The sequence below is a fragment of the Bergeyella zoohelcum ATCC 43767 genome (assembly GCF_000301075.1).
In the GTDB taxonomy this organism is placed as follows: domain Bacteria; phylum Bacteroidota; class Bacteroidia; order Flavobacteriales; family Weeksellaceae; genus Bergeyella; species Bergeyella zoohelcum.
The window spans coordinates 1,803,703-1,859,624 of sequence record NZ_JH932293.1 but is presented as its reverse complement, the minus strand read 5'-3'; the positions used below and the strand labels follow the sequence as shown (position 1 = coordinate 1,859,624).

The 55,922-nt window shown below is 36.4% G+C and carries 45 protein-coding genes, 2 tRNA genes and 1 pseudogene; 21 read left to right on the top strand and 27 right to left on the bottom strand.

Annotated features, from left to right (window positions below):
• The first annotated feature begins 247 nt into the window (after positions 1-247).
• Together HMPREF9699_RS08530 and galE are read left to right on the top strand one after the other, a co-directional pair.
• Positions 248-2,359 carry a S46 family peptidase gene (locus HMPREF9699_RS08530; RefSeq protein ID WP_002664112.1) on the top strand — a complete coding sequence of 704 codons (2,112 nt, stop codon included), beginning with the start codon at positions 248-250 and terminating at the stop codon, positions 2,357-2,359.
• Positions 2,360-2,466: 107 nt separating this feature from the next.
• Positions 2,467-3,486 (top strand): UDP-glucose 4-epimerase GalE, encoded by a 1,020-nt coding sequence (gene galE, locus HMPREF9699_RS08525; RefSeq protein WP_002664111.1) that lies wholly within the window; start codon positions 2,467-2,469, stop codon positions 3,484-3,486.
• Positions 3,487-3,549: 63 nt separating this feature from the next.
• Here galE and ahcY read toward each other — a convergent pair whose 3' ends face one another.
• Positions 3,550-4,863: an adenosylhomocysteinase gene (ahcY, locus tag HMPREF9699_RS08520; protein ID WP_002664110.1), complete on the bottom strand. Its 1,314-nt coding sequence runs from the start codon at positions 4,861-4,863 to the stop codon at positions 3,550-3,552.
• A gap of 50 nt (positions 4,864-4,913) precedes the next feature.
• On the opposite strand from ahcY, the gene HMPREF9699_RS08515 reads away from it, so the two are divergent.
• Complete coding sequence (locus HMPREF9699_RS08515; RefSeq protein WP_002664109.1) at positions 4,914-5,537, top strand: 4'-phosphopantetheinyl transferase family protein; 624 nt, start codon at positions 4,914-4,916, stop codon at positions 5,535-5,537.
• A gap of 83 nt (positions 5,538-5,620) precedes the next feature.
• Here the strand turns inward: HMPREF9699_RS08515 and HMPREF9699_RS08510 are convergent, their stop codons facing one another.
• From HMPREF9699_RS08510 to HMPREF9699_RS08485, 6 genes are all read right to left on the bottom strand, one after another.
• Positions 5,621-6,787, bottom strand: a complete 1,167-nt coding sequence (locus HMPREF9699_RS08510) for an iron-containing alcohol dehydrogenase (RefSeq protein WP_002664108.1) — start codon at positions 6,785-6,787, stop codon at positions 5,621-5,623.
• A 58-nt stretch (positions 6,788-6,845) separates the two neighbouring features.
• Positions 6,846-8,027, bottom strand: coding sequence for an acyl-CoA dehydrogenase family protein (locus HMPREF9699_RS08505; protein WP_002664106.1), 1,182 nt, complete (start codon positions 8,025-8,027; stop codon positions 6,846-6,848).
• A 191-nt stretch (positions 8,028-8,218) separates the two neighbouring features.
• The gene (locus tag HMPREF9699_RS08500; protein WP_002664105.1) at positions 8,219-8,593 is read right to left on the bottom strand and encodes an HU family DNA-binding protein; all 375 of its coding nucleotides are present in this window, start codon (positions 8,591-8,593) and stop codon (positions 8,219-8,221) included.
• A gap of 452 nt (positions 8,594-9,045) precedes the next feature.
• Positions 9,046-11,862 (bottom strand): DNA polymerase I, encoded by a 2,817-nt coding sequence (gene polA / locus HMPREF9699_RS08495; protein ID WP_002664104.1) that lies wholly within the window; start codon positions 11,860-11,862, stop codon positions 9,046-9,048.
• An 18-nt stretch (positions 11,863-11,880) separates the two neighbouring features.
• Positions 11,881-12,834, bottom strand: coding sequence for a glycosyltransferase family 2 protein (locus HMPREF9699_RS08490; RefSeq protein WP_002664103.1), 954 nt, complete (start codon positions 12,832-12,834; stop codon positions 11,881-11,883).
• Positions 12,835-12,846: 12 nt separating this feature from the next.
• The gene (locus HMPREF9699_RS08485; RefSeq protein WP_002664101.1) at positions 12,847-13,722 is read right to left on the bottom strand and encodes a lysophospholipid acyltransferase family protein; all 876 of its coding nucleotides are present in this window, start codon (positions 13,720-13,722) and stop codon (positions 12,847-12,849) included.
• Positions 13,723-13,994: 272 nt separating this feature from the next.
• On the opposite strand from HMPREF9699_RS08485, the gene HMPREF9699_RS08480 reads away from it, so the two are divergent.
• Both HMPREF9699_RS08480 and HMPREF9699_RS08475 read left to right on the top strand, forming a co-directional pair.
• Positions 13,995-15,281, top strand: a complete 1,287-nt coding sequence (locus HMPREF9699_RS08480) for a replication-associated recombination protein A (RefSeq protein WP_002664099.1) — start codon at positions 13,995-13,997, stop codon at positions 15,279-15,281.
• A 233-nt stretch (positions 15,282-15,514) separates the two neighbouring features.
• Complete coding sequence (locus tag HMPREF9699_RS08475; protein WP_002664097.1) at positions 15,515-16,411, top strand: T9SS-dependent choice-of-anchor J family protein; 897 nt, start codon at positions 15,515-15,517, stop codon at positions 16,409-16,411.
• A 59-nt stretch (positions 16,412-16,470) separates the two neighbouring features.
• Here the strand turns inward: HMPREF9699_RS08475 and prmC are convergent, their stop codons facing one another.
• The 3 genes from prmC to HMPREF9699_RS08460 are packed head-to-tail and all read right to left on the bottom strand — an operon-like array spanning position 16,471 to position 18,744.
• Positions 16,471-17,310, bottom strand: coding sequence for a peptide chain release factor N(5)-glutamine methyltransferase (prmC, locus tag HMPREF9699_RS08470; protein ID WP_002664095.1), 840 nt, complete (start codon positions 17,308-17,310; stop codon positions 16,471-16,473).
• A gap of 28 nt (positions 17,311-17,338) precedes the next feature.
• On the bottom strand, positions 17,339-18,097 hold the full coding sequence (gene yaaA / locus HMPREF9699_RS08465) for a peroxide stress protein YaaA (protein ID WP_002664094.1): 759 nt from the start codon (positions 18,095-18,097) through the stop codon (positions 17,339-17,341).
• Between the two features lie 35 nt (positions 18,098-18,132).
• A complete protein-coding gene (locus tag HMPREF9699_RS08460; RefSeq protein WP_002664092.1) occupies positions 18,133-18,744 on the bottom strand; it encodes an L-threonylcarbamoyladenylate synthase in 612 nt (203 codons plus the stop codon).
• A 73-nt stretch (positions 18,745-18,817) separates the two neighbouring features.
• Between HMPREF9699_RS08460 and HMPREF9699_RS08455 the strand changes: the two genes are divergently transcribed.
• Positions 18,818-18,890, top strand: a tRNA-Met gene (locus tag HMPREF9699_RS08455).
• A 43-nt stretch (positions 18,891-18,933) separates the two neighbouring features.
• A tRNA-Met gene (locus HMPREF9699_RS08450) sits at positions 18,934-19,006 on the top strand.
• 274 nt (positions 19,007-19,280) lie between these two features.
• Here HMPREF9699_RS08450 and HMPREF9699_RS08445 read toward each other — a convergent pair.
• The 5 genes from HMPREF9699_RS08445 to HMPREF9699_RS08425 form a co-directional block, all read right to left on the bottom strand.
• Positions 19,281-21,203 carry an LTA synthase family protein gene (locus tag HMPREF9699_RS08445; RefSeq protein ID WP_002664090.1) on the bottom strand — a complete coding sequence of 641 codons (1,923 nt, stop codon included), beginning with the start codon at positions 21,201-21,203 and terminating at the stop codon, positions 19,281-19,283.
• A 55-nt stretch (positions 21,204-21,258) separates the two neighbouring features.
• Positions 21,259-21,972 carry a class I SAM-dependent methyltransferase gene (locus tag HMPREF9699_RS08440; protein ID WP_002664089.1) on the bottom strand — a complete coding sequence of 238 codons (714 nt, stop codon included), beginning with the start codon at positions 21,970-21,972 and terminating at the stop codon, positions 21,259-21,261.
• Positions 21,973-22,058: 86 nt separating this feature from the next.
• Positions 22,059-23,462 carry a dihydrolipoyl dehydrogenase gene (lpdA, locus tag HMPREF9699_RS08435; protein ID WP_002664088.1) on the bottom strand — a complete coding sequence of 468 codons (1,404 nt, stop codon included), beginning with the start codon at positions 23,460-23,462 and terminating at the stop codon, positions 22,059-22,061.
• Between the two features lie 186 nt (positions 23,463-23,648).
• Positions 23,649-24,782 carry a DegT/DnrJ/EryC1/StrS family aminotransferase gene (locus tag HMPREF9699_RS08430; protein ID WP_002664087.1) on the bottom strand — a complete coding sequence of 378 codons (1,134 nt, stop codon included), beginning with the start codon at positions 24,780-24,782 and terminating at the stop codon, positions 23,649-23,651.
• 63 nt (positions 24,783-24,845) lie between these two features.
• Positions 24,846-26,060: a type IX secretion system plug protein gene (locus HMPREF9699_RS08425; RefSeq protein ID WP_034986207.1), complete on the bottom strand. Its 1,215-nt coding sequence runs from the start codon at positions 26,058-26,060 to the stop codon at positions 24,846-24,848.
• A 66-nt stretch (positions 26,061-26,126) separates the two neighbouring features.
• Here HMPREF9699_RS08425 and HMPREF9699_RS08420 point away from each other — a divergent pair, with 66 nt between their 5' ends.
• From HMPREF9699_RS08420 to recA, 4 genes and pseudogenes are all read left to right on the top strand, one after another.
• Positions 26,127-26,762, top strand: coding sequence for an MBL fold metallo-hydrolase (locus tag HMPREF9699_RS08420; protein ID WP_034985854.1), 636 nt, complete (start codon positions 26,127-26,129; stop codon positions 26,760-26,762).
• 95 nt (positions 26,763-26,857) lie between these two features.
• Positions 26,858-27,090, top strand: a pseudogene (locus HMPREF9699_RS11590) (hypothetical protein); the annotation flags it as partial.
• Positions 27,091-27,272: 182 nt separating this feature from the next.
• Complete coding sequence (locus HMPREF9699_RS08415) at positions 27,273-29,579, top strand: outer membrane beta-barrel family protein (RefSeq protein ID WP_002664084.1); 2,307 nt, start codon at positions 27,273-27,275, stop codon at positions 29,577-29,579.
• 120 nt (positions 29,580-29,699) lie between these two features.
• The gene (gene recA, locus HMPREF9699_RS08410; protein WP_002664083.1) at positions 29,700-30,707 is read left to right on the top strand and encodes a recombinase RecA; all 1,008 of its coding nucleotides are present in this window, start codon (positions 29,700-29,702) and stop codon (positions 30,705-30,707) included.
• 69 nt (positions 30,708-30,776) lie between these two features.
• Here the strand turns inward: recA and HMPREF9699_RS08405 are convergent, their stop codons facing one another.
• On the bottom strand, positions 30,777-31,889 hold the full coding sequence (locus HMPREF9699_RS08405) for a DNA polymerase III subunit (RefSeq protein WP_002664082.1): 1,113 nt from the start codon (positions 31,887-31,889) through the stop codon (positions 30,777-30,779).
• Positions 31,890-31,971: 82 nt separating this feature from the next.
• Between HMPREF9699_RS08405 and nikR the strand changes: the two genes are divergently transcribed.
• Positions 31,972-32,376: a nickel-responsive transcriptional regulator NikR gene (gene nikR, locus HMPREF9699_RS08400; protein ID WP_002664080.1), complete on the top strand. Its 405-nt coding sequence runs from the start codon at positions 31,972-31,974 to the stop codon at positions 32,374-32,376.
• A gap of 133 nt (positions 32,377-32,509) precedes the next feature.
• Positions 32,510-32,635 carry a hypothetical protein gene (locus HMPREF9699_RS11475; protein WP_260182283.1) on the top strand — a complete coding sequence of 42 codons (126 nt, stop codon included), beginning with the start codon at positions 32,510-32,512 and terminating at the stop codon, positions 32,633-32,635.
• Between the two features lie 39 nt (positions 32,636-32,674).
• Here the strand turns inward: HMPREF9699_RS11475 and pepE are convergent, their stop codons facing one another.
• From pepE to HMPREF9699_RS08360, 8 genes are all read right to left on the bottom strand, one after another.
• Positions 32,675-33,370, bottom strand: a complete 696-nt coding sequence (pepE, locus tag HMPREF9699_RS08395; RefSeq protein ID WP_002664069.1) for a dipeptidase PepE — start codon at positions 33,368-33,370, stop codon at positions 32,675-32,677.
• A 169-nt stretch (positions 33,371-33,539) separates the two neighbouring features.
• Positions 33,540-34,775, bottom strand: coding sequence for a 2-oxoglutarate dehydrogenase complex dihydrolipoyllysine-residue succinyltransferase (gene odhB, locus HMPREF9699_RS08390; RefSeq protein ID WP_002664068.1), 1,236 nt, complete (start codon positions 34,773-34,775; stop codon positions 33,540-33,542).
• A 32-nt stretch (positions 34,776-34,807) separates the two neighbouring features.
• The gene (locus HMPREF9699_RS08385; protein ID WP_002664066.1) at positions 34,808-37,627 is read right to left on the bottom strand and encodes a 2-oxoglutarate dehydrogenase E1 component; all 2,820 of its coding nucleotides are present in this window, start codon (positions 37,625-37,627) and stop codon (positions 34,808-34,810) included.
• A gap of 446 nt (positions 37,628-38,073) precedes the next feature.
• Complete coding sequence (locus HMPREF9699_RS08380; RefSeq protein WP_002664065.1) at positions 38,074-38,565, bottom strand: hypothetical protein; 492 nt, start codon at positions 38,563-38,565, stop codon at positions 38,074-38,076.
• Positions 38,566-38,574: 9 nt separating this feature from the next.
• Positions 38,575-39,366: a lysophospholipid acyltransferase family protein gene (locus tag HMPREF9699_RS08375; protein WP_002664064.1), complete on the bottom strand. Its 792-nt coding sequence runs from the start codon at positions 39,364-39,366 to the stop codon at positions 38,575-38,577.
• A gap of 14 nt (positions 39,367-39,380) precedes the next feature.
• Complete coding sequence (locus tag HMPREF9699_RS08370; RefSeq protein ID WP_002664060.1) at positions 39,381-40,010, bottom strand: NUDIX hydrolase; 630 nt, start codon at positions 40,008-40,010, stop codon at positions 39,381-39,383.
• Between the two features lie 3 nt (positions 40,011-40,013).
• A complete protein-coding gene (locus HMPREF9699_RS08365; RefSeq protein ID WP_002664059.1) occupies positions 40,014-41,567 on the bottom strand; it encodes an Rne/Rng family ribonuclease in 1,554 nt (517 codons plus the stop codon).
• Between the two features lie 226 nt (positions 41,568-41,793).
• Positions 41,794-42,087 (bottom strand): HU family DNA-binding protein, encoded by a 294-nt coding sequence (locus tag HMPREF9699_RS08360; protein WP_002664058.1) that lies wholly within the window; start codon positions 42,085-42,087, stop codon positions 41,794-41,796.
• Positions 42,088-42,175: 88 nt separating this feature from the next.
• On the opposite strand from HMPREF9699_RS08360, the gene mutY reads away from it, so the two are divergent.
• The 3 genes from mutY (at position 42,176) to lptC (ending at position 45,116) form a co-directional block, all read left to right on the top strand.
• Entirely contained in the window at positions 42,176-43,171 is a 996-nt protein-coding gene (mutY, locus tag HMPREF9699_RS08355) for an A/G-specific adenine glycosylase (protein ID WP_260182282.1), read from the top strand.
• 87 nt (positions 43,172-43,258) lie between these two features.
• Entirely contained in the window at positions 43,259-44,521 is a 1,263-nt protein-coding gene (locus tag HMPREF9699_RS08350; protein ID WP_002664056.1) for a porin family protein, read from the top strand.
• A 7-nt stretch (positions 44,522-44,528) separates the two neighbouring features.
• On the top strand, positions 44,529-45,116 hold the full coding sequence (gene lptC / locus HMPREF9699_RS08345; protein ID WP_002664054.1) for an LPS export ABC transporter periplasmic protein LptC: 588 nt from the start codon (positions 44,529-44,531) through the stop codon (positions 45,114-45,116).
• A gap of 4 nt (positions 45,117-45,120) precedes the next feature.
• Here the strand turns inward: lptC and HMPREF9699_RS08340 are convergent, their stop codons facing one another.
• The 3 genes from HMPREF9699_RS08340 to hflX form a co-directional block, all read right to left on the bottom strand.
• A complete protein-coding gene (locus HMPREF9699_RS08340) occupies positions 45,121-45,468 on the bottom strand; it encodes a MerR family transcriptional regulator (protein WP_172539697.1) in 348 nt (115 codons plus the stop codon).
• A gap of 201 nt (positions 45,469-45,669) precedes the next feature.
• Positions 45,670-47,430, bottom strand: a complete 1,761-nt coding sequence (locus HMPREF9699_RS08335) for an aminopeptidase P family protein (protein ID WP_002664052.1) — start codon at positions 47,428-47,430, stop codon at positions 45,670-45,672.
• A 166-nt stretch (positions 47,431-47,596) separates the two neighbouring features.
• Positions 47,597-48,808, bottom strand: coding sequence for a GTPase HflX (hflX, locus tag HMPREF9699_RS08330; RefSeq protein ID WP_002664051.1), 1,212 nt, complete (start codon positions 48,806-48,808; stop codon positions 47,597-47,599).
• Between the two features lie 102 nt (positions 48,809-48,910).
• On the opposite strand from hflX, the gene HMPREF9699_RS08325 reads away from it, so the two are divergent.
• The 5 genes from HMPREF9699_RS08325 to cas2 form a co-directional block, all read left to right on the top strand.
• The gene (locus HMPREF9699_RS08325; RefSeq protein WP_002664050.1) at positions 48,911-49,492 is read left to right on the top strand and encodes a HupE/UreJ family protein; all 582 of its coding nucleotides are present in this window, start codon (positions 48,911-48,913) and stop codon (positions 49,490-49,492) included.
• 283 nt (positions 49,493-49,775) lie between these two features.
• On the top strand, positions 49,776-54,023 hold the full coding sequence (gene cas9 / locus HMPREF9699_RS08320) for a type II CRISPR RNA-guided endonuclease Cas9 (RefSeq protein ID WP_002664048.1): 4,248 nt from the start codon (positions 49,776-49,778) through the stop codon (positions 54,021-54,023).
• A gap of 11 nt (positions 54,024-54,034) precedes the next feature.
• Positions 54,035-54,739 carry a hypothetical protein gene (locus HMPREF9699_RS08315; protein WP_002664047.1) on the top strand — a complete coding sequence of 235 codons (705 nt, stop codon included), beginning with the start codon at positions 54,035-54,037 and terminating at the stop codon, positions 54,737-54,739.
• A 6-nt stretch (positions 54,740-54,745) separates the two neighbouring features.
• Positions 54,746-55,639 carry a type II CRISPR-associated endonuclease Cas1 gene (cas1, locus tag HMPREF9699_RS08310; protein WP_002664045.1) on the top strand — a complete coding sequence of 298 codons (894 nt, stop codon included), beginning with the start codon at positions 54,746-54,748 and terminating at the stop codon, positions 55,637-55,639.
• The coding region (gene cas2, locus HMPREF9699_RS08305) for a CRISPR-associated endonuclease Cas2 (protein WP_002664043.1) at positions 55,636-55,922 on the top strand (287 nt) is incomplete at its 3' end. The genes cas1 and cas2, both read left to right, overlap by 4 nt.

The window sequence follows — 55,922 nt, the reverse complement described above, 5'->3', positions numbered from 1 at the left end:
CCAGTGCAGAAATAGGATAAACGCACTCAAAAAGCTATAAGCAGTAGGCAGGAAGCTGTATGCTAAAAGTCTTTGTACTTTATACTTTGTACATTGTACAATCTCTTAGTGCAGAAATGAGTCAGTACAGTTCAGAAAAGCTATTTGATATTTTTCGGGTAGCTTTTTTTGATTCTTTACTTTCCTCCAGCTTTTAAACCTAACCCATTTCCTAAAAGTTTCGTATTTTTAGCCCAAATTTATGACAATGCTAAGAAAATATAGTCTATTATCTGCACTGGTACTCCCTGCCGTAATGGCGTTTTCACAACAATATGGCGGAATGTGGATGCCTACAGAACTCAATGAAAAGGAAATGAAAGCACTGGGAATGAAAATATCTGCTAAAGATATTTTTGACCCGAACAAACCGAGCATTAAAGATGCCGTAGTACAATATGACGGAGGATGTACTGCGGAAATTATCTCACCTAAAGGTCTTCTTCTTACCAATCACCACTGTGCATACAGTGAAATTCAGGCACATTCTACCCTTCAAAATGATTATCTTACCCATGGATTTTGGGCGAAAAATATGGGAGAAGAATTGCCAAACCCAGGTGTTACGGCAGATTTTATCGTAGATATTAAGGAGGTAACCAAAGAGGTATTGGGTGGAAATTCTCATCTTCCTGAAGCTGAAATCCAACGAAATATAGAAAAAGTAAAAGCCTCATTTAAAATAGAGCCTTACCAAAAAGTAGTAGTAAAACCAATGTATTATGGAAATAAATACTACGCATACATTATAGAAACTTATAAAGATGTTCGTTTGGTAGGAGCTCCGCCATCTTCTATCGGTAAATTCGGAAGTGATACCGATAACTGGGTGTGGCCAAGACATACGGGAGATTTTGCAGTGCTGAGAATTTATGCAGATAAGAATAATAAACCCGCAGAATATTCTAAGGATAATGTACCCTATAAGCCAAAGCATTTCCTTCCGATTTCCATTAAGGATAAAAAAGAAAATGATTTTACTTTTGTATTCGGATTTCCAGGCAGAACCCAAGAGTACCTTCCAGCTATTGCGGTAGAGAAAATTATGACAGAAATAGACCCTGCCATGATTTCTGTAAGAGATGTTACGCTCAAGGTCTTGGACGAAAAAATGCGTGCCGATGACGCTACAAGAATTAAGTACGCCTCTAAATATGCTTCCATCGCTAACTATTGGAAAAAATGGATAGGAGAGGTAGAAGGACTGAAAAAGTCTAATGCCGTAGGTAAAAAGAAAGCCTATGAAGCAGAACTCATCAAGAAAAATCCTGCGATAAAGCAGACCATAGATGAATTCAATCACTTGTATAATGCCCAAGCTCCTTATGCACTTCATCGTGCGTATTATAATGAGTTATTTAGAAATTCAGAATCTTTGGCATTGGCTAATATTTACGATGTGTTCTTAAATCAAAATAATGCCAATGTAAATACAATAAAAAACCGTTTATCAGGGATTTATAAAGATTATGAAGGGGAATTAGATGCTAAAGTTTTAGCCAAAATACTTCATCTTTATGCTGTAAAAACACCGAAAGAATTTTTACCTAATGGTTTTGAAGTGTATAAAAATCTAGACTATACACTGAAAACAGTAGAGGAGTGGTCTAAAAACTCTTTGATAACAGGTAGAAAAAACCTTAATGGAGCCAATGTGCATACCGATATAGATATGATTTTTTCTCATCCTGAAACATTAAAAGCAGAGCTGAAAAATGACCCAATGATGAGATTAATGGCTCAGCTGAAAGAAGCATATTCCCAAAATACCAGCAATCAGTATGCAGAGTATCAAAAGAAAATAGACGTTCTTCAAAAAACTTATATGGCTCAGCAGATAGCTACGGATAAAACCCGACCATTCTTCCCTGATGCCAACTCTACACTCCGCGTAACTTATGGAAAAGTGCAAGGGTCTTCCCCTAGAGATGCGGTAAAATACCATTACCAAACCCACCTCTCAGGAGTCATGGAAAAATATGTCCCTAATGACTATGAGTTTGATGTACCAAAGAAACTCATTGACCTTTACCAGACTAAAAATTATGGTATTTATAAAGACCAAACAGGAGAGGTGCCAGTGAATTTTACAGCGACCAACCATACTACGGGAGGAAATTCGGGAAGTCCGGCTTTAGACGCTCACGGAAATCTTATCGGATTAAATTTTGACCGCCAATGGGAAGGAACCATGAGCGATATTAATTTTGACCCTCGTTTTAGCCGAAATATCATGGTGGATAGCAAGTATATTCTTTTCATCATTGATAAATATGCAGATTCTAAATGGTTACTAGATGAGATGAAAATAGTGAAATAATAGGATGAATATTTCTATTATGATATTATTTTTCAATACAATGAAAGAGACACTTGAATGGTGTCTCTTTTTTTTATACCTTTCGGATTAATTTTAAGAAAAATAAAATGGCGATATTAGTAACGGGTGGTTTAGGCTATATTGGTTCGCATACGGTGGTGGAACTTTTAGAAAATCATTATGAAGTAGTCATCGTAGATGATATGTCTAACTCTGAAAAGTTTATTCTAGATAATATTGAGAAAATTACAGGCAAAAGACCTGTGCATTATCCTTTTGACCTCAAAAAAAGAGAACTACTGAGTCAAGTTTTTGATGCACACACCATAGAGGGGTGTATTCATTTTGCAGCTTCTAAAGCAGTGGGCGAAAGTCAAATAATTCCTTTGGATTATTATGAAAATAATATCGTTTCCCTTTTGAATTTATTACAAGAAATGAAGGAAAGAAACATCAGTAACTTCATTTTTAGTTCGTCTTGTACCGTTTACGGACAGGCAGATGAAATGCCTATCAGTGAACAAACGCCACTGAAAACGCCAGAATCTTCTTACGGAAAAACCAAGCAAATGGGAGAGGAAATACTTAAGGATTTTGCTACAGCTCATCAGAGAAAAGTGGCATTACTTCGGTATTTTAATCCTATCGGTGCCCATCCTTCTGCACTTATTGGGGAGCTCCCTATCGGTGTACCGAATAATTTGGTTCCGTATGTGCTTCAGACAGCGGCAGGAATTAGAACACAGCTCTCTATATGGGGGAATGATTATCCTACGCCAGATGGTACAGCCATTAGGGATTATATTTTTGTGGTAGATTTAGCGAAAGCTCATGTAAAGGCATTGAATCATTTGATGCAATCTGATGAGCATTCCCTTATAGAAATTTTTAATTTAGGTACGGGCAAAGGTTCCTCTGTACTAGAGGTGGTTCAGTCCTTTGAGGAAGCCAATGGAGTTAAAGTGCCTTATCAGTTCTGTGACCGAAGAGCAGGAGATATCACCATAGCCTATGCGAATGCCGATAGAGCCAAAGCAATACTCGGTTGGGAATCAAAAACCGCATTGAGTGAATCCCTAAAGACGGCTTGGAAATGGCAAGAATATTTAAAAGATAGAAACGCTTAAAATAAGAAAACCCTTTCGGAAAATACTCTGAAAGGGTTTTAAATTATGATGAAATTATCATGATTAGTATCTGTAATATTCTGGTTTAAAAGGACCTTCTACCTCTACACCGATGTATTTCGCTTGTTCAGGAGAAAGCGTTTCCAGTTCTACGCCAATTTTTTTCAAGTGAAGAGCAGCTACTTTTTCATCTAATTTTTTCGGAAGCATATATACTTTATTTTCGTAGGCTTCTGAATTATTCCAAAGCTCTATCTGAGCCAAAGTTTGGTTAGAGAAAGAATTACTCATTACAAAAGATGGATGTCCTGTAGCACAGCCTAAATTTACCAATCTGCCTTCTGCCAAGATGATAATATCCTTGCCTTCTATATTATAAATATCCACCTGTGGTTTTACTTCGGTTTTGGTATGACCATAGTTTTCATTGAGCCACTTCATATCGATTTCATTATCGAAATGCCCAATGTTGCAAACGATGGTTTTATCTTTCATCTTCTTAAAATGTTCAGCTCTTACGATATTGAAATTTCCTGTGGTAGTAATCACAATATCGGCATTTTCCGCTACAGTTTCTAGTTTTTTTACTTCGTAGCCCTCCATTGCTGCTTGTAAAGCACAGATAGGGTCTATTTCCGTAACGGTAACAATGGAACCTGCCCCACGGAAAGATGCTGCCGTACCTTTACCCACATCACCATATCCACAAACCACCACACGCTTGCCTGCAAGCATCACATCAGTAGCTCTACGGATGGCATCTACTGCAGACTCACGGCAACCGTATTTATTATCAAATTTAGATTTCGTTACTGAGTCATTCACATTGATGGCTGGCATTACAAGTGTGCCATTGGCCATTCTTTCGTAGAGTCTGTGTACTCCTGTGGTCGTTTCTTCAGAAAGTCCTTTGATGTCTTTGGTCAGTTCAGGGTAGCGGTCAAATACCATATTGGTAAGGTCTCCTCCATCGTCCAAAATCATATTCAGGGGTTTTCTATCTTCGCCGAAGAAAAGCGTTTGCTCAATACACCAATCGAACTCCTGCTCATTCATTCCTTTCCAGGCATAAACTGGAATTCCTGCCGCTGCAATGGCCGCTGCTGCATGGTCTTGGGTAGAGAAAATATTACAAGAAGACCAAGTTACTTCAGCTCCTAAAACAACCAAAGTTTCTATGAGTACCGCAGTTTGGATGGTCATGTGAAGACATCCTGCAATTCTGGCTCCTTTTAGCGGCTGAGATGGTCCATACTCCTCACGAATAGCCATAAGTCCTGGCATTTCTGCCTCTGCGAGTTCTATCTCTTTTCTTCCCCACTCTGCAAGGGAAATATCCTTCACTTTATAAGGGATATATTGCGTTTTAGTTTCCATGAATTCAAAAATATTTTCGCAAATTTACGAACTATAATTTGGGAGACAAAATGCCACTGTATAAAACCTTTGATACCGATGATTATCATATTTCTGTTTGGAAACATGCTGAGTGTGATTCCTTTGATTATGAGTGTATTTTAACCAAGGAAGAAAAGCAAAAAATAGAACAAATGCCTACTAAAAAAAGGTGGGAAAGGATAATGATTCGTCAGTTATTATCTCAAATTTTACCCAATACCATCATCCAGTACGAAGAAAATGGAAATCCTTATTTGCTTGATTCGGATAAAAAAATAAGTATTAGCCATTCTTATCCTTATGCAGTTTTAGCCATTTCCGACGAGCCTATTGGAGTGGATTTGGAGAAAATTTCGGATAAAATACTTCGAGTAAAAGAAAAATTTCTTCATGAGGAAGAAAAAAAATGGATAGGAGAGGAGTTTTCACCTGAAATTCTTACCGCAATATGGAGTATGAAAGAAGCCCTTTATAAGGTTCATCCGAGTAAATTATGGTCGCTTAAGAAGTATTATTGGGTGCATCCTTTTCAGTTGAACTCTAAACCATTAGGCTTTGGACAAGTGTTTAATGAAGAGTGGAATGATACTTTCGTCCTTGAGTGGTTGAGAATAGAAGATTATTTTCTTACCATTGCCAGAAATGAAAAATAGAAGAAAGGTGAATAAGATATTCCCTACAAAAAAACCTCTTAAAAACTGAGTTTTAAAAGGTTTTTAATTGTTTTTAAAGGTGATTAAAAAGTCATTTCTAATACTTTCTGTACATCTTCCGGAGTGATTTTTTTATGTTCACCAAGGCCTAACCAGTTTCTTTTAGTAAAAATCTCAGCCGTTTCTTTACCGATGTTTTGATAATCATCCGTATAAGCAGATAACCTAGTATCAATGCCTAAACTCTGGAAAAACTTTTCCAAATGTTGGATGGCCGATTGGGCAATTTCGGTATCATTCCCTTCCGTGATTCCCCAGACTCTTTTTCCGTACTGTACCAGTTTGCCTTTTTTGCTTTCCAAGCAATAGGTATAATAAGGTGGGGCAACAATAGCGAGCGTTCTTGCATGGTCTATACCGTATTTGGCGGTAAGTTCATGTCCTATGGCATGTACTGCCCAGTCGGTAGGAACGCCCTTTTGGATAAGCCCATTGAGTGCCATGGTACAGCACCACATAAAATTAGCTGCCGTATCGTAATCGAAATTATTTTCTAATAGCTGAGGAGCGAGCTCTTGCAAGGAAACTAAGATAGATTCCGCAAATCTCTCTTGAAGGGCGGCAGAGGTTTTATAAGTCATGTATTGTTCTAAGACATGGGTGTAAGCATCAGCTATTCCATTGGCCAATTGATGTTTAGGGATAGATTGTATCACATTAGGGTCTAAGATGGAGAATTGAGGGAAAAGCCCTGGTCCACCTGAAGAGCGTTTTTCTTGTGTACTTCTTCGGGAAATCACATAGCCGGAGTTCATTTCGGAGCCTGTAGCGGGGAGTGTAAGTACTGTACCGAAAGGCATTCCTTCGCCCTCCATGGTGCGGATAGGTCTGGTAAGAATTTCCCAAGCATCTTCTCCCTGATAGTGGGCTGCTGCAGAGAGGAATTTGGTTCCATCTATTACAGAACCTCCCCCTACTGCCAGAAGATAATTGATGTTTTCATTTTTAATGATTTTAAGTGCCTCCATGAGTACTTCGTATTCAGGATTGGCAGGGATACCGCCAAACTCTAAATAAGAATGATTTTTAAGAGCTTCGATGACTTGTTCATAAACTCCGTTTTTTTTGATGCTTCCACCGCCGTAGAGGATGAGGATTTTAGCATCGGTAGGAATTTCTTCGGAAAGTTTCGCGATGGTATCCTTACCGAAAATGATTTTTGTAGGGTTTTTAAGTTCAAAATTGAGCATAAATAATAGCGTTTGAATAAAAAAGCCTTCTTTTTGGGGAAGGCTTTAGGGTTAATTTTTAAGAAAAGGCATTGATGCCTGTGATGTCTAGCCCCGTGATGAGGAGATGAATATCATGTGTCCCCTCATAGGTGATTACAGATTCTAAGTTGGCCGCATGTCTCATCATTGGGAACTCGCCCATGATGCCCATTCCGCCCAGCATTTGTCTTGATTCTCTTGCGATGTCTATGGCCATTTTTACATTATTTCTTTTCGCCATGGAAATCTGTGCAGGGGTAGCGGTATGTGCGTTTTTGAGATTGCCTAGCTGAAGACAAAGTAACTGTGCCTTAGTGATTTCCGTAAGGAACTCCGCCAATTTCTTTTGCTGTAGCTGATAGGAAGCAATTGGTTTACCGAATTGTTTTCTCTCTTTGGTGTATTGTACTGCGGTGCAATAGCAGTCAATTGCTGCTCCGATAACCCCCCAAGAGATGCCGTATCTGGCACTATTCAGGCAGGAGAGCGGACCTTTAAGCCCCTCTATGTTGGGGAGCATATTTTCCTTAGGAACCTTTACATTATCGAATACCAATTCTCCTGTTTTGGAAGCTCTTAATGACCATTTGTTCAATGTTTCTGGCGTGGTAAAGCCATCCATTCCTCTTTCAACGATGAGCCCACGCACTTTTCCGTCTTCTCCCTTTGCCCAAACTACGGCAATATCACAAAGCGGAGCATTGGTAATCCACATTTTGGCACCATTCAGTAGGTAGTGGTCGCCTTTATCTTGGTAATGCGTTTCCATGGAGCCTGGGTCTGAGCCATGGTTGGGTTCTGTAAGCCCGAAGGCTCCTATCATAGTACCCGCTGCCAGCTGTGGTAAGTATTTTTTCTTTTGTTCCTCCGAGCCAAATTCGTTAATAGGGAACATCACGAGTGAACTCTGTACTGAAGCGGCAGAACGCACAGCAGAGTCTCCCCGTTCTAGCTCTTGCATGATGAGGCCATAAGAAATTTGGTCTAAACCAGCACCACCATATTCTTCTGGAATGTAAGGTCCTAAGGCACCGATGCTTCCCAGCTCTTGCATCAGCCCTGGGAGGTCTTTATGATGCTGAGCGGCATCATCTATCTTAGGCATTACGAAACTTTCTACCCATTCACGGACAGACTGGCGGATGAGTTTATGTTCTTCTGTAAGTAAAGCATCCATCCCGAAATAATCAGGAATAGTGTTTAATGGATAATAGGACATTGTAGTTTTTTATTTTCGCCTAAATTACAATTTTTTTAGGAGAACGAAGCATTTTTTATGGAAAAAGAATGCGTAATGTTTTAGAAATTAGAAGTGAGCAATTACCAGTAATGAAGCCAATGGCCCAAAGCTAACGGCTAACCCCTGAAAGCCAACAGCTAAAAGCCCCCTTATAAAAAGGAGGCTTTAACTTATTCTTTTTCTAACTTCATATCCGAGAGTGTCTTTTTAAAATCATTACTCGGTGTAAAGAGGATTTTGACGCCTTTAATTTTGTCTTTGGTAAAATCCTTTTCTGTATCCACTCCGTCACTGGAAAAAGACAAGCGGAAGGTGCCGAAATCACCTAACTGAACGCTATTGCCTTTAATCAATTCTTGGGGCAGTAACTCTAATAAGTTCTGAATAACATTGTTCACATCTCCACTCGTTAAAGAGGAACGACCCGAAATCTGTTGGGCTAAATTTTTCTGGGTAATAGTTCCGCTTTTTATAGGGGTAGCATACCATTTCTTCGGGGCATCAGGGTCTCCCGGCTTTCCTTTTTGAATCAATTTATACTTCATAACGCTCTATTTTTTATTTATTTTCAAATATAAGTATTTTTTCGTTCCGATGAAAATTTTACTCCCTCCTGTTCGAGTAAAATCTGCGTCTGATGAAAATTTTGCTTCCTCCCGTTCGAATAAAATCTGCGTCCTGATGAAAATTTTGCTCCCTCCCGTTCGAATAAAATCTGCGTCCTGATGAAAATTTTATTCCCTCCCGTTCGAGTAAAATCTGCGTCCCGATGAAAATTTTGCTCCCTCCCGTTCGAGTAAAATCTGCGTCCCGATGAAAATTTTGCTCCCTCCTGATGAAAATTTGTGTAAACTAAAGAACCCGTGGAGGCTACAAAGTATGCTTATTTTAGATAAGGAGAAGTGAGAGAGCTAATTGCTATTGGCTAAAGGCTAAAAACTAAAAACCAAAAGCCAACTGCTAATGGTCAAAAGCTAGTAGTCCACCGTTAAAAGTTTTAGTGTGCTTCTAGCCAATGGTCTCCTACGCCTACTTCTACCAATAGCGGTACGGTGGTCTTTACGGCATTTTCCATACAAGATGTAATGAGTGCCGTTACGGCTTCTACTTCCTCTATTGGTGCCTCAAAAATTAACTCGTCATGTACCTGAAGCAGCATTTTCGTAGCTCGGTTTTCTTCTTTCAGCTTTTTGCTGATTTCTATCATTGCTATTTTAATAATATCGGCGGCACTTCCTTGGATAGGGGCATTCACCGCATTTCTTTCGGCATGGCTTCTCACCACAAAATTATTAGACTGAATGTCTTTTAGGTGCCTTTTTCTTCCCAGAAGTGTCTCTACATACCCTAATTCTCTCGCCTTTTTTACCTGCGCGGTCATCCATTCTTTCATAGTAGGGTAAGTTTGGAAGTAGGCGTCTATCATTTGTTTGGCTTCGGCTCTGGAGAGTCCTGTTTGTTCTGCCAGTGCGAAGGCACCTTGTCCATAAATAATTCCGAAATTTACGGTTTTAGCTTGGGAACGCTGGGTTTTATTCACTTCATCAATCGGTATTTTGAAGAGTTTGGCGGCCGTAGAAGCGTGGATGTCTTCGCCTTTTTGGAAGGCTTCTATCATATTTTTCTCCCCAGAAATTTCAGCGATAAGCCTTAGCTCGATTTGAGAATAATCGGCAGAGATGATTTTTTTGCCTTTTTCTGCACGGAAGGCTCCACGAATTTGTTGCCCTCTTTCCGTACGGATAGGGATATTTTGGAGGTTAGGATTGAGAGATGCTAATCTTCCCGTGGCGGCCGTAGTTTGAGAAAATGAAGTATGAACTCTACCGTCTATTTTAGAAATCTGCGTAGGCAAGGCATCTACATAGGTAGATTTCAGTTTTTGGTAGGTTCGGTATTCCAAAATGAGGGGAATAATAGGGTGGGTGTGTGCCAATTTTTGCAAGACCTCTTCCGAAGTGGCATACTGTCCTGTCTTGGTTTTTTTAGCTTTAGGGTCAAGTTTTAGTTGGTCAAAAAGCACTTCCCCCAGCTGTTTGGGAGAGTTGAGATTAAAGGCATTGTCGGTAAGTGTAAATATCTTTTGTTCGATGTTTTTCAGGTCTTGTTCTAAATCTTTGCTCTCTTGGAGGAGCCAATTGACATCTAGGGCGATGCCCTCCCTTTCCATATCCGCAAGGACTTTCATCAAAGGCATTTCTATTTGAAAGAAAAGATTTTCAAGGTTTTCCTTTTGGAGTTGAGGACCGAAGATTTCATAAAGCTGGAAGGTAATATCAGCATCTTCAGCAGCGTAGAGCGTTTGGTGCTCTCTATCTACTTGTCTGAATGACAATTGGTTTTTTCCTTTTTTACCGATGAGCGTTTCTATGGAAATAGGAATATAATTCAGATATATTTCTGAGAGGTAGTCCATTCCATGTCTTCCATCAGGATTGAGAAGATAGTGGGCAATCATGGTATCGAACAAAACTCCGTCAAAGTGTACACCATAGTTTTTCAATACTTTATAATCGTATTTAAAATTATGGGCAATTTTCATAACGGTTTTTGCCTCAAAGAACGGTTTGAAAATATCAATGGTCTTTTGGGCTTCTTCTCTATTGTCTGATAATGGAATATAGTACGCTAATCCTTTTTTATAACTGAAGCTCATGCCTACTATTTCGGCTTCCATTTCGTCTAATGAAGTGGTTTCGGTATCAAAACATACTGCTTTTTGCTCAAGTAGATTTTGTACTAAAATGCGTTGTGCTTTTTCATTGTCAATGCATTGGTAAAGGTAATCCGCTTCCTTAATGGAAGTTTTAGTGGTAGCGATGGAGGTTTCTTGATTTTCAAACTGAGCGAAAAGATCCAGCTGAACGGCTTGTTGTGGTACTGAGGATTTCTGCTCCCCAGTGGCATCAGTGGAACTGGTATCCTCTTCTCTGAACGCTCGGAGAAGGTTTTCGTATAGTCTTCTGAATTCTAATTCTTCAAAAATCAGTTTTATTTCATCTAAATTAGGCTGTTCTAAGTCATAATTTTCTTCGTCAAAATCTATGGGAACATCGCAAATGATAGTGGCTAATTTTTTAGATAAAATGCCCATTTCTGCAGATGCTTCCACCTTTTCTTTCATCTTTCCTTTGAGCTGATGCGTGTTGGCTAAAAGGTTTTCTATACTTCCGAATTCCTTGAGAAATTTAATTGCCGTTTTTTCGCCTACCCCTTGGAGTCCTGGGATATTATCCACAGCATCGCCCATCATAGCGAGGAAATCTATAACCTGTTTAGGGTGTTGGATTTCGTATTTTTCTAATATTTCGGGTACGCCAATGATTTCGGCATCACCGCCTTTTAGTCCCGGTTTGTAGATTTTGATATTTTCTGTTACCAGTTGTCCAAAGTCTTTATCAGGCGTTACCATAAAGACTTGGTATCCCTTGTCTGCAGCCTTATTCGCGATAGTAGCGATGACATCATCTGCTTCATAGCCTTCCTTTCCAAGATTCGGAATGCCCATTGCATCTAAAATTCGGTGGATATAAGGTACTGCTATTTTGATGGCTTCGGGCGTTTCGCTTCTATTGGCTTTGTATTCAGCAAAATCTGCGGTGCGTACATTTTCTTTGCCTACATCAAAAACCACTGCTAAATGGGTAGGTCTCTCTTTTCGGATAAGTTCTATGAGAGAGTTGGTGAACCCAAAAATGGCAGAAGTGTCTAATCCTTTTGAGGTGAGCCTAGGATTTCTGATGAGTGCATAGTAGCCACGGAAAATCATGGCATAAGCATCAATGAGGTATAATTTTTTATCTTTTGCTGACATGAAACAAATGTACTATTTTTATCGAAAGAAAATGCTAAATCTAGAATAGTATCTAGAGACTACTTTTTTTTGTCTGAGTTTCCAAGATTGTGGAGCTTGGGCGTAAAACCCGAAGTGGGCTTTAATAATAGCCCAAGTGTGGCGTGGTTTTCCTTGTAGTAGAAAAACTATACCTGCCAATCCGTCTAAACATAAGCGAATGAAAATAAGAAAAGGCATAATGTGTAATGGTAAGTTTTTCAGTAACATGGAGAGGTTATTTCTGAAATTGAGGAAGGTTTTTCTAGGATTTTCCTTTTGTAAGGTTCCACCTCCTACATGGTAGATGGTAGCATCCGCACAATAGTAAATTTTTTTTCCGTGATTTCTCAGTCGCCAGCATAGGTCTATTTCTTCCTGATGAGCAAAAAACCTTTCGTCAAAACCTCCTATTTCCCAAAAATCTTTGGAGCGAATAAATAGTGAACAGCCTGATGCCCAAAGAATTTCTTTGCTTGTATTGTATTGCCCATGGTCTTTTTCTAATGTGTTCATGATTCTTCCATGACAATAGGGATAACCGAAAGCATCTATGAATCCGCCTGCTGCTCCTGCGTATTCAAAGGTATCTTTTTGATGGTAGTCCAAAATTTTGGGCTGAACAGCAGCGATATTAGGATTTTCTTGGAACAATTGAAGGATGGGAGCGGTCCAGTGGGGAGTAACTTCCACATCGGAATTGAGAAGACAGAAAATATCGGCATGAATGTATTTTAACCCCTCGTTATACCCTCCTGCAAAACCTTTATTATCGGTGTTTTGTATGATATTGATTTCGGGAAAATGTTGTTTTACAAAATCTATAGAATCATCTGTAGAGGCATTGTCTATGATATAGATTTTTTCTTGGGGTGAGCATTTGATGAGGGTAGGTAAGAATTTTTCTAACCAAGATTTTCCGTTCCAATTTAGGATGGCAATAGCGGTGGTCATGGTATTATGATTTTATTCTTCGTACTGACGGATGGCATGTTGGTATTTCCATTTTCTATGACTCCAAAGATAGTTGGCAGGATCTTCAAGGATATTTTCTTCTAGGAGCTGATGGAATTTTTTTACCAATTCATACGGCTGAAATTTATCTTTATCGGGAGAAATTTCTTGATACTCAATGGCGTATTTTCCTCTTTGTACTTTCTTCATTTTACAAAAAATGAATTTAAAATCCATTTTGGTGGCCAATTTGTCATAGCCAATATACACGGGAGTTTTCTGGTTAAGAAATTTCAATCCATAGCGTACATCAATGACATAAGGAGACTGATCTGCCACGAACATATAGGCAGAGTTTCCATCATTGGGTGTTCTGAATATATGCCTTAGTACATCAGCGGCTTCTATAGCCTCATTACCGAATTTACTACGGATGTTTTTAATTTTTTCACGCCAAAAGTCACTTTGGATATTTCTGTAAACAGGAAAACAGTGGTCCTGTGGGATGAGGGTAGCTAGTGGGGTGTACCATTCCCAGTTAAAGATATGCCCAGTAAGGAGGATGACATTTTTCTTTTCTTCTTTGGCCTTTTGGAAAACATCTATATGGATATGTTTTACTCTTTTGTTAATGTATTCTGGTGTTGCAGAGAAGAGTTTTATCATTTCCACAATATAGTCTGCGAAATGTTTATAGAATTGATTTCTAAGGTTTTTTATTTCCTTTGTTGTTTTTTCGGGAAATGATTTTCTGAGGTTTTCTTCAATGATTTTTTTTCTGTAATGGAAGATGTATTTTAGTATGAATATGCAAACATCGGAAACGCGATAAAGTATTCCCAAAGGTAGTTTTGACATGAGCAGTACTAACAAATAAAGCATTTTCATAAGTTCTGCAAATGTAGTGAAAAATATTATTTCAAATTAGGGTAGAAATTGGAAGTTAGAGATTAGGAATTGGTAATGTAATTTCTAAAAGTTTCTTGTCATCTGTAAAGTGTGTTAGTTATAAGTCCCATCGGAGTTATATGTTTACTAGTTTTCTTTTTCATGTTTGAGTAGCTTTAAGTGTGGATAAATGAAAATCAAATAAATTTGGAAAGCATCTTTAAGAAGTAAGATGAATATTGTAGTTTTGTACATTATTATAGACTCCAATTATGCCTTATTCACCACCACTTTCGGAAGTTTTAAGACCTCAGACATTAGCAGAAATTATCGGACAGGAACACCTTACCCAAGCCCCTTCGGGGCCATTGTATAGAATGCTTCAGAATGGAAGAATCAGTAGTCTGATATTTTGGGGACCACCAGGAACGGGAAAAACTACGCTTTCGGAAATTCTAGCGGTACAATCGGGGAGAAAGTTTTTTAAACTCTCTGCCATTTCTAGTGGTGTGAAAGAAGTAAGGGAGGTAATAGAAGAGGCAAAAAAACAAAATCTTTTCTCAGAACAGCCTCCTATTCTCTTCATTGATGAAATTCATCGTTTCAGTAAATCTCAGCAAGATGCACTGCTTCAGGCGGTGGAAAAAGGCTGGGTGGTACTCATAGGAGCTACTACGGAGAACCCGAGTTTTGAGGTGGTACCTGCCTTATTGTCTCGCTCTCAGGTGTATGCATTGAATGCACTTTCTTATGATGATTTAGAAAAATTAGCCCATACGGCGTTAATAAAATACAATGAATTGTACCGAAAAGATTTTTCGTTTATAGATTTCGCTCCGCTGATACAATATTCTGGAGGAGACGGAAGAAAGCTGATTAATGCAATAGAACTGGTGCTGAATACCCAAAATATTTCAAGAGAAAAAGTGATTTCTAAAGCAGAGATAGAAGAAATTTTGCAGGAAACCATTCCTCATTATGATAAAAATGGAGAACAGCATTATGATATTATTTCGGCATTCATCAAATCTATTCGTGGAAGTGACCCTAATGCTGCAGTGTTTTGGCTCGCGAAAATGCTGGTAGGTGGGGAAGATGTAAAGTTTATCGCCCGAAGAATGCTCATTTTGGCATCAGAGGATATCGGTCTTGCCCATCCCAATGCACTCACAATTGCTAATAGCTGTTTTCAAGCGGTAAGCGTAATAGGAAATCCTGAATCCCGTATTATCTTAAGTCAAACTGCTGTTTATCTGGCTATGGCACCTAAATCTAATTCTACTTATGTAGCCATTAATGAGGCAATGGATTTTGTGAGAAAGAACCCTCATCTTAATGTGCCATTACATCTGAGAAATGCTCCTACCCAACTGATGAAAGATTTAGACTATGGAAAGGCATATCAGTATGCTCATGATTATCCTGCTCATTTCGTGCAGCAGGAGTTTTTACCCGAAGAGATCAGTGGTACCGTTTTTTATCATCCCGCTGATAATACTACTGAGAAGAAAATCCGTGAGGAAATCAATAAAAAATGGGGGAATAAATATGATAAATAAGATGCGTGTCGTTGGAGTAAGTTAATCAGAAATTCAATGGAGTGTTTTAATGAGGTAATGGGATAATGAGGTAATGGGATAATGAGGTAATGTGAGAGTTATGTAATTACTTTATTCTTGAATTAATAGTATATAAAATTAGATTATTGTATTTTTTCGATAAAAAAATAAACTTTTGCTTGTAGGTTTAATTTTTATTGTTATATTTGGAAGATTAAAAAATATTTTAGATTATGAAGAAAATTTTATTATCTGCAGTATTACTGCAAGCGGTGAACTTTGCAAATGCACAAGTAACATTATTAAATGATAGCTTTGAAACCTATACGGATTTTGCTATCACGGGAATAGGTAATTGGCAAACATTGGATTTGGATGGAGGGGTTACTTATGGATGGGCTAATACTACCTGGCAAAATCAGGGTAAATCTCAAGCTTATATTGTTTTTAATCCTTATGCTACTAACCCTCCTATTAATACTCTCTCTGAGGTGTTACCTAAAACGGGGAACAAATATATGGCGTGTTTTTCCTCTATTCCAACTTCTGCTCCTAATGGGAATGAAGACTGGTTGATCACTCCACAATTAAATTTAGGAGCAAGTGGCAATAGCCTTTCTTTTTGGGTAAAATCTTTCACAAGTGATTATGGACTTGAAAAGTATAGGGTGGGAGTATATACAGGTACAGGAACACCTACTTCATCTAGTGATTTTACCATTATTTCGGGACCTAATCAATTACAAGCACCCGCAGACAATTGGACACAAGTAAATTATGATTTGGATGCTTACGCTAACCAATCTGTAAGAATAGGTATTCTATGCGAATCTCAAGATGTTTTCTTTTTTATGGTAGATGATGTGGTAGTAACCACCGCTCAGCTTTCTACAAATGAACTGACTAAAAATGATGGTGTATCAGTGGAAAACCCTACTACGGGAATAGTAAAAATCATTACGGAAAAGAAAATTCAGTACGCAAAAGTATTTGATGCAACGGGGAAACTTGTTTCTGATAAAGTGGTAGATAATACCGTAGATATCAGTGCTGTCCCTTCAGGGGTGTATTATCTGAATGTACTTACTACGGATAACAAGGTAACTACTAAGAAGGTGATTAAGAAATAATCATGTTATAGTTTTTAGAATTGTGTATGAATACTGTCTTACTTCGGTAAGGCAGTATTTTATTTTGTGATGAAAAGTATTCTGTCATTTCCAGATAAATCTTTTATCAGTTGTGCGGAGGAGAAATGGTGATAGAGTGCCAATGTTTCTTGTCCTAATTTTTGGTTGATTTCCAAGAAAATCATTCCGCCATTGATAAGATGATTTTCAGCATCCATGGCTATTTTTCGGTAAAAAATGAGAGGGTCTTCAGTGGGAGAAAATAAGGCAATATTCGGTTCAAATTTTTTTACAGTATCTTCTATTTCATTATTTTCGTCTTTACCTATATAAGGAGGATTAGAAATGATAATATCATATTTTTTGGATAGAGTGGTGTGCAGATAATCTTCCTGAATAAAATGGATTTCGCTTTGGTGTGTCTGTGCATTATCTTTAGCAATAGCAATGGCTTCTGGACAAATGTCCATGCTGGTGATTTCTGCACTTGGGAAGTATTTCTTTAGGATAATGGGGATTACTCCTGAACCTGTTCCGATGTCCAAAATCTGGATGTTTTTATTTTTTAATTTTTTAATTTCTCGGATAGCCATTTCTAAGAGTTCTTCTGTTTCGGGGCGAGGAATGAGCGTATGTTCATTCACTTTGAAGACCTCCCCGAAAAATTGAGCTTTTCCTATAATTTGCTGGTATGGCTTCCCCGTTTTCAGTGCTGAAAGAGCATTTTGAAATTTCAGTATCACAGCGTCGTTCAGAGGTTCGTTCCAATTTCTGAGTTGAACTCTGTTGATTTTTAAAAATTCTTCCACAAAAATCACGAACAATGTCTCTATCTCCGAAGCGGTGTAGAGTCCGTTTAAATCCCTGTGGAAATTTGATTTTATTTCTGCTATGAGCATTCTTTATGGGGTAACGATGAAATAGAGATCATCGGGTAAATACTAATTTCGTGTCTGTAGATTTTTCTTCGTCTATGAGGTAGCCTTCGTAGTTAAACGCTTTTACATCATTGAGGGTTTGGGCATGGGTTTCAGCACAAAAGCGAACCACTAAACCTCTGGCGTGTTTGGTATAGACTACGATGGTCTTAGGCTTTCCAGATTTCATTTCGTAGAAATCAAAATCAATCACTGTGGCATTGAGTTTCTTTTTATCCACAGATTTAAAGTATTCATTACTTGCTAAATTGAGGATGATATCATTATCTTTCAGTTCAGCGTTCAGCTGAGTAGTAATTTTTTCACGCCAAAATTCGTAGAGATTCTTATAACTTTCAAATTCGAAATTTCTTCCCATCTCTAAACGATAAGGCATTATTCTATCCGAAGGTTTTAGTAAACCATACAATCCGGAGAGCATTCTGTAATTTTTTTGAAGATATTCTATTGCTTTTTTATCCAAAGTTTTGGCATCAAGCCCTCTATATACTTCCCCTGTAAAGGCAAAAATAGCTTGTGCGGATTCTTCTTTTTGGGGATTGGGCGTCCATTTTTGGTTGCGTTCCCAGTTTTCGTTAGCTAGTTTGGCAGATATTTCCATGAGCTCGGAAAGGAATTGAGGGGATTTTTCTTTCAGATGAGACTGGATAAGGTGAGCTTCTTCTATGAAAGTAGGCGTAGTGGATTTTAGAATGTCACTTTCAAAATCCGTTTTCATAAGTTTAGCTGGGGAAGTGATGATTTTCATTGTGTTATAATTAAGTTAGAAATTGAGATGAATAATTAGAGTTCTCCTTTTCCTTGGCGGATGATTTCGGGTTCTCCAGAGGTAAGGTCTATCACTGTGGAGGCGATATTACCTCCGTATCCTGCATCAATGACGATATCTACCATTTTGTCAAATTTCTCTGCTATGAGTTCAGGGTCAGTAGTGTACTCTATGATTTCATCTTCGTCTTTAATGGAGGTAGAAGCGATGGGGCTTCCTAATAATTCTACTATTTTCTGAGGGATGCTGTGGTCTGGTACTCGGATGCCTATCGTTTTATGTCCCTTATAGGCGGCGGGAAGTGCTTTTCCAGCTTCTAAAATAAAGGTAAATGGCCCAGGGAGATGCTGTTTGAGCAGTCTAAAAATGGAAGAATCAATGGGTTTGGTAAATTCGGAAAGGTGGCTAAGGTTGTTACAAACAATAGAAAATTTGGCTTTTTCTAATTTTATTCCTTTGATATCGGCAAGTTTTTTCATTGCCTTGGGATGGTGGATATTGCACCCCATGGCATAGACGGTATCTGATGGGAAGATGATGATACCACCGCTGTTCAGCACATCGATGACTTGGTTAAGTTGTCTTTCCTGCGGGTTGTCAGGGTTTATTCTAATGATTGTTGCCATAGCACAAAAATAAGAAAAAAGTATGAAAAAATTTGTGTGTGATAAAAAAAGTCGTATATTTGCAGTCCAATATCGCGGGATGGAGCAGTAGGTAGCTCGTTGGGCTCATAACCCAAAGGTCGTCGGTTCGAGTCCGGCTCCCGCTACTAAGCGATATTAAGTGTTGCGGTGCTTAATTAAAAAAAATACCGCGGGATGGAGCAGTAGGTAGCTCGTTGGGCTCATAACCCAAAGGTCGTCGGTTCGAGTCCGGCTCCCGCTACTATAAGAGACTTTGGAAACAAAGTCTCTTTTTTTTGTTTTATTTTTTTAAATTTTATTTGTTGTGAGGTGATTTTAAACATATTGTGATGCTTAAGACAATTTCAAGGTTTTTTAGTATCTTGGTAAAGTGCCAAGAAGGTACAATATTTTTTATAAATTTATTTACAGATTTTTAATGTGGCAGATTCAATTCATAAAAATGACTTTTTAAGAAGACAAATAAAAAAGGGAAGCTGAAAACTTCCCTCTAAAGGTTCAATTCATGCAATGCTTTATCCCAGTTTTCTTTGAATAATTTTATGCATATAATCTTGATACCATGCTTGGATGAGTTTTTTTCCTCTTTCTACTTCTAGGGAATGTGTTTTTGATAATAGATTTTGTTCAAAGCCGAGATCTTCTTTGGCATATAATCCAGTAAAATTCTTACCATCAAAAAGATAGATATAATCTCCATAGACTGCTCTTATGGTAATTCCATCAGAGGTAATGATGATATGTGGGGAAGTATCGTCCTCTGAAATCAAACTTTTTCCCCAGCTTCTGAATGGTTTTTCATAGCCCATTATATCTACTAGTGTAGGGTAAATATCCATCTGCTGTGCGTATTTTTCATTTTTTCCTATCAGCTCATAGGTAGGATTAGGTGAAAAAAATAGAATAGGAACGGCATATCCATTCATTGCTTTATGGTATTCAGAGTAGTACACTTGATTGGTATGATCTCCCGTGATAACGAAAATAGTATTTTCATACCATGGCTGTTTTTCAGCCGTTTCAAAGAATTTTTTCAGTGCATAATCTGTATATTGCATAGGTTCATGCATGTCTACGAAACCTTTTTGGAATTTTCCTTTATATTTTTCGGGAATTTTAAATGGATGATGAGAGGAAGCCGTGAACATCGTGGTCAAAAAAGGTTTTTTCTTACCGATGTTTTTTGCGAAATACTGTAAAAAAGGTTCATCCCAAATTGCCCACATACCATCAAAATCTTCATCGTTATTGTATTCATTTTTACCAAAATAATGGTGGAACCCTAATATATTGGCAAAACCTTGAAAGCCCATAGAGCCATTGGGAGCACCGTGATAAAATGAAGTGTCATAGCCCATTTCATTGGCAATAGAAACTATGGAACTGATTTTCTGATTGGCATAAGGAGAAGAAGTAAAAGCACTGGCATGCGTAGGAATTCCCGCCAGAATGCTACTCATGCCATGGATAGACTGCCTACCATTGGCAAAAGAATTTGGGAAAATAAGACTATGCTTGGCAAGACTATCCACGAAAGGGGTAAAAGACTGATAGTTTTCTATATTTTTTCTTTCATTAAATGCCCCAGAGTATTCTCTACCGAAAGATTCTACGATGAGAATCACAATGTTAGGAGGAAGGGAAGGGGAGTGTTTATCTTTATTGTATTGTTTATAGGGAAGAAGTTGGTGATTGATGAAAGTTTCATCCACAAAATTTACCTCTTTAAATTGGTTGCTTCCCAGTGTTCTTAAAAAGGAAAACGAACTATTAAGCACTATATTTCCCTGAATGGGTAGTCTAACATGTTTATTGGCATCTACTAAATTAATCGGTCGGGTACTGTGTTTAAAATCTCCTCGGATGCCGCCCACGGCCAAAGTAGCCACGCCGCAAAGCACCAGAATAGAAACGGCAAAATAACGGAAAGAAATTTTGGGTTTCACTTCTGTAATTTTCACCCTATTGTATAGGAAAACCCATAATGCCATGAGGAGGATATACCCTATCCCTACCGATGGATATTCTTTTAATGATTCCCAAAAAACTTTGCCCAAATTGGTCTCATTTCCAGCTACATCTAATGCTGCAGAAGTCAGTCGGGATTGGGAAAATTTAAAATAAATAAAATCTCCAAAGTTCCATGAATAAGCAATACCATTGGTAATAAAATACCACCAAAATAATATTTTTTGCCAATACTTTTTACTATTAATGCCAATAGGAATAATACTGAGAAAAATAAAAAGCGAATTGATATATAAGATGGCGGTGGTATCAAAAGCAATGCCTCTGTACGCGAGAGAAAGGTATTCTGAAAAACCGTTGATGTCAATTAATTCTTTATTGTACCACCAAAACAAAACTCTTGCGATTTGGTAGAAAAAATAGACCAAAAATAGACGATAGAATAGGGTAAGGTAGTATTTAAAATTCATAAGAATAGGGGATGAAAATGATTTTATAGGGCTAATTTAGTATATACTTTTCTGTTTATTTTTTGTCACTTAGAGTCAATTTTACCAAGTATTGATCATTTTCGTCTTCTTCGATGACTTCAATTTTCCAGCCAAGAGCTTTAGCATGTTTTTCAAGGGTGAAAATATCAATATACAGCCATTGGAACCAATCGGTTTCTACATTACCATAGCGGTATTTGTATCTTATTTCACCGTAATATCTCTCTTTCGGTTTATCCACCTCCTCGTACATATAATTTACATTACAGGAATCAAATAGCAATTGTCCTTTGGGGTTGAGAAGTGTTTTAGCGTGTTCTAAAAACCGAGTAAGTCCATCCATATCTGCACAGAGCCCTATCCCGTTCATCAGCAATAGCAGTGTATCAAATTTTTGACCAGAAAATTCAAAGATATCTTGCTGAATGATAGATTCTACACCTCTTTTTTTCATGATTTCACATGCTGTAGGAGAAATCTCTAATGCTGTAGCTTTTACTCCATGTTCTTGTAAATAAAGTACATGGGAACCTGCTCCTGCACCGATGTCTAAAACTTTTCCATAGCACATTTGCATTGCTGTCCGTTCTAGTTCTGGCATTTCATCAAAGTCTCTGAAATAGGCATCTATGGGCATCTCTACCCCTGGCCCGAATTCGTCCAAAACTAAAAGTTCTTCTACGATGGTTCCTTCATAATAATCTAGAATGGCTTTGCCAGGCAGGTCAGAATAGTTTTTTATAAGCATAGGGAGGATTGATTTAAAAACTGCCACCTAAAAAGATGACAGTTTTTTTTATTTTGTAAATTATTATTTTAAAATCCACTGGCTCATTAAGAGTGAATAGCAATCTTCGCAGTGGCATCTAATGCTGCTTCTTTAATAGCCTCAGCAAAAGTAGGGTGTGCATGAGACATTCTTGCGATATCCTCAGCACTAGCACGGAATTCCATTGCTGTAACGGCTGCTGCAATCATATCTGCCGCTCTGGCTCCAATCATGTGTACCCCTAGTACTTCATCCGTTTTAGCATCGGCAATGATTTTGATAAACCCATCGGTATCTCCAGAAGCACGGCTTCTTCCTAATGCACGCATAGGGAAATTTCCTACTTTGATGGCTACACCTTCTGCTTTGAGCTGTTCTTCAGTTTTGCCCACTCCTGCCACTTCTGGCCAAGTGTACACTACCCCTGGAATGAGATTATAATTGATATGTGGTTTTTGTCCTGCCAATTGCTCTGCTACCAAAACGCCCTCTTCTGATGCTTTATGTGCAAGCATAGGACCCGCTACCACATCTCCAATGGCATAAATATTAGCCACCGAAGTTTGTAGATGTTCATTTACTTTTACTCTACCTCTTTCGTCTAGCTCTACCCCTGCATTTTCTAATCCTAATCCTTCTGTGTAAGGTCTTCTACCTACAGAAACTAATACATAATCTCCTTCAAAAGAAACTTCCTCTCCCTTTTTATTAGTAGCGGTTACGGTTACAGTATCGCCGTTATTGGTAACACCAGATACAGCAGTAGAAAGCTCGAATTTCATTCCTTGCTTTTTCAGTACTTTTTGAAGTTCTTTAGACAAAGCACCGTCCATTCCTGGGATAATTTTATCCATGTATTCTACCACCGTTACTTTTGCACCTAAACGGAGATATACTGAGCCTAATTCTAAGCCAATAACGCCTCCACCGATGACGATGAGGTGCTTAGGCACTTCCTGAAGATTAAGTGCTTCTGTGGAAGTAATGATTCTTTTCTTATCAATTTCAATGAAAGGAAGTGATGAAGGCTTAGACCCCGTTGCGATGATGGTGTATTTAGATGCTATAGACTCTTTGGAACCATCTTCCTTAGTAACTGCTATTTTAGTAGCCGATTCAAAACTTCCCACTCCATGGAAAACGGTAATTTTATTTTTATCCATCAGGAATTGAATTCCTTTAGTGGTTTGCTCCACCACTTCATTTTTCCTCGCCACCATTCTCTGAATATCTGCGGTAACAGTACCTACATTAATTCCGTGGTTTTCAAAGGTGTGTGTGGCATTATGGTAATGCTCTGAGCTATCTAATAGTGCTTTAGAAGGGATACATCCTACATTAAGGCAAGTACCTCCCATGGTATTGTATTTTTCTATGATGGCTGTTTTGAAGCCTAACTGTGCAGCTCTGATGGCAGCTACATAACCGCCAGGTCCTGAACCGATAACGGTAACATCAAACTGATTCATTTGTTTTTATTATTAATTTACTTTTTATATGTCGTTAATCTCTGATAAGATTCATTTTTCTGCTCGAAAAAAGAGAGAGGATACTCTTTAGGAACAAAATATTTTCTTTAATCCCCAACTGAATTTTCATTCTTCATGCTCTTCCTCATTTTTTCGATTTTTTATTATTTCATCAGATGATAAAAATCATCCATTCTTATCCATAAATTCTAATACTTTCTCTGTGATGTAAGCAATCTGTTCATCATCTAACTCGGTGTGCATAGGAAGAGAGATGACCTCGTTTAGCAGTCTATCTGTGTTTTTAAAGTCTTCTGGATTAGATGCTTGGAAATACGCTTTCTGGTTTCTGAGTGCCACAGGATAATAAATCATGGCAGGAATTTCATGAGCAGCCAAAAACTCTTGGAGTTCGTTTCTTTTTCCATTCAAAATTCTGAGCGTATATTGGTGGAAAACATGGGTGCTATTTGCTACTCTATAAGGAATTTTAATCTGTGGATGCTGAGAGAATGCTTCGTCATAAGCATCGGCTACTTTTTTCCTGGCTTCATTATAGCTATCTAGAAGCGGAAGTTTTTTCCTAAGTACTGCCGCCTGAATGCTGTCTAATCTAGAGTTTACTCCTATCTCATCATGGTAATATCTTTCATACATTCCGTGATTTACTATGCCTCTCATCTTATGGGCAAGGGCATCATCATTAGTAAAGATGGCTCCACCATCTCCATAGCAGCCCAAATTTTTAGAAGGAAAAAAAGAAGTAGTACCGATGGTTCCCATGGTGCCTGATTTTTTCTTTTTACCATTAGAGAAAGTGTATTCGGCACCTATGGCTTGTGCGTTATCTTCTATCACCGCCAGTTGGTATTCCTCGGCTATTTTCAGAATTTCTTCCATATTGGCACATTGTCCAAAAAGATGTACAGGGATAATGGCTTTGGTTTTATCTGTAATTGCGGCTTTTATTTTTTCGGTATCAATGGTAAAAGAATCATAATCTACATCTACCAAAACTGCTTTAAGTTTCAGAAGATGAATTACCTCTACGGTAGCTGCAAAGGTGAAATCAGAAGTAATTACCTCATCGCCCTCCTTTAAATCTAATGCCATGAGTGCAATCTGAAGGGCATCGGTTCCATTGGCACAGGGAATTACATGCTTCACACCGAGGTATTCTTCCATTTCTTTTTGGAAAGATTTTACTTCGGGACCATTAATAAAGGCTGCAGATTCTAAGACATTTAGCAACGCATTATCCAGTTCATTTTTTATTTTGAAATACTGCGTTTGCAGATCTACCATTTGAATTTTCTTCATAAAATGCTTATCTTCTAAGATTTTGTAAAAGTACGATTATTATTTTTTTTGGTCAAATTTTCCCTACCGAATCTGTTTTCTCAGTTCGCCATAGCCTAGAATACCATCATAATTCCTCCCGAAAGGACGATAATAGAGAAGTGCCTGATAGAGATTAGAAGTTTCCCAAAAATTACCATTAATCTCTCCGAAATTCAGTTTACCATCGGTTTCTTTCGTGGCGAGTATATAATTATAAAATCCTTGTTTTAGATATATTTTTGCCACATATTGTTGTTTTTCAGTATCATAAAACATTTTGTATTTTTCATCGGCTTTGTATTCATTAAAAGCCCCCAGAATATAGATTTCCTTATTATACGGCTCAGAATCTAAGTAGAAATACACCCAAGCGTAGTCTCCTTCTTTATCGGCATTTCTTTCTATACCGAGGTCATTTCTTCGGAAATAATACGCTCCGTTTACATCAGGCTGATACTGATAAGTAAGGGGATAGGCCATAATGGGATGCAGGTAGGTGTGATTTACGCCATCAATGATTTCGCCTCCAGCAACTCTATCAAAGCTCATATTCATATTTTTATTATCAAAATAAAAAAACTGATTATTCCCAGAAAAAGCTAAATCCAACTGCTGATAGGCGAGTTGATTTCCCATAACTCCACTGGGAGGAATATTGGTTTTTGCGGTTTGCCAGTTGTTATTTTGTAATACGGTGAGTCCAAAAGAATTGGCATTAGAGAGCAGTTCAGCGTTTTGTGCTATTCCCACCACTTCTATTCTTTGATTTTTTGCCAATGACGAGGGGGTTACAGACATTCTACTTTGACGAACAGCTATTTCCATCCCATTTTCATATACGGAAAACCTTTTGGTAAACACAGGCTGGCGAGGGGAATCTTTATATACAATAATTTCATAATTTCCAGATATTTTCATCTTAATTTTATCATTGGGGAGCGTAAGATGATAGTGGGTGTATTTCTGTAAAGTATTGAATGAAAACTCAAAATCTTCAATGACCGCATTGAGCGGCCCAGCAGCGTATTCAGAATAGAAAAGTCCATCATCTTCCCAGTTTCTATCATAATGCTTCAGGGTATAGCGGTAGCGTGTAGAGGTATTATCTAAATCATCAAACCTTAAAACGAGAGACTCTCCAAGGGCGATGATTGCCGTTTGGTCATTGGTTTTAGGGTTAAAAAGCTGTATTCCTTGGATGTTTTGTCCGAAGAAAATAGTAGGTAGGCATCCTAAAAAAAGTAATACTGTTTTCATTTCCACGAATATAAGAAAAAAATAGAATTGACTATAAAATTCGTACATTTGGGAAGAAAAAAAATTATGACGCATATTCAAGTTTTTCCGTTTAATCCTTTTTCTGAAAATACCTATGTTATCTACAATGACGAAAAATCGGCATTCATTATAGATCCAGGAAATTTTCATCCTCAAGAGACAGAACATTTATTTCGTTTCATTGATGAACAAGCATTGCAGGTTCAGAAAATACTGCTTACCCATGCTCATATAGATCATGTCTTGGGTCTCCAAAAAGTATATGATGCGTTTCAGGTTCCGGTACATCTTCATCCCTTAGAGCAGGAGATACTAGATAGAAACCCAATGGATGCTCACCGATTTGGGTTTCAGTTTGCACCATTTTCTGGAGAAATTATTCCTATCCATGAAGGAGATACGCTTTATCTAGGCCATACTCCGCTGGATATTTTTCATATTCCTGGGCATTCTCCTGGGAGTGTAGGCTACTACTGTGCAACAGACGGCTTCATTCTCTCTGGAGATGCTCTTTTCCAAGGAAGCATTGGAAGAACAGACCTCTACAAAGGCAACCATGATGAGCTTCTTCATAGCATAAAAACAAAACTTTTTACTCTTCCAGAGGAGACCATCGTTCTGTCTGGACATGGCAATGCCACTCATATAGGTGTAGAAAAAAATACCAATCCGTTTTTTTAGGAAGAAAATAAGCTTTGGTAATATAAAAGGCGTTCATCGGTATAAATGCAAAGATTGTGGGAGAAATTACACTGTTGCTCATAAATTTACTAACACAGCTATGTTGTACAGATTATTGGAAAAGCTGCAATGAATTTATCCCTGCTGAAAAGCATCTACAAACTAAAGCCGAAACTTATACTATTGAAAGTTACAATAGCGGAATTTGGCATTATTTAGCCTGATTTAGAAGAAAAACCAAATGCTACACAAAACATACATGATGATTTGTAGCTTGAAATTATTAACACTAAAACTGGATAATCAACTATCTATATTTAATTACTGATGCTTGGAAATGATTATTTATATTTAATATAAATAAGTATGCTTATGGAAATTGTGATTTAGGTCACAGGTTAAGAGTTCTTCTTTATTTATATTTGTAATATGCTAAGGTGCAGAAATTTTTTAGATATATTTTCTTTAGAACAAGTGTTTAATCCATAAAATAATTTATTCATTACGGTTATGAGAAGAACTGCTATCTTTTTTTTAACGGTTATTCCATTTCTTTTAACGGCACAAAATATAAAACAAGATATTTTTATCTATGACAAAAAGCAGATGCCTATTTCGGATATAAATTTGTATTACATTGTATCCAAAGATACTATTGCACTAAAAACAGATGTGCATGGTAAATTTACTGTACAGGGGAAAAATAACGAAGTAGCGAAGGTAGTAGTGAATCATCATCAATACTCTTATTTTGAAGAAGAATTCAAGATTTCCCCTCAGCCTAAATCTATTTTCTTAGAAAAGGTATTTTCATTAGATGAAATTACTATCAAAGCTAAAAAGCAAAATATTTCAAGAGCATTTGGTACTACTACTTTAAATATTGATGATAGTCCTATTTTTCAGAATTCAACTTTTAAAGACGCCATTATGCTAATCCCTGAGGTGAATATAGTAAACGAAAATGTGAAAATATTAGGTAAGAATAAAACGCTGTATCTAATTAATGGTAGAGAGAGCAATCGTAATATAAATGATTTATTAGCAAATCAAATTGAAAAAATAGAAGTAATTTCAAATCCTTCTGCAAAGTATCAGGCAAATTATGATTCTGTAATTAATATTGTATTAAAGAAAAATCAAAATAATGGCTGGTATTTTAATCTTAACTCTAATACCTATATTAATAGGCTTACCTCTTATTTTAATGCCGTGGATGTAGGGGTGAATTTTAAAAAATGGTCTATAGAAAGCAGTGTACGGTATAATTTTGATAATGGACTGGTATTCAGTAATGGATGGCAAAATTATCAGGATAAATTGGAAGATTATCATACACGCTTTAAAGTCAATAAACAATATTTAGAAACTTCTACCCATATTAACTATAATATAGGCAAAAATAGTAATGTAGGTATTGATTTCAGTTATGGTAAATATCCGAAATACAATTCCATTTCTTCTTCAGAAAGTAAATTTAATTATTTTCATACCAATGAAAATGAACGGATACACTCTGTATCAAATTCAGGAGTGGAAAGTCAATTCATCAATACAAGTGTTTATTATAATTTTTCTAAGGAAAAAAATAACTTGAACATGTATGTATCATATATCCGAAGAAATCAAGATTTTAATAATAATATTACCTCCAATCGAGAAAATATTCCTTTGCTGAATCAAAATATCCTAAGTAATAATAATAGCAATACACTTATTTTTAACTCTGATTATGAATTTAAGTTCAATGAAAAAAACAAATTGGATATAGGATTTAGAGCTTCTAATTTTAAAGGGAAGTATCATTTAAATGCTATTCATTTCAGTACCCCTTTGTCCTCAACATTATTTGATTTTACCGAAAATATCTATTCATGGTATGGAATTTATAAATTTAATGTACAAAAACTAAGTTTCTCTACAGGGCTAAGATACGAATACTTTAATAGAGATGTCATTTATAATAATGCCCAAAAATCTAAAATAAACCAAGGAAATATTTTTCCATCCCTGTACATTGGGTATAAGAGTGAAAATAAAAATAATGCGTTATCATTTTCTTATTCTAAGAAAATTCAAAGGCCTAATTTTAATGACATTACCCCCTTTGAGTACAATGTGAACTATAACACTATCTTTAGAGGAAATCCTAATTTAAAGAATGAATTTATTCACTCGGTACAGATGCAGTATGCCTATAAATCAAAATTATTTCTAACCACACACTATAATTATTACCAAAACTATATAGAACAGGTTACCACTTTTGAAAACAATAATTTAGTTTGGTTTCCTACCAATTATAAAGTGAATAATTTAGGAACATCACTCATGTATAATTTTTCAGCTGTAAAGAATAAATTGAAATTATATAACAAACTTACAGTGGAGTACAATGAAAATATAGGAAATGTAAATGATGTATCTCTAAACACATCACTCTGGCAGTGGAATCTTTATTTAGCACAAGTTTACAGCATCAATAAAAAAACAGGCATATCTTTAATTACCAATTATTATTCACCGCAATTGTCAGATTTCTATAAAATTAGACAAGGACTTAGAACCGACATTAAATTGAGTACGAAATTATTTAAAGATAGAGTAGAGGCCTCCGTAAGAATTAATGATGTATTTAATACCTATTTTAATGAACTTAAGGGGAATTATAATGGTTTTGAATCTTTTAGATACAGTGATTTCTCTACCAGAAGTGTTATTTTTTCACTTCGCTATCATTTCCATTCAGGTAAAAAAGTAAAATCTAAACCAATACATATAGATAACTCTGAAGAAGAAAACCGTACTAATAAATAAGAATAGGTTATCCATGATGAAAAAAGCATCTAAGGGGAATGTGCCTCACATAAAATATACGCATTCTTTTTGCAGGATAAATGAAATAATCCTTACATTTACACATTAAATTTTATATTGATGAGTACAGCAGAAGATAAAAAAAAGGCACTCTCTTTGGTCTTGGAAAAACTGGATAAAACCTACGGTAAAGGTACTGTAATGACCTTGGGAGAAGCAGCAATAGATGATAATATAGAAGTAATTCCTTCGGGGTCTTTGGGTTTAGACATTGCATTAGGCGTAGGGGGATATCCTAAAGGAAGAATTATAGAAATTTTTGGACCCGAATCCTCGGGTAAAACTACCCTTACCCTTCATGCCATTGCCGAAGCTCAAAAACAAGGCGGAATAGCCGCTTTCATAGATGCAGAGCACGCATTTGATAGACATTACGCAGCAAAATTAGGAATCAATTTAGAAGAGCTAATTATCTCTCAGCCAGATAATGGAGAACAAGCATTAGAAATTGCAGATAACTTGATTCGTTCGGGAGCAATAGATATTGTAGTAATAGACTCTGTGGCAGCACTTACACCAAAATCTGAAATAGAAGGGGAAATGGGAGATTCTAAAATGGGACTTCATGCAAGATTAATGTCTCAGGCACTCAGAAAACTTACAGGAACCATTTCTAGAACGAAGTGTACGGTGATATTTATCAACCAGTTGAGAGAGAAAATTGGAGTAATGTTCGGGAATCCTGAAACTACCACAGGAGGAAATGCATTGAAATTCTACGCATCGGTAAGAATAGATATTAGAAAATCATCTACCCCTATTAAGCAAGGAGATGAGGCCATCGGTAGCCATGTGAAAGTGAAAATCGTAAAAAATAAAGTAGCACCACCGTTTAGACAAGCAGAGTTTGATATTATGTATGGAGAGGGCGTTTCTAAAACAGGAGAAATTTTAGATGCTGCTGTGGATTTGGGCATTGTAAAAAAATCGGGTTCATGGTTCAGCTATGGAGAAACTAAACTGGGGCAAGGAAGAGATGTGGTGAAATCTTTATTAAGTGATAACCCTGAACTGGCAGAGGAGCTAGAAGAAAAAGTAAAAGAAGAAATCAAAAATAAGAAAGCGTAAATAAATAAACCTTCCAATTCTCTTTGTTGGAAGGTTTTTCTTTATAAAATAATCCTCATTTTCTATTCTCTATTTCTTATGAATATACCTTGAAAGCTTAATTCCCATATCGGTCCAGATGATTTTAGGATTACCATTTCTTTCTAAGTGATAATCCGTTTCCGAAAGTTGAGTGATAATATCTTCAATATTGGCACCATGGATGAATGTGGAGAAAGTTTCCCACTGGAATCCTGTAGATTCTATTTTTTTGTAAACCAAGTCGCTTTGCCCATAATTTTGCATCATTGCAAGTCTAAACATTTCGGCACAATAAGCGAGGAAACTCTTTTGCTTTTCTCTATTCCAGCCGGCAATATTTCTAGCCCATAGAATGATGTTTTTTAGTTTTTCAGGTCTTTTTCTTACTTGGAAAGCTTCCCTTACCCATTGGATAAAAAGGGCTTCAAAGTCTTCATTTTCCGTACCATTCTTCAGTTTTAGGAAGAGATTGTAATCCCCTTGAGCTTTGGCGATGAGCTCTGGAACAGGGAGTGATGGCGTCTGAAAATCGGTAGAGATTTTTTCCATGAGGTCTTTATCCGTTATTCTTGGGATTTCCACTATTTGCACTCTGGATAAAATGGTGGGTAAAAGGTCTTGAACGCTATTTGCCGTCATGAGTATGATGGTTTTTTCGGGAGGTTCTTCTAAGAACTTGAGGAGTTTATTAGCTGCGGCTACATTCATTTTATCGGCACGCCATACAATAAGAATCTTGGAGCCACCTTCAAAACTTTTGAGCGTAAAATGCTCTATTTGTTCCTCAATTTCGGCAGTGGAAATGAAAAACTGTTTATTGGCAGAGTCTAAATAATTCATCCAATCATCTAAAGAGAAATAAGGATTTTCTAATATCATTTCCCTAAAAGTGGCAAACCATTTACTGCTCACAGACTTTCTATTTTCTGTAAAAACGGGAAAGCTAAAATGTAAATCTACATGGTTGAGGTGCTCTATTTTACTGGCTGCATCTGGATTTTCTCTTAGGAAAATTTCCTTTGCAAATGCCAATGCCAGAGGCAGAGCACCATACCCCTCGTTACCTGTAAACAGATAAGCATGTCCCACTCTATTGGCATCAATACTATCTATCAGCTGTTTTTGCAATGCTTTTTGCCCTATGATTTTCTCCCAATCCATAAGACAAATATACGGAATATCTCTACGAATAATGGTGGTAATTCTAAGGATTTTTATACATTTGTTGTAAAACTATAAAACAATGGCACAAGTTCGTTTTGGAGTAAGTTTGGATGAGGATGTACTTTCTGATTTGGATGATTTTGTGGCGGAACATCAGTTCCCGAATCGTTCACAGGCGATACGGCATTTGGTGGAAAACCGCTTGGTAGAGAATAATTGGAATAAAAATGAATTGGTATCGGGAGCTATCGTCTTGCTGTATGACCATCATAAGGGGGATATTTTGGTTAAAATGAATGAAATTCAGCATGATTTTTATAAGGAAATACTTTCTTCTCAGCATTTTCATGTGGATCATGATAATTGCTTGGAAATTATCGCCATCAAAGGAAAGGCACAAAGGCTGGTAGAACTTTCTAAACAGCTTATTGGGCTGAAAGGAGTTATCCACGGAAAATTGGTAACCAGTAAATTAGGAAGATAGCTTTTGCATGATCCAGAGCGGGTGGATATGGAATGGTAGATTGATGGAAAAACTGTAGGAAACTCTTTCAAAACAAAAACCATTAGATGCTGATATGCTGACTCAGCATCTTAAAAAAAGAAAAAAACTAAAAATGAATTTCTACCGTCAAGAATTCCATCCTAAATCCAATAAAGATGAGCCTATATTGAATAGAGAAATAGAATTTTTGTTAGAAAATTCCCCGCTGTTAGATGTTTCTATGGATTATTGCCATTAATATACCAAAAAACACGCTGATTGTAGCGTGTTTTTTGGTTTAGAAACAAAATCCTGTTTCTACCTCGTAGGATTCTTTTCCATATTCGAAAATACGCGTACTTTGGCTGCCTTCTATACGCAGTACACCGTCTTTATGTCTTAGCCAGTTGCCTTCTCTTAGACCTACCACCATGGTTTCTTGATTTTGGGTGAGAAATTCTTTGATTCTCGTTTCTCTGGTTTCGCCATTGTGTTTCAATCCCGCAATAGGGTCTAAGTAATGAGGATTGATATTAAAAGGGACTAATCCCATACAGTCAAAAGATGAGGGATATACGATGGGCATATCATTGGTAGTTTTCATATTCAATCCACCGATATTCGTTCCTGCACTACATCCTAAGTACGGTTTTCCTGCATAGATATTGTCTTTAAGTAAAGTCATAAGCTGGTGTTCGTGTAGTGTTTTCACCAGTAGAAAGGTATTGCCTCCCCCTGTAAAATAGGCTTTGGCATCACGGATAGCAGTGGAGTAGTCCTCAAACTCATGGATACCTCTTATTTTTTTACCTATTTTTTGGAAAAAAGAAGCTGCTTTTAGTGTGTATTCTTCGTGAGAAATTCCTGATGGTCTTGCAAAGGGAATGAAAAGAATTTCATCCACTTGGGAAAAGAGTATTTCGAGTTCAGTTTTCAGATACTCCAAAAATTCCTCTCCAGGAAGTGTGGAAGTAGAAGCCAATATAAAATTCATTGTTTTAAAAATTATTGTTTAGAAGTTAGAAAGAAATAAGATAATTAGGGAATTTGAAAATTAGATAATTACCTCATTATCATATTACTTCATTATCACATTACCTCAATCCTTTACGAAAAATCCCACTATTTTTTACAACAGTGGGATTTATGATTATAAGAAATTGTTACAATTCTAAAGCTCTTCTTTCATCGCCATTCATAAGGAATTCCACAGGATTATCTATCGCTTCTTTTACTGCAACAAGGAATCCTACAGACTCTCTACCATCAATGATTCTGTGGTCATAAGAAAGTGCCACATACATCATCGGACGAATCTCTACTTGCCCATTCACTGCCACTGGTCTTTGGATGATATTGTGCATTCCAAGGATAGCAGATTGAGGTGGGTTAATGATAGGGGTAGAAAGCATAGACCCGAATACTCCACCATTGGTAATCGTGAAAGTACCGCCTGTCATTTCATCTACGGTAATCCTACCGTCTCTTGCTCTTTCTGCTAAGTTTTTAATATTAGCCTCTACACCTCTTAGTGTCATGTTTTCTGCATTTCTTAGTACAGGAACCATTAGTCCTTTAGGTCCTGAAACAGCGATAGAAATATCACAGAAATCATAATTGATTTTATTATCTCCATCAATAGATGCATTTACATCAGGATACATTTGTAACGCACGGGTTACCGCCTTAGTAAAGAAAGACATAAAGCCTAATCCTATACCATGTTTAGCCGCAAATTCCTCTTTGTATTGCTTACGGATACGGAAGATTTCAGACATATCCACTTCGTTAAAAGTAGTAAGCATCGCGGTTTCATTTTTCACAGATACCAATCTCTTAGAGAGTTTTCTTCTCAGCATAGAGAGTTTAGTAGTGGTCTGTGAGCGAGTCCCCGAAGTAGCGTCCACGCTTCCCATAGCAGGTACAGACGCTAGTTCTGCATCTATCTTGGTGATTCTTCCGTCTCTACCAGAACCTTGTACCGTTTCTGGAGCGATACCTTTCTCGTCAAGAATCTTTTTCGCTGCAGGGGAAGGGGTTCCAGTAGCATAAGTTGTAGGTTTTGCTTCTTGCTTAGGGGTTTCTTTTGCTGGCTCTGCCTTTGGTGCTTCCTCCTTTTTCTCTTCTACTTTTGGAGTAGCATTTCCTTCTGGTTTTGCAGCACTCATATCAATAAGGCATACCACTTGCCCCACTTCTACAGTGTCTCCCTCTTCTGCTTTTAGGGTAATGATACCACTTTCCTCGGCAGGAAGTTCAAGTGTAGCTTTATCAGAATCTACTTCTGCGATGGGTTGATCTTTTTCCACATAATCACCATCTTTTACCAGCCAAGTGGCGATTTCTACTTCTGTGATGGATTCTCCCGGGGATGGGACTTTCATTTCTAAAATAGACATATTAGGATTTTATTTTTTTATTATTAATTTAATTAAGCTGTTACAGGTCTTTCTGTAGGTGCATGATCTACACCGAATACTCTACAGATTACACTATTTTGGTTTTTCTCGAACATTTTATGGCTTCCTGGAGCAGGTGAACCACTCGGTACTGGAGCGATTACTTGGATGCCTGTATCTCTGAAGTTGCGGAGAATATAGTTCCATGCTCCCATATTTTCAGGTTCTTCCTGAGCCCAAATAAGCTCTGTTCTTTGGTTGTATTTATTCAGTATTTCTTCTATTTGATCCATTTGGAGTGGATAAAGCTGCTCTAATCTTACAATAGCTACAGACTTATCATTCAGTTCTTCCTGTTTTGCCAATAGTTCGTAATAAAGTTTTCCTGAACAGAGTACGAGTTTTTTAATTTCCGATGGATTGGCATTTTTGTCATCCAATATAGGCTGGAATTGTCCTTCTGCCAAATCTTCTACTGGAGAAACTACTTTAGGGTGACGGAGCAATGACTTAGGAGACATTACTACCAAAGGTTTTCTGAACGGGAACTTCATTTGTCTGCGAAGCAGGTGGAAATAGTTGGCAGGTTCTGTAATATTGGCTACGATGATATTATCATTGGCACAAAGTGTCAAGAATCTCTCTAGCCTTGCTGATGAGTGCTCTGCTCCTTGTCCTTCAGATCCGTGAGGGAGAAGCATTACTAAACCATTTTGAATTTTCCATTTTTCTTCAGCCGCCACTAAATATTGGTCCACAATAATCTGAGTACCATTGGTAAAATCACCGAACTGAGCCTCCCAAATGGTTAATGTTTCTGGTGCTGCGAGAGCATATCCATAATCAAAACCTAAAACACCATATTCTGAAAGGTGGGAGTTATATACTTGGAAAGATTTTCCACCTCTTACCTGTGCCAGTGGCGTGTATTCTTCTTCGTTATCTTCTGTTTTTACTACGGCATGACGATGAGAGAATGTACCCCTTTCTACATCTTCTCCTGAGATTCTTACATTATATCCTTCTTTAAGGAGAGATGCGTAGGCAAGGAGTTCAGCCATTGCCCAGTCTAGGCTATTGCCCTCCACCATTTTTACTCTGTTATCAAATAGACGGGTAATCTTATTGATGAATTTTTTATCTTTTGGAAGTGTGGAAATTTGGATGGCAAGCGCTTTCAGTTCATCTACATTGAATTTCGTATCAAATGTATCCGTGATTTTTTTCTCTTTTTTGAAAGGGTATTTTTCCCAAACTTTGTCCATGAAAATCGCCATAGCATTCTTCTCAATTTTCTTAGACTCGTCAAAATCTACATCAAGAAGTGCTTTAAACTCGGTTTCCATTTTTTTGAGAGTATCCTCAGATAAAATACCATCTCCTACCAGTTTTTGTTTATAGATTTCTCTTGGATTCGGATGTTTAGAAATGGTTTTGTAGAGATTAGGCTGTGTAAATCTAGGTTCATCCCCTTCATTATGTCCATATTTTCTATATCCCAGAAGGTCTATATATACATCTTTTCCGAATTTCGCTCTAAATTCTGCTGCAAAACGAATGGCATGCACTACTGCTTCCACATCATCTGCATTCACATGCATTACAGGAGAGTCCGTTACCTTTGCTATATCTGTACAATAAGTGGAAGAACGAGCATCTAAATAATTAGTAGTAAAAGAGACTTGGTTATTTACTACGATATGTACAGTACCTCCTGTTTTGTACCCATCTAGGGTCATCATTTGTGCGATTTCATATACAATACCTTGTCCTGCAATAGCCCCATCCCCATGGATGACTATAGGAAGTACTTTTCCATAGTCATTGTACTCAATATCTACTTTTGCTCTGCATATTCCTTCTACCAGAGCGGCTACCGTTTCTAGGTGAGAAGGGTTCGGGGTAAGGTTAATTTTTACAGACTCACCAGAGGCAGTAGTGATGGATTTAGACGCCCCAAGGTGGTATTTCACATCCCCAGAGAATACATCTTCTTCAAATTCTTTTCCTTCGAACTCAGAAAAAATTTCTTTATATGATTTTCCAAAAATATTGGTAAGTACATTAAGCCTTCCGCGGTGTGCCATTCCCAGCACCACTTCTTCTACCCCGAGTTTGGATGAAGTAGAAATAAGCTGATCAAGGGCAGGAATGAGAGATTCACCACCTTCTAAGGAGAATCTTTTTTGACCTACAAACTTGGTATGTAGGTAGTTTTCAAAAGCAACAGCCTGATTGAGTTTTCTAAGGATTTCTGTTTTATCTGTTGCTGAAAGGTCTGCTTGGTTGTTATTTTTTTGTAACCACTGACGAATCCAAAGTTTTTCCTCCACATTTTTGATGTGCATGTATTCGGAACCGATGGAGGCACAGTATATTTTTTCTAATCTATCAATAATTTCCTGTAACGATGCCGGCCCAGACATTCCTATCTCCGTGGCACAATTGAACTTTTTAGACAAATCATTTTTAGAAAGTCCAAAATTTTCTATTGCCAAAGTAGGTTCATAAGTTCTTCTATCTCTTACGGGATTTGTTTTTGTAAATAGGTGTCCTCTAGAGCGGTAGGCTTCGATGAGATTGATAACATTAAATTCTTTTTTTATGTCTTCAGAAATTGCACCGCTATTAACTTGGGTATTGGCATACTGAGTTACAGTTTGCGATGAAGCAGGAGCCGCCGTCTCTACGGGGAAAAGTTCTGTTTCACCATAGCTCTCTAATCCAAATTCAAAACCTTGGAAAAAGGCTTTCCAAGAGGGTTCTACTGTATCAGGAAACCTTTTGTACTGTTGGTATAAATCCTCGATAAGTTGTGAATGTGCAGCATTCAAAAATGAAAATTTGTCCATTATTGCAGTAATGTATGATATTTTAAAGAAGCAAATTTAATAAAAAAAAGGATAGTAGGTAATATAAAATAATAAAAATTTAGAGTATTGGTAGAATAGAATACCAATGAACTTTTTTATTAAAAGAAAAACGAGTGGGGTTTTGTAAAATTTGAGGAAAGATGATTGGTTAAATAAGGCTGTTTTTATAGAAGGATAGCATCTATATTATTCAGCTTATTTGGATGTTTTATTTCGCTTAAATTCCCTCAGTTTTAATATGCTTTTAAAGCACTTTGCCAAATTTTTTTAGTACTTTGGTAAAGCATCTCAAATAGAATTTTCAGCTAAAAAATATTGTATTTTACGGTCTAATAATATATGCGTAATTTTATTTTGATTTAGTAGATTTTAAATCATTTAAAAACTATCAAGAAAAACTATATATATATATTGTCTCAGTAGTTTTAATAGGAAAGGAAAAATTCATAAAAAGCATCTTCATAAATGCCTATTTGTGAAGCGAGAAGCTGGATTCCAGAGAAATTTTGAGCAATGGCTTTTTGGTTTTCGGGAAGCGTAATGTTTCCCCAATCGGTACCAATATCGATGTGATTTTCCCCCTCTGAGAAAAGGGTAATAGGGTAGGAGAGTACTCTTTGGAAAGTATCTTCTTGGTGAAGTGCTGTATATTGAATTTCTATATTTTCAGGTACAATGGCTATCCCTCCAGATTCTATGGCAACCGTTTGGTCTATATTTTCTATAAATGCGATGTTAAATTTGATATTGTCTATCGCATTTTCTTCCGTAAAAAACACAAAATCTGCATGAGCGTTTTCATCATACTCGTTTGCAAAAGAAAAATTTATTTCACAAAATTCAGATAAATTTCCTATAGTATGCTGAATTTTTTTAGGGATGAAAACCTTTGTGGCATGAATATTTTCTAAGTGCATGATGAGGTATTATTGAGAATTATTTTTGTTTTTTAGTTCGTTATCGTATTCATGGAGGAGGTTAAATTCATCTGTTTGCTCTATGGCATACATTACCTTCTCTAGAATTTCTTGTGGAGACTCATTGTCATAGTCTATGTCTAGAGGTTTTTTAAACTCCATGGTAGGCTGTACTCCTGTTACTTTTATTTTCAGACCTTTTTTATCAAAAGCTCTACGGAAACCATTGATTTTTATTGGGATAACAATGGGTCTTTGTTTCTTTATCAGTTTTGCAGTTCCTTTTCTTCCTTGGGCAAAAGCAGAGGTAGTCCCTTGTGGAAAGGTAATTACCCATCCGTTATCTAGGGCTTTCATAATATTGTCTACTTCATTCATGTCCACCATACGATTGACATTTTTACCTTCGGAACGCCAAGTCCTTTTTACGGTTACGGCACCTGCTATTTTAAATATTCTGGCTAGGATACCCTTGTTCATGGTTTCTTCCGCTGCTACATAGTAAAAATCTACTTTAGGATTCAGCAGATATACAGGGTTTTTAATGGTGTTCATGTAGCCATTATTTACTGCACAGAAAGCGTGGTACATAGCGGCTACATCTGCGAAATAAGTTTGGTGATTGGATACGAAAAGCACATTGGTGTCTGGGAGGTTAATGAGATTTTCAGAGCCGCTTATTTTCAGTTTGTTAAACCCATTAAACCTTCTATATGAAACCATTCCTAAGATGAAGATGACCATTCTTTTTAGGAAATAAGGCGTCCCAAAAGCATCTGTAAAAATATTTTTCTTTGCCATAATTCTTTGCAAATTTACATTTTTCTAATCATTAGGCTGAGCTCTGATAAAATCATGGAAGTAGCTCCCCATATTTTATGTTCCTCAATAGGGATGTATGGGACATTCAGTCCTCTAGAAGTACTGAATGTAGCTTCTAAAGGAGTTTCTGGAAGGTGCAGTAGATTTTCCACTGGAAAAGCGATGAGCTTTTCGGCTTCTGATGCTTGAAGGTGAAACTGAGGGTTTTTCTTGGTAAAGGATAGAAAAACTTTTACATAGAAATTACTTGGAGGGATATAGAGTGGGGAAAGCTCTCGGATGATTTTAATGTAATGCCTTTCTATGCCTATTTCTTCGGCAGTTTCTCTAAGTGCAGTTTCAGCAAAATCTTTATCTGTCTCTTCTTTACTTCCACCAGGTAGGGAAATCTGTCCGCTATGTTTATCTTTTTCATGTGAAGTCCTCAGCATCAGTGGAATGTACCATTTGCCATTTTTCCAATACAGCACAATGTTTACCGCAGCAAATCTCGGGTTCCTTTCTAGAATTTCTTCATAGGTGAGCAGAGGACGATACGGCGGGGAATAGATGCAGTGTGCCTCTTCCCCTGGGAGTGCAATTTTCTGAATATGCTCAATGAAATTTTTACCAAAATGAACCATAATTTAATTAGAATAGGCAACGAGTTCTTCTTTTTTATTATTATATAAACGATATTCCAAATATTTAAAGCTATCTCTCGGAACGATGGTAATCCATCTTTTGTATTTTAAGAACCATCGCATCTGTAAACTATTTAGCCCTTTGGTAAGATACGCCTCTAGGAAAGGATGTACATGGAGGTAAAGACGGCTTTTTTCTGTTTGCATGGTATTTCTGATGGCATCTCCCATCTGTTCCACAATCACAATAGGTGCCAAAATCTCATCTCCTTTATTAGGGTTTTCCTCTTTGGTATCGATTTGCTTCTCCGGTCTATTTCTTTGTCTAGTAATCTGAATCAGTCCGAATCGGCTTGGAGGAAGTATTTTATGTCTTGCTTTATCCCTTTTCATTTCTTCTTTGAGGTGATTATAGAGTAATTTTCTATGCTCAGGATTCGGCATGTCTATAAAATCTACCACAATGATGCCTCCCATATCTCTCAGCCTGAGCTGTCTAGCTATTTCTGTGGCTGCCATTTTATTGATATTCAGTCCGTGGTCTTTATTGGTATTGGCATTCAGATTAGGTCCTGAATTTACATCGATTACATGCAGTGCCTCAGTATGTTCTATCACTAAGTAAGCGCCTTTAGAGCTCGGGATATTCACATGCTTTCCGAAACTTTGTTTCAGTTGCTTTTCTACATTATAATACTCTAAAAGAGGAATATGATGGTCATAAAACTGGACGATATTTTTTCTTTCTGGAGCAATGACATCAATGTAGTTTTTCATATCATTTACCATTTTCTCATCATCGCAAATGATACTTACGAAGTCTGCATTGAAATTGTCTCTCAGAATGGCAGAGGCTTTATTTTCCTCGCTGAGTACTTTGCTTGGTATTTTTTGGGTTTGAATTTTTTTAAATGTAGCTTCCCATTTTTCTACCAGTTGGTGCATGTCATTATGCAGTTCTGCCACTTTTTTACCTTCGGCTACAGTACGGATAATAACGCCAAAACCTTCAGGTCTAATGCTTTCTATTAAGGTTTTGAGGCGTTTTTTTTCTTCAATATCTTTTATTTTTTTGGAAACCGAAACTTTGTTATCAAAAGGGATGAGAATCATAAATCTTCCAGTAAGAGAGATTTGAGTAGAGATTCTAGGACCTTTAGTAGAGATAGGTTCTTTGGTAATTTGAAGTAAGACTACATCATCTTTTGCTAAAACTTTATCTACGGTTCCGTTTTTATCTATTTTAGGCTGAATTTCTATGCCTTTTAGTGAGCTAGATTGCTGTTTTTTAGAAAGCACAGATTTCAGATAATTTCTGTAGGTAATGTATTCTGGGCCGAGGTCTTGGTAGTGTAGGAAGGCATCTTTATCAGAACCCATGTTCACGAAAGCGGCATTGAGGTTAGGAGCTAGTTTTCTTACTTTTCCTAGGAATAAGTCTCCCACCACGAAGTCGGTTTCGTTTTGTTCCTCGTGCAATTCAAAAAGACGACCATCTTCCAGCAAAGCTATTTTGGTAAATCCGTCTTCATGTGATACGATCAGTTCTTTTTTCATAGTTTGGTTAAGTAGTAATTTAAAACAAATATAGTCGGTAAGACTATTATTTTAGATTTACCAACTATATTTTTATTCTTAAGAAAATAGAGGAAGATTATTTCTTCTTTTTATGACGATTTGCTCTTCTTCTTTTCTTTCTCTTGTGTGTAGCCACCTTGTGTCTTTTTCTTTTTTTTCCGCTTGGCATTTTTCTATATTTTTATCTGTTATTAATTAATGAAATTTATTTCTTTACAGGGACTTTCGTTTTTATTTTTTCGCTGAAAGTTTTCGCTGGTTTGAATGCTGGTATATTGTGTGCAGGGATCTCAATAGCTGTATTTTTTGAGATGTTTCTACCCGTTTTTGCAGCTCTAGTTTTGATGATGAAAGAACCGAATCCTCTTAAATAAACATTATCACCATTGCTCATAGCACTTTTTATTTCGTGCATAAAAGCTTCCACGATTTTTTGAGTCTCAGCCTTCTCTGTTCCAAGTCTGGAAGAAATGCTGTTTACTAATTCTGCCTTTGTCATGTTATTATTTTCAATTAATTTTGAGCTGCAAATATATAATAATTTTTTGGAAACAAGCAAACAATACCCTGATTTTGTACACATTGGTATGAAAATTCTTCTCTGGTTCGAAAAAAATGGTAGAAAACTACCTTTTAGAGAAGAAAAATCTCCATATTTTATTTGGATTTCAGAAGTCATTTTTCAGCAGACTAGAATCCAGCAAGGTATGGAACATTATCTCCGTTTCGTAGAGCGTTTTCCTACGGTACAGCATCTTGCTTCGGCTACAGAAGATGAAGTGATGCTATATTGGAAAGGATTAGGCTATTATAGTAGAGCTATTAATTTGCATCATGCAGCACAGCAAATTATGAATGATTATTCAGGAGAGATTCCTTCGGATTATCGGGCATTGCTCCGTTTAAAAGGGGTAGGTAAGTATATTGCTTCGGCAGTGATGAGCATCGCTTTTAATCAGCCTTATCCTGCTGTAGATGGTAATCTGTACCGTGTTCTGAGTAGATTTTTTTGTGATGATTATGATATTTCTCAGTCCAAAGCCTTTGATTATTTCTCAGAACTCGCAATGCGAATGATGCCTATGGAAAGAGCAGGAGATTTTAATGAAGCTATGATGGATATTGGGGCTGAAATTTGTACTCCTAAAAATCCTCGTTGTACTTTATGTCCCATTCATACGGATTGTATGGCATATTCAGTAGGGAAGGTTTTAGAGTTTCCTATTAAGAAAAAGAAAATAGTAAAGAAAAAAGAAACGATAGATTATTTTTTTCTGCATGATGGACAGTCTTTTTGGGCAAAGCAAAGAGGAAAAGAGACATTCTGGAAATCCCTTTATGAATTTCCTTCTTCAATACCAGAAAAATATTCTGAGATGATATATGATACTTATCAAGTTCGGCATCAGTTTACCCATAAAGATTTGACTATCAATATTCATTTGCTAGAGAGAAAATCAGAAGAAACTTTGGAAGAAATGAGCATAATGGAGCATTTTGAGAAAATTGATTTTGATAAAATGGATAATTTTAGCTTCCCAAAGCCTTTACAAGATTTTCTGAGAAATAAGTTTAGCTTATAATTTTTTTCTTTTTAACAAACTTTAACCGATGATTCATTTTCATCATTCATGAATTATTAAGATATTTGTACGCTTATTTATTTCAAAATGAAGAAATTTTTTGTACTATCTGCAGTATCCATCGCTGCTCTTTATTCGGCACAGACCATAGGAAACTCTCCCTATGCGGGCTATGGAATAGGAGATATTAAATATGATAATACGGTAGAACATTCAGGAATTGGAGGAATCACCACGGCGTATATTTCTGATTTTAACAATAGTTTTAACTTCCAGAATCCTGCAGCTAATACTAATTTTGCCCTTTCTACCATTCGTTTTGAGGCGACTAATGAGAATAATTTTTATACCTCTAATGTAGGAAATTACAAAGGCAAAAAACATTCTAGTTATTTGTCTAATATCGTCATCGCTTTTCCATTGTCCAAAAAAGTGAAATTTGGAATGGGGTATCAGCCATATTCTACTAAGAACTATAATATTAAGACTACAGATACTTCAAATATAAACTATTATTTTGAAGGGAAAGGTACTCTTAGCACTATTCAGGGGGCACTGTCTTATCAGGTAACACCAGAAATCGGGCTAGGGCTTCGTTCTAACTATTATTTCGGAGTGCTTTCAGATATTAATGAGTTGGTGATTGATAATGTACAGTATGTAAATGGTAAGCAAACTACCAATAAAATAAAGAATTTTAATTTTACCATAGGAGCTAATTATCAAAAAACCGATGAGGATGATAAGAAAATTATCTTAGGTGCTACGGCTACATTCGGGAATATAGGCTCTTCAGAAGTGAATTATGTAAATTCTACTTACCTCTACAATAAATACGGTACGAAAGAAAATGAAAGTATCCTCAGCCAAACAGCATATGACGGTAAAGATTATTTCCCTTTCCAAGCTAGTTTAGGAGCGGGATATGGAAAAAATCTAAAATGGTTTGTAGGTACACAGGTAGATTATAAAAAAGGATATGATTCTAATTTCCAAGGAAATACAGTTCATGTGAACAATGCGATGCGTTTTGCAGTAGGGGGATGGATGCTCCCTAATGTGAATAATTTCAGAAATTATTTTCAGAGAGTTACTTATCGTTTCGGTACTTATTATGAAAAATCAGGATTATCTATTAATGGCAAAGAACTGAACGAATTCGGGCTGTCTTTAGGTGTTTCTTTACCATTTAAAAATTCTTCTATTAACAGAATCAATGGGGTAGATCTAGCAGTGGAATTTGGTAAAAGAGGAACGGTACAGAATCAACTTATCAACCAAAATTTCATCAATCTGAAAATAGGATTTAATTTCTCAGACCGTTGGTTCATGAAAAATGTGTACAACTAATTCTATCATGAAAATTTCACCTTTCATACAAAAAAGAAATATAGCATTGCTTTCGGGTTTTGCTATATTTTTTATGGCTTGTGATGAAAATACACTGGATAATACTAAAGGAATAGAGCGGAAGGATATTCCTTCACAAGTGGTAAGAAATGCCTACATCGTTCAGCGAGATTCAGGAATGGTAAAACTTCGTGCGAAAGCACCTTTGATAGAAAAATATGAACTGATAGATACGCCTTTTGTAGAAGCAAAAAAAGGAATAAATATTGATTACTTTGACAGGAAAAACCCAGATAAGCCAGGGAAAATTTCTGCTAATTATGCCAAAATGATTGAACTTAAAAAGTTTATTTTCGCAAAAGGCAATGTAAGAATTCTTACGCAAGAAGGGCAGCTATTTACTATGAATACCATTTATTGGAATCAAGATAAAAAAATAATCTATACCCATGATACCGTCCATATTACAGATAAAGATGGTTCTAAACTGATGGCATCTAAGGGAATGACGGCCAAAGATGATTTTTCAGAATATACTTTTAATGATGCGAAAGGAGATATTAGTACTCAAAAAATTCCTGAGAAAGAGAAGTAGAATGCTATTCGCTTTCTTTACGCTCTACTAGAGATGCTTTAAGTTTTAATAACTCATTTTTTACAAAAGTGAGTCGGTCTATCATTGCCATGGTTTCAGATACTTTAGGATTCGTGGTTAGGGCTATTTTGGCACCGTCTAGGGTGTATCCTTTTTCTTTTACCAAATGATAAATCATCTTGAGGTTTTTAATGTCCTCAGGCGTAAAGTACCTATTTCCTTTTTTATTCTTTTTAGGCTTTAAAATGGCAAACTCTTGCTCCCAATAACGAATCAGAGAGGTGTTTACATTAAATGCTTTTGCTACTTCCCCAATGGAATAGTACAGCTTATCTGGTAATTGGATATTCATAGCACAAAAATAAGGCATCTATTTGGAATTTTTAGAATTCAGAGGTTGGAAATTAGAGATGGTACAATTAGAAGTCGGAAATTAGAATTTAGAGATTAGACGCTATTTGCTAAAAGCCAGCTGCCATTTGCTATTCGCTAAAAGCCAGAAGTCAAAAGCCTGTAAAAAAAGCTACCTCGAAAAAAGGTAGCTATTTCAGTGTTAGATGGGCTGTACATAGTCATTAAACCAATCTTTAATTTCTTCAGGAATATCATTCTCTAGCTTATCTTTACACCATCTGTGGTAATTATTCAGCCATACTCTTTCTTCTTGGTTAAGCAGTGATTTGTCTAATGCTCGGGTATCAAATGGACAAATGGTAAGCGTTTCAAAGTGCATGAATTTATCTGAAATTTCTTCTACGGCAATGAGATTTTCTAGCCGTATTCCATATTCTTTTTCTACATAATAGCCAGGCTCATTGCTACATACCATACCCGGCAGCAGGTCTTGAAGGTTAATATCCTTACGGATGTTTTGTGGTCCTTCGTGGACATTTAGAAAACTCCCCACACCATGGCCGGTACCATGATTATAGTCCTTCTGGTCTTTCCAAAGCGGTAGCCGAGCAATGGCATCTAAGTGAAGTCCCTTGGTGCCTTTCGGGAATTTTGCCATAGAAAGCTGTATCATTCCTTTAAGTACCAAAGTCCAATTTTTTCTGAAATCATCTGTTACTTCGCCCAGTACTACCGTACGGGTGATATCTGTAGTCCCTTCTAGATATTGACCACCAGAATCTATTAAAAGGCTTCCATCTTTTTCTATGGCATTACTACCTTCGGGTTTTGCCGAATAGTGGATAACCGCTCCATTATCTCTATAGCCTACGATGCTTCCAAAGCTCTCCCCCACAAAGTTAGGCTGCTCTGCACGGAACTCTCTTAGTTTTTCCCCTATAGAATATTCAGTGATAGCGGTTTTGCCTACATTTGTATCTAGCCAATGAAGAAATTTTACCATTGCTACGCCGTCTTTTTGCATTGCTATACGGAAGCCCTCTAGCTCTTGTTCATTTTTCTGAGCTTTCATTAGGTTTCCTGGAGTAGCCATTGGGATGAGGGTGTTATTTTCTTTTACACAATTGAAAATCTCTTGGTTAGAATTGGGCGAAAGGAGAATTCGTTTCTCTGAAAGTGAGGAAATAGTTGCATAAAAGTCATCGTAATTTCTGATGATGACACTATTTTCTTTCAAATAATTTTCAGTGATGGAATCCACTTTTTTAGGGTCAATGAATAAGATGTTTTCGTTTTCAGTAAGGAGGATATAACCTAAGAAAACGGGGTTGTACGCCACATCTTTACCACGGAGGTTTAGCGTCCATGCTACATCATCTAATGCTGAAATAATATGAGTATCGGCATGGTTTTCTGTCATTTTCTTACGGATATCGGAAATTTTATCCTTCGCCGAAACGCCCGCCCATTCAATGGATTGGATGAATACAGGATGTACCTCATCAGTGGTAGCTCTATTTGTCCATATTTTTTGTAGTAAAGGCAAAGAAGTGAGACGAATGTCTTTGGTGGCCAATTTTTCTTCCAATTGCTTATAAATGCTATGAGCTGAAGTTTTTGCATCTACCGCAACTGTACTTTCAGTGGAAAGCTCCTCTAAAAGCCAGTTTTCATAGGTAGGAACCATGGGTTCTCCCATTTTCATCAGAGTGATACCTGTACCTTTTAGTTCGTCTTCTGCTTGTACGAAATATCTACCATCTGTCCAGAGGGCTGCCTTTTCTTGGGTAATTACTACAAAACCTGCTGAACCAGTGAATCCCGTGAGCCAAGTTCTTTCTTGCCATTCTTCAGGGAGGTATTCACTGAGGTGAGGATCTGCTGAATATACGATAAAGGCATCTATGGCATTTTCTGCCATTGCCTTTCTGAGGGCTTCTATTTTTTGTGTAACAGTCATTGTGATTCTTTTGTTATAAAAATTTAATGTGAAACTTTGTTTTTATTGTGTTTACCATTTTTACTCTTACAAGGCAAAGCGTGGGGAAAGTGGAAGACATCTAGGTAAGGTTTAAAGTATTCTACTTCGTTCCAAAGTAAATTTTGCTCCGTCTTGATAGTGAGATTTATACCTCTTCATCATCATAGTATTCAAACAAAAAGTCATTATAAGGAAAACGAGAAATATGAATTTTTAGTACTTCATCATAGATGAGTTTCTTCATTTCAGGGAAGTTTTCTTTGGTGAGGGCAGAAATAAACACGGTAGGGAATTTACTCTTTGCCATCCAAGTTTTTTTCCATTCGTCTAGTGAAATATTCTTTTTGGTAATAGGAGTCAGGTCATCTTCATCTTTCTTTTCATAGGAGAAGTCATCTATTTTGTTAAAAATCATGATTATGGGCTTCCTGTGGGCGTCTATTTCTTGCAAAATTTGATTTACTGATGCGATATGATCTTCAAAACTTTCGTGAGAAATATCTACTACATGAATCAGTAAATCCGCTTCACGGACTTCATCCAGTGTGGATTTAAAGGATTCTACCAGCTGAGTAGGAAGTTTTCTGATGAATCCTACTGTATCCGTAAGTAAAAAAGGTAAATTGCCAATTACCACCTTACGCACAGTAGTATCCAAAGTGGCAAATAGTTTGTTTTCTGCAAAAACTTCTGATTTAGAAAGAGCATTCATGAGTGTAGATTTACCTACATTGGTATAGCCTACCAGTGCTACCCTTACCATTTTTCCACGATTGTTTCTTTGTGTGGCCATTTGTTTGTCAATGGTTTTTAGCTTTTCCTTAAGCAAAGAAATTCTATCACGGATAATACGGCGGTCAGTTTCTATTTCGGTTTCCCCAGGTCCACGCATCCCGATTCCTCCTCGCTGTCTTTCAAGGTGGGTCCACATTCGTGTTAGTCTAGGTAAGAGGTATTCATACTGAGCCAGTTCCACCTGCGTTCTGGCATAAGAAGTCTGGGCTCTCTGGGCGAAGATGTCTAGAATGAGATTGGTTCTATCCAGGATTTTTACCTCCATTTCTCGCTCTAAGTTTTTAAGCTGAGAAGGGGAAAGTTCATCATCGAAAATTACTGTTCCTATTTCGTTTTCTTTGACAAAATCGCGGATTTCTTCCATTTTGCCTTTCCCTACAAAGGTTTTAGAGTCAGGCTGCAACATTTTTTGGGTAAATCTTTTCTCTACAGTTGCTCCAGCGGTATAGGCGAGAAATTCTAGTTCGTCTAGATATTCTGTGAGTTTATCTTCATCTTGTTCTTTTGTAATTAAGCCTACTAAAACGGCTTTTTCGTATATGTGTTCTTTTTTTTCTAGCATTTGCTTATATGTCTAATCTACAAAAATAAGAAATATTAATGGGTTCTGTATGGAAAAAGAATTTTATTGTAGAAAAATTCCGTATATTCGCTAAAAAAACAGATGATAGATTCTTTTTTATTGTATCTGAGTTTGGGGTGGGAACACATCATTTCCACAGATGCACTGGATCATCAGCTATTCATTCTAGCATTGATAGCTGCTTTTTCATTTGATGATTGGAGAAAGTTGCTTATTCTTATTACGGCATTTACGGTAGGTCATTCTATCACACTTGCTATCAGTTTAATGGATTTTTTTAGAATCCCTACGGCTGTAGTAGAATTCGTCATACCGGTTACTATTGCTATCACTGCACTTTACAATATTATTACTCGGAAGAAAAGCCAGCAGCTTACTAAGATAAACTATGTTTTGGCACTAGTTTTTGGCTTGGTGCACGGGCTAGGGTTCGCAAATACGGCAAGAGCTGCCATGAGTTCTGAAGATAGTTTATTGATGCCACTTTTGGGGTTTAACATCGGACTGGAATTGGGGCAAATTATTCTTGTTTTAGTAATTCTCATTCTTCATTTTTTTGCCATTTCTCTTTTCAGAGTTAATAAGAAAGATTGGGTGATGTTCATCTCTTCAGGGGTATTTGCATTATCCGTTCAAATGGCACTAGAACGATGGGCATTCTAAATTTAAAATTGTTTTTTAGTTAAAATCATCTCTGTTATTATTTTAATAATAGAGATTTTTTTTATTGTTATGATTTATAGTTAGTAGTTGTTCCCTTGAGTGTGTAAAGAAGTGGAGCATAAAAAAGCCCCGCAGATAGGCGAGGCACTAGATGTTTTCACAACGGAATAATCCTTATTGTAAATTGCTTTCTGCCACAAAGGTAGAAAAAAATAATTGAATATCAAAAATAATTAACTTTTTATTTGTATTTTTATACCCATTAATTTTTAAACTATTAACTATGAAACACATACTAGGTCTCGATTTGGGGACCAACTCTATCGGTTGGGCGTTGATTGAAAGAAATATCGAAGAAAAATACGGAAAAATCATTGGAATGGGAAGCAGAATTGTTCCCATGGGAGCGGAATTAAGCAAATTTGAGCAAGGTCAAGCACAAACCAAAAATGCTGACAGAAGAACTAATAGAGGAGCAAGGCGACTTAATAAAAGGTATAAGCAAAGAAGAAATAAACTGATTTATATCTTACAGAAGTTAGATATGTTGCCTAGTCAAATAAAGTTAAAAGAAGATTTTTCAGATCCTAATAAAATAGACAAAATCACAATTTTACCTATAAGCAAAAAACAGGAACAGCTTACAGCTTTTGATTTGGTAAGTCTTAGAGTTAAAGCTTTGACTGAAAAAGTAGGCTTAGAAGATTTAGGTAAAATTATTTATAAGTATAACCAACTTAGAGGCTATGCGGGAGGTAGTCTTGAACCTGAAAAGGAAGACATTTTTGATGAAGAACAAAGCAAGGATAAGAAAAATAAAAGTTTTATAGCTTTTTCTAAAATCGTTTTTTTAGGTGAACCTCAGGAAGAAATTTTTAAAAATAAAAAACTAAATAGGAGAGCAATAATAGTAGAAACAGAAGAAGGAAATTTTGAAGGGAGTACATTTTTAGAAAATATAAAAGTAGGAGATTCTTTAGAACTTCTGATTAATATTAGTGCAAGTAAATCAGGAGATACAATAACCATAAAACTTCCCAATAAAACAAATTGGAGAAAGAAAATGGAAAATATAGAAAACCAACTCAAAGAAAAATCTAAAGAGATGGGGAGAGAATTCTATATTTCGGAGTTTCTATTGGAACTTCTCAAAGAAAACCGATGGGCTAAAATTAGAAACAATACGATTCTTAGAGCTAGATATGAGTCTGAATTTGAAGCCATTTGGAATGAACAAGTGAAACATTATCCATTTTTGGAAAACCTTGACAAGAAGACATTGATAGAAATAGTATCATTTATCTTTCCAGGGGAAAAAGAAAGTCAAAAGAAATATCGTGAATTGGGACTTGAAAAAGGATTGAAATATATAATAAAAAATCAAGTTGTTTTTTATCAGAGAGAGCTGAAAGATCAGTCTCATTTGATTTCAGATTGTAGATATGAGCCTAATGAAAAAGCTATTGCCAAAAGCCATCCTGTTTTTCAAGAATATAAAGTTTGGGAACAAATTAACAAGTTGATTGTTAATACCAAGATAGAGGCAGGAACGAATAGAAAAGGAGAAAAAAAGTATAAGTATATTGATAGACCTATTCCGACAGCTTTGAAAGAATGGATTTTTGAAGAATTACAAAATAAAAAAGAAATCACTTTTTCTGCGATTTTCAAAAAATTAAAAGCAGAGTTTGATTTGAGGGAAGGAATTGATTTTTTGAACGGAATGAGTCCTAAAGATAAACTAAAAGGAAATGAAACCAAATTGCAACTTCAAAAAAGCTTGGGTGAATTGTGGGATGTACTAGGACTCGATTCTATAAATAGACAAATAGAATTGTGGAATATTCTTTACAATGAAAAAGGAAATGAATATGATTTGACGAGTGATAGAACTTCCAAGGTCTTAGAATTTATTAATAAATATGGTAATAATATTGTGGATGATAATGCTGAGGAGACTGCTATTAGAATATCGAAAATAAAATTTGCGAGAGCTTATTCTAGTTTAAGTCTTAAAGCGGTAGAGAGAATTTTACCTTTGGTAAGGGCAGGAAAGTATTTTAATAATGATTTTTCACAACAATTACAATCTAAAATTTTAAAACTTCTCAATGAAAATGTAGAAGACCCTTTTGCAAAAGCAGCTCAAACTTATTTAGACAATAATCAATCCGTTCTTTCGGAAGGGGGGGTAGGAAACTCTATTGCAACTATTCTTGTGTATGATAAACATACCGCTAAAGAATATTCACACGATGAGTTATATAAAAGTTACAAAGAGATTAACCTATTAAAACAAGGAGACTTAAGAAATCCTTTAGTAGAGCAAATAATCAATGAAGCACTTGTTCTTATAAGAGATATTTGGAAAAATTATGGTATAAAGCCTAATGAAATAAGAGTAGAACTAGCAAGAGATTTAAAAAATAGTGCAAAAGAACGAGCTACAATCCATAAAAGGAACAAAGATAATCAAACGATAAACAATAAAATAAAGGAAACACTTGTAAAAAACAAAAAAGAATTGTCTTTAGCTAATATAGAAAAAGTAAAACTTTGGGAGGCACAGAGACACTTATCTCCTTATACAGGGCAGCCGATTCCTCTTTCAGATTTGTTTGACAAAGAAAAATATGATGTAGACCATATTATCCCCATATCTAGATATTTTGATGATTCTTTTACAAATAAAGTTATTTCTGAAAAGTCTGTAAATCAAGAAAAAGCAAACAGAACAGCAATGGAGTATTTTGAAGTAGGTTCTTTGAAGTATTCTATTTTTACAAAAGAACAATTTATAGCTCATGTAAATGAATATTTTTCAGGGGTAAAGCGTAAAAATTTGTTGGCAACTTCTATTCCAGAAGATCCAGTACAAAGACAAATAAAAGATACTCAGTACATAGCGATTAGAGTAAAAGAAGAGCTAAATAAAATTGTAGGGAATGAAAATGTTAAGACAACCACAGGGAGTATAACAGACTATCTTAGAAATCATTGGGGATTAACAGATAAGTTTAAATTACTTTTAAAAGAAAGATATGAAGCTCTATTAGAGAGTGAAAAATTTTTGGAAGCAGAATATGATAACTACAAAAAAGACTTTGATTCTCGTAAAAAAGAATACGAGGAAAAAGAGGTTTTATTTGAAGAGCAAGAGCTTACAAGAGAAGAGTTTATAAAAGAATACAAAGAAAATTATATAAGATATAAAAAAAATAAACTTATCATTAAAGGATGGAGCAAGAGAATAGACCATCGTCATCACGCCATTGATGCACTTATAGTGGCTTGTACAGAACCTGCTCATATAAAAAGATTAAATGACTTAAATAAAGTTTTGCAAGATTGGCTTGTGGAGCATAAGTCTGAGTTTATGCCTAATTTTGAGGGTTCTAATTCTGAATTGTTGGAAGAAATTTTAAGTTTGCCAGAGAATGAAAGAACAGAAATTTTTACGCAAATAGAGAAATTTAGAGCTATTGAAATGCCTTGGAAAGGTTTTCCAGAACAAGTAGAACAAAAATTGAAAGAAATTATCATCTCACATAAACCGAAAGATAAACTATTATTGCAATACAATAAGGCAGGGGATAGGCAAATAAAACTTCGTGGGCAATTGCACGAAGGAACACTGTATGGAATTTCACAAGGAAAAGAAGCCTATAGAATTCCTTTAACAAAATTTGGAGGTTCAAAATTCGCAACCGAAAAAAATATTCAAAAAATAGTTAGTCCTTTTTTAAGTGGATTTATAGCAAATCATCTGAAAGAGTATAATAATAAAAAAGAGGAAGCTTTTTCAGCAGAAGGAATTATGGATTTGAATAATAAATTGGCACAATACAGAAATGAAAAAGGAGAATTGAAACCTCATACCCCGATTTCTACTGTAAAAATCTATTATAAAGATCCTTCTAAAAATAAAAAGAAAAAAGATGAAGAGGATTTGTCTTTACAAAAATTAGATAGAGAAAAAGCATTTAATGAAAAATTGTATGTAAAAACGGGAGACAATTACCTTTTTGCTGTGCTGGAGGGGGAAATAAAAACTAAGAAAACATCACAAATAAAAAGATTATATGATATCATATCATTTTTTGATGCTACAAATTTTTTAAAAGAAGAATTTAGAAATGCCCCTGACAAAAAAACTTTTGATAAAGATTTGTTATTTAGACAATATTTTGAAGAAAGGAATAAAGCAAAATTACTATTCACCTTAAAACAAGGGGACTTTGTGTATTTGCCTAATGAAAATGAAGAGGTAATTTTAGATAAAGAAAGCCCTTTATACAATCAGTATTGGGGAGATTTAAAAGAGAGAGGTAAAAATATTTATGTAGTGCAAAAGTTTAGTAAAAAACAAATATATTTTATTAAGCATACTATTGCGGATATTATTAAAAAAGATGTTGAATTTGGTTCTCAAAATTGCTATGAAACCGTAGAAGGTAGATCGATAAAAGAAAACTGTTTTAAACTCGAAATAGACCGTTTAGGAAATATTGTTAAAGTAATAAAAAGATAAAAATCAAAATAATGAGTGCAGAATTGAATATCACAGGAAAATGCTTTTTTTGTGAAGAGTTGGTTGCTAAAAGTAATATTAATACCCACCTCAAAAAGCATTTAAAAGAATTGTCAAAAACGGAAGGTGATCAGAATAAAAAATCATATTTTTTAAAAATATTTACTTATCCTAATTACAAAAATTCCAATTATTTTCTTTATCTGTTGGTAGATGGAGAGACTACGATGAAAAAAGTAGATCGTTTTTTGAGGGATATTTGGTTGGATTGTTGCGGTCATTTGAGTGCTTTTGCGTATAAGGGGGGAGGAAAATTAGGAATGTCCAAAAAACTTAAAGACGCCTTAAATAAAGGTGATGTATTGGAATATGAGTATGATTTTGGTTCTACAACAGATCTCCAAATAAAGGTGGAAGAAGAATATCCTATGGGGGTAAAAAGTAAAGTTTTGCTTTTGAGTAGAAATGAACCTTTAGAAATTTATTGTCAAAAATGTAAAAAACTTCCAGCTGTTCATTTATGCGTGGCTCATTTGTATGAAGACCAGCCTCATTTTTTCTGTGAATCTTGTGCTGAAATTCACGAAAAAGAATGTGAAGGTTTTTTAGATTATGCTTCGATGCCTGTTGTAAATTCACCAAGAATGGGGGAGTGTGGCTACGAAGGAGGTTTCATTGATTTAGAAAGAGATGGTGTTTTCGAGATTAAAAAATAGAAATCTATGCTCTACCGCTCCATTTATATTGGCAATCCAGCGTATTTGAAGTTGAAAGACCAACAGATGAAAATCGTTTGTCCTGAAACCAAAGCAGAGAAAGGGAGCGTTCCGGTAGAAGATTTGGGTTTGTTGATGCTCGACCACTTTCAGATTACCATTTCCCATCAGCTCATACAGTGGCTGATGGGAAATAATGTGGTGATTATCAGTTGCGATGCCCATCATCTCCCACACGGACAAATGCTACCGTTGCACGGAAATGCGATTTATTCCCAACGCATAAAAGACCAGATAGAAGCCAGCGAACCGCTCAAAAAACAGCTGTGGAAACAAACCATAGAATGCAAAATAGCTAATCAAGCCGCTGTTTTGGAACGACTTGGAACTTTCTCCAGTCCGATGTATGAGTATCTCAACCAAGTGAAATCGGGCGACACCAGCAATATGGAAGGCATCGCTGCACAGCACTATTGGAAATACCTCATTCATCCCGATTTTTTACGCGAACGCTATGGCGATTCGCCCAATCAGTTTTTCAATTTTGGTTATTCCGTATTGAGAAGTATCGTGGCAAGAGCCATTGTAGAAACAGGTTTATTGCCCGTTTTGGGGATTTTTCACAAAAACAAATACAATGCTTACTGCTTGGCAGATGACCTAATGGAACCTTACCGTCCTTTTGTGGATTTATTGGTCATCCGATGGTTGGAAAAGAATCCTGAAGCCGAAGAACTGACCAAAGAAGCGAAAGCCTATTTTTTGCAAATCGCTACCAAAGATGTGAAAATAGATGAGCAGGTGCGTCCGCTATTGGTTGCGGTAAAATCTACCGTTTCCTCTCTTTACAAATGCTATACGGGCGAAAAAAGACAAATTTCTTATCCTAAAATGTTATGAATTCCGAACGATTTAACGCTTATAGAATTATGTGGGTAATGGTTTTATACGATTTGCCAACCGAGACTAAGGCAATGCAAAAAGCAGCCAATCTCTTCCGAAAACGCTTGGAAGATGATGGATTTTCTTTATTTCAGTTTTCTATCTATTTGAGGCACTGTCCGAGTAGAGAAAATGCAGAAGTGCATAAAAAACGAGTAAAAATGATGCTTCCTAAATACGGGAAAGTAGCCGTAATGACGATTACAGATAAGCAGTTTGGTGATATGGAAATATTCCATTC

What these genes read in the sequence shown, in the direction of transcription:
- HMPREF9699_RS08530 (WP_002664112.1), top strand. Translation starts at nt 248, where the DNA reads ATGCTAAGAAAATATAGTCTATTATCTGCACTGGTACTCCCTGCCGTA.
- galE (WP_002664111.1), top strand. Translation starts at nt 2,467, where the DNA reads ATGGCGATATTAGTAACGGGTGGTTTAGGCTATATTGGTTCGCATACG.
- ahcY (WP_002664110.1), bottom strand. Translation starts at nt 4,863, where the DNA reads ATGGAAACTAAAACGCAATATATCCCTTATAAAGTGAAGGATATTTCC.
- HMPREF9699_RS08515 (WP_002664109.1), top strand. Translation starts at nt 4,914, where the DNA reads ATGCCACTGTATAAAACCTTTGATACCGATGATTATCATATTTCTGTT.
- HMPREF9699_RS08510 (WP_002664108.1), bottom strand. Translation starts at nt 6,787, where the DNA reads ATGCTCAATTTTGAACTTAAAAACCCTACAAAAATCATTTTCGGTAAG.
- HMPREF9699_RS08505 (WP_002664106.1), bottom strand. Translation starts at nt 8,027, where the DNA reads ATGTCCTATTATCCATTAAACACTATTCCTGATTATTTCGGGATGGAT.
- HMPREF9699_RS08500 (WP_002664105.1), bottom strand. Translation starts at nt 8,593, where the DNA reads ATGAAGTATAAATTGATTCAAAAAGGAAAGCCGGGAGACCCTGATGCC.
- polA (WP_002664104.1), bottom strand. Translation starts at nt 11,862, where the DNA reads ATGTCAGCAAAAGATAAAAAATTATACCTCATTGATGCTTATGCCATG.
- HMPREF9699_RS08490 (WP_002664103.1), bottom strand. Translation starts at nt 12,834, where the DNA reads ATGACCACCGCTATTGCCATCCTAAATTGGAACGGAAAATCTTGGTTA.
- HMPREF9699_RS08485 (WP_002664101.1), bottom strand. Translation starts at nt 13,722, where the DNA reads ATGAAAATGCTTTATTTGTTAGTACTGCTCATGTCAAAACTACCTTTG.
- HMPREF9699_RS08480 (WP_002664099.1), top strand. Translation starts at nt 13,995, where the DNA reads ATGCCTTATTCACCACCACTTTCGGAAGTTTTAAGACCTCAGACATTA.
- HMPREF9699_RS08475 (WP_002664097.1), top strand. Translation starts at nt 15,515, where the DNA reads ATGAAGAAAATTTTATTATCTGCAGTATTACTGCAAGCGGTGAACTTT.
- prmC (WP_002664095.1), bottom strand. Translation starts at nt 17,310, where the DNA reads ATGCTCATAGCAGAAATAAAATCAAATTTCCACAGGGATTTAAACGGA.
- yaaA (WP_002664094.1), bottom strand. Translation starts at nt 18,097, where the DNA reads ATGAAAATCATCACTTCCCCAGCTAAACTTATGAAAACGGATTTTGAA.
- HMPREF9699_RS08460 (WP_002664092.1), bottom strand. Translation starts at nt 18,744, where the DNA reads ATGGCAACAATCATTAGAATAAACCCTGACAACCCGCAGGAAAGACAA.
- HMPREF9699_RS08445 (WP_002664090.1), bottom strand. Translation starts at nt 21,203, where the DNA reads ATGAATTTTAAATACTACCTTACCCTATTCTATCGTCTATTTTTGGTC.
- HMPREF9699_RS08440 (WP_002664089.1), bottom strand. Translation starts at nt 21,972, where the DNA reads ATGCTTATAAAAAACTATTCTGACCTGCCTGGCAAAGCCATTCTAGAT.
- lpdA (WP_002664088.1), bottom strand. Translation starts at nt 23,462, where the DNA reads ATGAATCAGTTTGATGTTACCGTTATCGGTTCAGGACCTGGCGGTTAT.
- HMPREF9699_RS08430 (WP_002664087.1), bottom strand. Translation starts at nt 24,782, where the DNA reads ATGAAGAAAATTCAAATGGTAGATCTGCAAACGCAGTATTTCAAAATA.
- HMPREF9699_RS08425 (WP_034986207.1), bottom strand. Translation starts at nt 26,060, where the DNA reads ATGAAAACAGTATTACTTTTTTTAGGATGCCTACCTACTATTTTCTTC.
- HMPREF9699_RS08420 (WP_034985854.1), top strand. Translation starts at nt 26,127, where the DNA reads ATGACGCATATTCAAGTTTTTCCGTTTAATCCTTTTTCTGAAAATACC.
- HMPREF9699_RS08415 (WP_002664084.1), top strand. Translation starts at nt 27,273, where the DNA reads ATGAGAAGAACTGCTATCTTTTTTTTAACGGTTATTCCATTTCTTTTA.
- recA (WP_002664083.1), top strand. Translation starts at nt 29,700, where the DNA reads ATGAGTACAGCAGAAGATAAAAAAAAGGCACTCTCTTTGGTCTTGGAA.
- HMPREF9699_RS08405 (WP_002664082.1), bottom strand. Translation starts at nt 31,889, where the DNA reads ATGGATTGGGAGAAAATCATAGGGCAAAAAGCATTGCAAAAACAGCTG.
- nikR (WP_002664080.1), top strand. Translation starts at nt 31,972, where the DNA reads ATGGCACAAGTTCGTTTTGGAGTAAGTTTGGATGAGGATGTACTTTCT.
- HMPREF9699_RS11475 (WP_260182283.1), top strand. Translation starts at nt 32,510, where the DNA reads ATGAATTTCTACCGTCAAGAATTCCATCCTAAATCCAATAAAGATGAG.
- pepE (WP_002664069.1), bottom strand. Translation starts at nt 33,370, where the DNA reads ATGAATTTTATATTGGCTTCTACTTCCACACTTCCTGGAGAGGAATTT.
- odhB (WP_002664068.1), bottom strand. Translation starts at nt 34,775, where the DNA reads ATGTCTATTTTAGAAATGAAAGTCCCATCCCCGGGAGAATCCATCACA.
- HMPREF9699_RS08385 (WP_002664066.1), bottom strand. Translation starts at nt 37,627, where the DNA reads ATGGACAAATTTTCATTTTTGAATGCTGCACATTCACAACTTATCGAG.
- HMPREF9699_RS08380 (WP_002664065.1), bottom strand. Translation starts at nt 38,565, where the DNA reads ATGCACTTAGAAAATATTCATGCCACAAAGGTTTTCATCCCTAAAAAA.
- HMPREF9699_RS08375 (WP_002664064.1), bottom strand. Translation starts at nt 39,366, where the DNA reads ATGGCAAAGAAAAATATTTTTACAGATGCTTTTGGGACGCCTTATTTC.
- HMPREF9699_RS08370 (WP_002664060.1), bottom strand. Translation starts at nt 40,010, where the DNA reads ATGGTTCATTTTGGTAAAAATTTCATTGAGCATATTCAGAAAATTGCA.
- HMPREF9699_RS08365 (WP_002664059.1), bottom strand. Translation starts at nt 41,567, where the DNA reads ATGAAAAAAGAACTGATCGTATCACATGAAGACGGATTTACCAAAATA.
- HMPREF9699_RS08360 (WP_002664058.1), bottom strand. Translation starts at nt 42,087, where the DNA reads ATGACAAAGGCAGAATTAGTAAACAGCATTTCTTCCAGACTTGGAACA.
- mutY (WP_260182282.1), top strand. Translation starts at nt 42,176, where the DNA reads ATGAAAATTCTTCTCTGGTTCGAAAAAAATGGTAGAAAACTACCTTTT.
- HMPREF9699_RS08350 (WP_002664056.1), top strand. Translation starts at nt 43,259, where the DNA reads ATGAAGAAATTTTTTGTACTATCTGCAGTATCCATCGCTGCTCTTTAT.
- lptC (WP_002664054.1), top strand. Translation starts at nt 44,529, where the DNA reads ATGAAAATTTCACCTTTCATACAAAAAAGAAATATAGCATTGCTTTCG.
- HMPREF9699_RS08340 (WP_172539697.1), bottom strand. Translation starts at nt 45,468, where the DNA reads ATGAATATCCAATTACCAGATAAGCTGTACTATTCCATTGGGGAAGTA.
- HMPREF9699_RS08335 (WP_002664052.1), bottom strand. Translation starts at nt 47,430, where the DNA reads ATGACTGTTACACAAAAAATAGAAGCCCTCAGAAAGGCAATGGCAGAA.
- hflX (WP_002664051.1), bottom strand. Translation starts at nt 48,808, where the DNA reads ATGCTAGAAAAAAAAGAACACATATACGAAAAAGCCGTTTTAGTAGGC.
- HMPREF9699_RS08325 (WP_002664050.1), top strand. Translation starts at nt 48,911, where the DNA reads ATGATAGATTCTTTTTTATTGTATCTGAGTTTGGGGTGGGAACACATC.
- cas9 (WP_002664048.1), top strand. Translation starts at nt 49,776, where the DNA reads ATGAAACACATACTAGGTCTCGATTTGGGGACCAACTCTATCGGTTGG.
- HMPREF9699_RS08315 (WP_002664047.1), top strand. Translation starts at nt 54,035, where the DNA reads ATGAGTGCAGAATTGAATATCACAGGAAAATGCTTTTTTTGTGAAGAG.
- cas1 (WP_002664045.1), top strand. Translation starts at nt 54,746, where the DNA reads ATGCTCTACCGCTCCATTTATATTGGCAATCCAGCGTATTTGAAGTTG.